Here is a 56105-nt window from a genome sequence, read left to right as displayed (position 1 = left end):
CTGGGGCGGCCATTTGGCGCAGGCACCGGCTTGGCAGCAGGTGTTGTTGTGTTTGCACCTCGCCATTGGGCTCACGTGGATCGGGAGCCTGGTGCCCTTTTGCATGCTCACCCGCGAGCCGCCTACTGAGCAGACCGCCCGGGTGTTTGAACGCTTTGGCCGCTTGGCAGCGATGCCCTTATTGTTAATGGTGGGCGTGGGCGCGCTGTTGACCTTTAGCCTATTAAACGCGCCGGCGGAATTAATCCGTACCACTTATGGCCAGCTGTTACTGGCGAAGATTGTCCTGACGTTGGCGTTGTTGGCGCTGGGCGCGTGGCACAAGTGGGTGGCGGTGCCGGCACTCTGCCGGCAGCCAACGGTAGGCAATCTGCAAAAGCTGGGAACCACACTGAGACTCGAAGCCGCGCTGGGCACAGTATTGCTGCTAGTGCTGTCGGTGATGACCAGCGCAGTAGGACCGACAGTGCATGTGTAGGTGCATGTGTAGGTGCATGAAGTAGAATCGCCAACAACACATCGCAGTGAATATACATTTTTAACAGTGAGAATGATTATGAAACAATTTTTCGCAACGCTAATGACGCTGGTGTTATGGTTCGGTGTCTGCACAACCGCTTCGGCCCACGGGGATAAACCTACGCATACCGCGGGCCTATTTGCCGGCTTGGAAACGGACGCCGCTAGGGCTGCGCAAGCATTTAATGACGCCCTGGCTGAGGGGCAAGCCGAGGTTGCCGTGGGTTTTTTGGCAGACGACGTGCTAATTTTTGAAGGTGGCGTGGAACGCTCTGCGGCGGAGTATGCGGCCCATCATATGAAATCTGATATGCAGTTCTTAAAACACATGCAGCGAGAGGTTTTGGAGCATCAGGTGCGGGTCTATGGCGATGTGGCATTGTCCACAAAGCGCACGCGTACCACCGGCAAATTTAAAGGGAAAACGATAGACACAATCGGCTATGAAACCTTACATTTGGTGAAAACGAGTAGTGGCTGGAAGATTAACCATATACATTGGTCTCGATAATCGGCTAGGGTTTCGCATTTACCGTAAGGAGCGCTGAGTGTCTAGGAACCAGCAAGAAAAGTTTTCTTCCAGCGCAGCGCGCAATGTCACCGTGGATTGTTTGCGCACCTTGGCCATTCTACTCATGGTCATTTTTCATTTCATCTACGATCTCAAAAGCTTTGGCTATGTGGCTTGGGATATTCCCGATGGTACGGGTTGGCGGGAATTTCGTTACCTGATTCTCACGCTGTTTTTTGTGTGTGTGGGCATTGGTTTGGTGTACGCCCATGGTCGGGGTGTTCGCTGGCGAAATTTTTGGCGACGCGAAGCGCAGGTGCTTGGCGGTGCCGGCTTGGTCACGGCAATGTCGCTCGTGATGTTTCCCGAGAATTGGATCTATTTTGGCGTACTGCATTTTATATTTGTCGCCAGCGTATTGGCGCTGCCTTTGGTGTGGACACCGCGGCTGGCATTGCTCGGCGCACTAATTTTAATGGTGGGTTACAAGCTGCAGTGGTGGCACAGCCACTGGCCCTTTCACTATGCCTATGCGGCCTGGCCTGAAGTGATGCCTGGCTATGCCAATGATTGGGTGCCGCTCATCCCCTGGCTGGCGCTGGTTTGGGCCGGCATATTTTTGGCGCACAGCCGTTGGTTAAAGCGCGACCCCCTGGGGTTTATCGCCATGCCCGCATGGCTGGCGTGGCCTGGAAAACACAGCCTGTTGATCTATTTACTGCACCAGCCGGTGATGGTGGCAGGTTTTTATCTGCTCCAGTGGGCTAGTCATTAGCTCTTTCACTAGACTGTGCGGCCGGGGAAGACCGGATTTGGTTAGAGTTCGCCACACTCAATTCCTTTTATTATGGGGCAGTCGGGTCGATCGTTGCCGCGACAATGTTCGACCAGCGTTTGTAAGCTTGCGCGCATGGCTGAAAGCTCTGCAATTTTGACATTCATCTCTGCTATGTGTTCGGAGGCAATTCGTTTAACGTCGCTGCTGGCCCGGCTTTTGTCTTGCCAGAGCGATAACAGCACCCTAATTCTTTCTAGTGAAAAGCCAAGCGAGCGTGCGCGTTTGATAAAGCGCAACACATGCACGCTCGCCTGGCCATAGGTACGGTAGCCGGCAGCAGTCCTGGGCGAGGGTTGCAATAACCCGATGGACTCATAATGGCGAATCATTTTTGAGGTAACCCCGCTCGCAGCTGCAGCCTGACCAATATTCATAGCAAATTCCAATGTTTAAACTAAATGGGACACTCGTTAGTGGGTTGTTTATTGCGATGGGATATTGTTCGTCCCTTTGGCGTCCAACCACTTAAAAGTAGGGCATTGCTGACAACGCTCACACTACTGAGCGCCATGGCTGCACCGGCAATCACGGGGTTGAGCAGGCCAAACGCCGCCAGTGGAATACCAACTAGATTATAGATAAAGGCAAAGAACAGGTTCTGCCTAATTTTTTGGTAGGTCTTCCGAGATATTTCAATGGCATTGCCGAGCAACAGAGGGTCGCCGTGCATTAATGTAATACCCGCGGTATTGATCGCGACATCGGTACCGGTGGCCATGGCGACGCCCACATCAGCGGCAGCTAATGCCGGTGCATCGTTAATGCCATCACCAATCATGGCAATCACTTCACCATTGGTTTTGCTGCGCTTGATAATGTCAGCTTTTTCACTGGGCAGTATACTGGCGTAAACATCGGTAATGCGCAGCGCATTCGCCACCCGATTGGCGCTGCCCTGATTATCGCCGGTGAGTAGCATCGTTTTGATCCCTTGTTGATGGAGGTGTTGAATTGCTGCCTCGGCATTGGACTTTAGGCTATCGCCAAAGGCAAAGAGACCGAGCAATCTTGGCAGGGGCGTCGTTTCGGCCAGCCAGGAGACGGTATAACCTTTGGTCTCCATAGCCACTGCTGAATTTACGTACGATTCGATATCAATTCCCAATTCGCGCATCAACTTTTGGGTGCCAAATTGCAGGTTCCGTCCATCAATTTCGCCCGCAATACCGCGTCCAGGAAGCGCGCTCAGGTGGCGCCCTTGACTAAGGGTAATACCGTCTGCTTCGGCTTTATCCAACAGCGCGCGCGCCAGCGGGTGGTCGCTGCCCATTTGCAGAGAAGCGGCAACATAAAGCAACACGGATGTGGGCTGGCCGGCGGATACTATGTCTTTAATGGTGGGCTTGCCGACGGTGAGTGTGCCTGTTTTATCGAATGCCATTGCGGTCACTTTATGGGCCATTTCCAGTGCCTGCGCATCTTTGATCAATATGCCGTGGCGGGCTGCAACGCCGGTACCGGCCATAACAGCTGCCGGTGTTGCCAGCCCCAGTGCACAGGGGCAGGCAATAACCAGTACGGCAATGGCGTTGATCAGTGCCTGCTCTATATCCCCACTCCAATACCACCAAGCGGCAAAGGTTGCCAGGGATATCAAAATAACAATGGGTACAAAGATGCCGCTAACTTTGTCGACCAGGCGCTGAATAGGTGCTTTGGCGCCCTGGGCTGCTTCAACCATGTGAATGATCTTCGACAGTGTAGAGTCGCGCCCAACGGTGGTGGTGCGCACAACCAGCAGACCGTCGCCATTCACGGAGCCGCCGGTAACCGTGTCGCCAACGTCTTTTACAACATGCTGGCTTTCGCCGGTGATCATCGATTCGTCTAATTGGCTACGTCCCTCAATAATTTCGCCGTCCACAGGGACTTGGCTGCCGGGTTTAACCACCACTAAGTCGCCAGCTTTCACCTGAGTGATGGGCACCACTTTATCCTGGTCGTCGCGTAAGATTGCCGTGGTTGGCTTGAGAGCATGCAGCGCCACAATCGCCTCGGTGGTCTTATGTTTGGCGCGGTTTTCCATCCACTTGCCCAGTAGTACCAATGTAATGACTACGCTGGATGCTTCAAAGTACAAGTGACCGCCGCTACCGGATAACAGGGCAAAAACACTGAGGCCGTAACCGGCGCTGGTACCGAGTGCCACTAGCAAATCCATATTGCCGGCACGGGCCTTAAGTGCACGCCACGCCGCACGGTAAAATCTGGCACCTAGCCAAAATTGCACCGGCGTTGCGAGTGCCCACTGTACCCAACCGGGGAGCATCCAGTGCACACCGAAGGGTTCAAAAAACATCGGCACCACCAGTGGCAGGCTGAGGATTGCGGCGAGTGCCGCCCATCGTCCACCTTGCGATGGTTTGCGGCGGTCTGCGTCTAATTGATGGCGCTCTTGATCTAAATGAGCCTGGTAGCCCGCATTAGTCACGGCTTGTATGAGTGCATCTGTGGTTGCCGCCGGCGCAACCCGTGTTATTTGCGCCGTTTCTGTGGCTAGATTTACGGTAGCGCTAAGTACGCCGGCCACCGATAACAGGGCCCGTTCAACGCGCCCTTGGCAACTGGCACAGGTCATACCCTGTATGACCAGCGTGTGTGTTTCGGTTTTCAATTCGTAGCCCGCCTGCGTAACGGCGCGAGAAATGGCGTGCCAGTCAACTCTCGCTGCAGCGATGTGGACGGTGTCTGTGGCAAGGTTCACCCTGGCGCTTTCCACGAAAGGTATAGAAAGCAGTGCTTGTTCGACGCGTCCTGCGCAGGACGCGCAGGTCATGCCTGATACAGTGAAACGGTGGTCGGAAGTCAGGTTTAAATTACCCATGATGGCTCGCCTCTTGTAGACGGTGTTTGATGAGAGTACGGATTTTCAAGGTTGCCACCGTGGCAAGGTCAAGGGATTTTTTGGCGCTTTTTTCGGAAGAATTTGGCCTGGCAGGGCTTGACCTTGCCACAGTGGAAAGGCATAGGCTGACCTCTCCACAATCTCACTGAGGCTATTATGATTCACTTTTTAATGGGTGGTATGACCTGCAATTGCTGCGTACAAAAAATTACTCGCTTGGTGTTATCGCTGGATGCGAGTGCGCAGATCGCGGCCAGTATTGCAACGGGCGAGTTGACTATAGTCAGCGACCGACCAGCAGTGCTATTTGAAGAGGCAATAACTGACTTGGGTTATAGAGTAACGCGAACGTAATTGATTCCTGGTTGTGTTCCGACGACAGTGCCGAGCGATAGTATCGCGCTCGGCATCTGCCAGTAATTGACCTTTGTTGTGTTGGGCATTTAGTTTTCTATCTTTCTCCTTCGATTTTCCTATCTCTTTACTTGCTTGTTGTATGCCTGAGCATTTTTGTTGGTACAGTTTCTGCATTAATGGTGTAAGTGCGGGTGAATTAGATTTTATTTAGATAGAAGTTGTATTTACTGGTACTTGTTGTCTGACGCTCGTTGTAAATTGAAATAAATTCAAAGGTTTTTGAATTTATTGTATTTCTGTGAATTGTCGCGAATCCTATCGCGCGCCGAGTCGATGTACAGTGTTGCGTTTGCTCGGCCACACAGCGATTACTGCACCGAAGTGTACTGATGTTATCTGCTGTGTCCAGCGCGGCTAACGACAGGTTTTAAAAGGAGACCATTATGGCTAAACGAGCCACTGTGTATCGAATGGTTACCGAAGAGCATCTCTGCCCGATTGGAATTAAATCAAAAGATTTGTTGGCGCGCAGGGGCTTTGTGATAGTCGATAAACGCCTGACGTCGCAGCGTGCGGTGAATGCTTTCAAGCGTGCGCAGGGCGTAGAGACTACGCCACAAATTTTTATTGGCGGTGAGCGCATTGGCGGCTACGAGCAATTGCGGGCCTATTTAGGGCTTGATCCCATCGATGACGGCGTGCGCTATACCCCGGTGATCGTTATTTTTTCTTTTGCGGTATTGGCAATTGTGGCCTTGTCCTTTGCCTCTGCTCAGCCACTGCTGAGTGCCACCACCCTGTTGCAATGTGTGGCGCTGTCGATGGTGTTTCTGGCCGTGCAAAAGTTGCAAGATCTGCACAGTTTTACCAATACATTTGTCACCTACGATTTGCTGGCGCGACGCTGGGTGCTCTACGGTTATGCCTATCCATTTTTGGAAGCCTACGTGGGCTTGGCGATGTTGGCCCAGTGGCCGGCGTGGTCGGTGGCCCCGGTGGCGCTCGTCATTGGTGCAATCGGCGCGGTGTCGGTATTTAAGGCCGTTTATCTGGACCGGCGCAGGCTGCAATGTGCCTGTGTGGGTGGTAACAGCCAAGTGCCACTTGGATTTATTTCGCTGTTGGAGAATGGGGTGATGGTGCTGATGGCCGTGTACATGTTCGCGTTGGCAGGTTGAGCCGGGGTAGAATGATTCGCCCTAAAACGCAGAGACATACCGATGCTAGTGCCAAGCTCCACACGCCTTAAGTACGCGCTTTTGGACGCCGAGGACGCGCCGTTGCTGTTGGCGCTGGATCAAGATCCCGAGGTCATGAAGTACATCAATGGGGGGCGGCCCAGTACCCCGGAGGATATTGCCAAGGTCATGGTGCCGCGCATGTTGCGCTACCGCAATCCCGACAAAGGCTGGGGGCTCTGGGGCGTGAATATTAGCGTTACCGACGAATTTATTGGTTGGGTGTTGGTGCGCCCCATGGATTTTTTCTCTGAGGCACCCCAGTGGCGCAACCTAGAACTTGGCTGGCGCTTCATGCGCCACAGCTGGGGCCAGGGCTATGCCACCGAGGCAGCCGCCGCCATTGCGGCGGCCTTTGCAGGGCAAGCCGATGTGGAGACCTTATCGGCAATTGCGCTACCGGAAAATGCAGGCTCAATTGCCGTGATGAAAAAGCTGGGCATGCGCTACCTGAAAACAGATCTACACCGCGACCCCTTGGGTGATGAAACCGTGGTGTATTACGAAAAGCCGGTATAACGGCGCACTCGGGGCGCGATGCAACCCAGCTGGCGCCATCTCTTAAGCGATTCTATAGAGCGCGCAGAGTTTATTGCCGGTGGGATCGCGCAAATAGGCAAGGTAAAGCTTGCCCGATACTCCTTCCCGAATACCCGGAGCATCCTCGCAGGTGGTACCGCCATTGGCGAGGCCGGCGGCATGCCAGGCGTCCACTTCCTCCGGACTCTTGGCCTCAAACCCCAGGGTGCTGCCATTGCCGTGGCTGGCGGGTTCGCCATTGATTGGCTTAGACAGAGCGAAAACACCGGTTCGGCTGAGATAAAAACAGCGGCCCTTGTCGTCGTATACGCCGGGCTTGCGGCCTAAAGCGCCTAGCGTGGCGTCGTAAAACTGCTTTGCGGTATCTATATCGTTGGTCCCTAGCATGACGTGACTGAACATGGTGCATCCTTTTGTTGATGGGTTGCGGCGCGCCGCGAGCGGCCGCGTATTGCGGCGGGGTCAGCTTAAGGGGTATTGGCGAAAGAAAGCAAAACATAACAACGCAAATGATAATAATTAGCATTTACATTATCGAGGAAATTCCCTAGGATAGCGCGCATTGCTTATTGGATCGAAGGTACCATCACATGCGCACTCCTCTGAAACACGCCACGCTGCTTGCACTTGCCTGTAGCTCCCTCCCTCCTGCCGCTAGCCATGCCGCCGACGCGCTTGAAGAAATGCTCATCGTGGGCGTGCGCGAAAACCGCGTGAGCGAGGGCGCCACAGGTCTGGCGCTGGAGATTCAAGCCACACCCCAGTCCATCAGCGTGGTTTCGCGCGAGTGGATGGATAACTTTGGCGCCAACAGTATTAACGCGGCATTGGATCTGGCCACCGGTATTCGCGTCGAGCGTTGGGAAACCAATCGCACCAGTTACACCGCGCGCGGTTTTGCCATGAAAAGCACCCAAATTGACGGTGTGGGTCTACCCAATAGTTGGGGCCTGGTGGAGGGCGCCATTGACGCCTACGGCTATGAAAAAATTGAGGTGATCCGCGGCGCCAATGGCCTGTTGACCGGCGTGGGCAACGCCAGCGGCACACTAAACTTCGTGCGCAAACGCCCCACCAATGACGCTCAAGGCGAAGTGCTCGCCAGTGTGGCATCACACCAAAGCTATCGCTTGCAGGCGGATCTGTCTTCGCCGCTGGACGCCGCCGGTAACTGGGCGGGCAGGCTTGTTGCCGCCGCCGAGCAGGCCGACTCCTACATCGAGGGCAAATCTGACGCGCGTCAGTTTATTTACGCCGTGCTGGACGGTCAGTTGTCGGACAACACTACCCTGGCGGTGGGTTATTCCTATCAGCAGGCGGAAACCGACGGCAATATGTGGGGCGGCCTGACCTATAGCAATGCCGACGGCAGTCAGGCCGAGTGGGATCGCGGAGCCACCACCAGCCAGGATTGGACTTACTGGGATAATCTCAACCAGTCGGCGTTTGTGGAGCTGGGTTATCGCTTGCCCAATGACTGGGACATGACACTAAGCTATAACTACCGAGCAATGACCGCTGATAGCGCATTGTTTTTTGCCTACAGCACTACCGGTTTGAACCCCGACACCGGCGAAGGCCTGGTGGGCTGGCCCGGCAAGTGGCCAAGCGAGGATCGGGCCGAGATTTACGAAGCCAAGGTAAACGGTGATTTCAGCCTGTTCAACGCGGATCACCAGCTGGTATTTGGCTACAGCCACGCCAGCAACAACAACGACCAGTACACGCACCCCTTCGACCCCAGCGAGCCCGCCTTTGGTCCGCTGCCCGCGTTTCCCTATCCACTCGATAGCGTGCCCGAGCCCGTTTGGGGTGCCAAACAGTTAGACAGCGAAACCGACGACCAACTGCAGCGTCTGTATGCAGCCACCCAACTGAATGTTGGCAAGGTGTCCGTCGTACTCGGGGCCAATGCCATTAAATTTGACCGCGAGGCCACCAGTCTCACCAATACACTGCGCGAAACTGAGGTGAGCCCCTACGCCGGAGTCACCGTTGCACTCACGGATTCCGTAATGGCTTACGCCAGCTATTCAGACATCTACGAGCCGCAGGACTACTACGATATCAACGGTGATTACCTTGCGCCCACCAAAGGTGAAAACTACGAGCTGGGCGTTAAATCTCAATGGTTGGAAAACCGCCTGTTCGCCAATTTGGCGCTGTTTAAGGCGGCGCAGTTGGGGCTTGGAACCTACGCGGGATTTAACACAGATACCGGTCGCTATTACTACGCGGGGCAAGACACCTTTTCGCAGGGTGTCGAGCTGGAGTTGACGGGTCAGGTGAGTGAGTTGGGTCAGCTGGTTGTGGGCGCCACCCTGCTGGAGGTGGAAGATGACGACGGCAAACAGGCCAATCCTTGGGTGCCGGAGCAGGCCCTTAATCTGGCCTTCACCCAGCGCTTGCCAGGCTACGAAGCACTTGGGCTGGGGCTGGCCGCCAAGTGGCAATCGGAAACTAGCAAGGTGGATGCCTATACGGGCGTTACAATTTCCCAGCCTGCCTACAGCACGCTCGATGCCTTTGCCGACTGGCGCTTCAGCGAGCAGGCCCGTTTGAAATTCAACGTGCACAATCTCACTGATACTAAATACATCACCAGTTTGTCGGAGATTGGTTTCTATGGCGCGCCGCGTAGCTACACGCTGAGTTACCAGCACCAATTCTAACGCGACCTTGGCAGGGCAGAGGCCGACGCTCAGTGCGCGACCGACTTGCCCCGCCAATCTTTAGCCACCCGAGATTGATATTCAGAGGCAGCCATGACCCGCCAATCCCTTCGCAACTGGTACCTGGTGCACAAGTGGACCAGCTTAATTTCCACGCTGTTTTTACTCATGTTGTGTATCACGGGTTTACCGCTGATTTTTTACCACGAGATTGAACACGCGCTCGGAAATGCCGTGGAACCGCCCGAGCGCTCGGGTGTGACGCAGGTGGCCAGTCTCGATGGAATTATTCAGGCGGCGCAGGCGCGCAAGCCCGAAGACGTGGTGCAATATGTGTTTCGCGACCCCGACGAGCCGGAAGCCTGGCACGTGACTATGGCGGCGTCCATTAATGCGCCCCAAGGCTCCGCCTACTACATGTACGATGCGCGCACGGGCGACTATCTGCACCAGTTTCCGGTGGGCGAGGGCATTATGTATATTCTCTACCGGTTACATCTGGACCTGTTTGCAGGTTTAGCGGGCATGTTATTTCTAGGCTTTATGGGGCTGCTGCTGGCGGCGTCGCTGGTGTCGGGTGTCGTGGTCTACAAACCGTTTATGTCGCGCCTGAAATTTGGCAGTGTGCGCACCCATAAATCGTCCCGGTTGCAATGGTTAGACCTGCATAACCTGCTGGGCATTGCCACGCTAGTGTGGTTGATGGTGGTGGGGGTGACGGGCACGATAAACACTTTATCTGTGCCAATCTTTGGCCTGTGGCAAACCACAGAGTTGCAAAGTATGACGGCGGGTTACGATCAACAGGCCGAGCGACTGACCCTGGCCGACGGTATTTCTATAGAGGCGGCGCTGGCGAGCGCGTTGGCAGCGGCGCCCAATACCGAAGTCAGTTTTGTGGCCTTTCCCGGTAACGAGTTCACCACGCCGCACCACTTTGGTTTTTTCCTGCTGGGCGACACGCCGTTAACGTCGCAACTGTTGACCCCGGTGTTGGTGGACGCGAAAACCAATACCGTCACCGCGGTGGGCGACATGCCTTGGTATGTGAGTGCGTTACTCTTGTCGCAACCATTGCACTTTGGCGATTACGGCGGTTTGCCCCTAAAAGTCATCTGGGCGCTGATGGATGTTATAGCCATTCTTGTATTGGCCAGTGGTGTTTATTTATGGGTTAAACGGCGCAATCTATCGCTCGCCGAGCGCCTTGGGTTAAAAGGGCGCGAGCTGGACGATGTGCTGGCAGGCGGCCCCGCATTGGCGCGCGAGGTGGTCCATGAGTCGTAGATTGAGCGCCTCACAAATCTGGCAGATGCCGATCGCATTGGGGCTATTGAGTGCGATCGGCCTGGTGTCGGCTCTGCTCTCTGACACCATCGGGGATTGGTTGGCGTGGTTTACTCTGGGCGTACCTTTAGCCGTGTTGGCTTACCACTGGCTGCGGGCAGGCCAGTACAACTAGCCGTCGGGAAAGTGCGATTAAAGGGGCTACACGCTCAGTGCCAGCCCCCCACTATTGCGCCCATTAGCGTAAAACCCACCATATTGAATCCGGCGTTGATGGCAAACAGCGTTAACGAGCGCTGTTCAAATAGATCGTTCACCGCCATCGCCATGGCCGCTATACCAAAGCCGGCTAAAAAGCCCAATAGTGCACCACTTATCAAGGTGCTCTCTGGTCCTAAAAACACGCCCAGGCTAACGGCGATGAATAGATTCGCGACGAAAGCCAGGCCAAAGACCTTGGCCATATTCTGTTTTTTGGCGTCTTCCTCGGTCAGTCCGGTTTCTACCATCCAGAGTTTGCCGAACAGCAGCGGTGAGTACCAGATACCGCCCAGGGCAAAACTGGACACGGCCGCGACGAGGACGGCATAAATATTCAACGTGGATAAGTCCATGGCTGTTTCCTCAAGGTGCCGACGCAAAAATCGGTATTGTTTTTGATTGCCGCGCAGACCTAGCATAGCCAAAGACTGGCCTATCTGCCGGGTAGATCGGTGGTTGGTCTGCCTGGCCTTGTGTATAGTGAGATTCGAACGCTGCTAGCGGAGGTGGAAAATGGCAATAGGCTGCGACCTGCACGACTACTTTGAAATAGTGTGTATGCGGGCTTCCAGGGTGGAGCTTCGGCTGCGCAATGGCCGCACGCTGGTTGGCCGAGCTCACACGATTGTTCAGCAAACCGGCGAAGAATTCCTCGTGTTGCGATCGGCAGAGAGCGAGCAACAGGTGGCACTCACGGATATTGCGCAGATGCGTGCAGTGGGAAACACACAGCCCCAGCATAACTTTACCGTGGATTGCTAGCGCGCCCAAAAACGTACAGCCGATACTCTGGGATTTCTAATTTAATGAGCGATAGTATTCAAAAAATTGCACTCTTTATCGACGCCGATAACGCGCCGGCCGCAAAATTTGAAGCGGTATTGAGCGAAGTGGCAAAGTATGGTGTTGTCACCATTCGCAAAGCTTATGGCAACTGGAAATCGCCCAACCTAAAGCCCTGGGAAGATTTGTTACATGAGTATGCTATCCAGCCGGTGCAGCAATACGACTTAACCAAGGGTAAAAATGCCTCGGATATTGCACTGGTTATTGATGCCATGGACATCATGTACACCAAACAAATAGATGTGATGTGCTTTGTGTCCTCCGATTGTGATTTTACGCCTATGGTGACCCGGGCACTGGCCGACGGCAAGGTGGTCTTGGGTTTTGGCGAGCGAAAAACACCATTGGCCTTTGTTAATGCTTGTTCTAAATTTCTTTTTCTAGACGATGAAAAAACGCCGCAATTATCGGAAGATGGCGCGAAAAATTTAAAATCTAACACCAAGTTGCTGGGTCTCCTGCGCACGGCCATCGAGGCCACCGAAGACGAAGAAGGGTGGGCATCGCTGGGGCCCGTGGGGTCGCATATTTCCAATAAAACGTCCTTTGATTGCAGGAACTATGGCTACAAAAACCTCAGTAGTCTATTTAAAGCCATCGATCTATTCGATTTAAAGCGCGTGGGTAATGCGTATATGGTGCGCGATGCCCGCAGATCCCGTCGCAGCTAGTGCCGTCTAGCTTTCGTTAAGGTGGGCGACGGGAAGAATGGCGCGCCTGGTCTACACTGGATATTCCGGGTTGTGCGGTTAGCGCCGTGGGTGATTTCAATCGCATGGGTAGGATAGGGCGCGTGCAACACCAAATCGAGTTCAGCATGACCACACAGCGAGGTGCAGGCCGACATTGCCCGTTGGCACGGCGGTGTCTGCCGCTGTTAATGTTGTCTTTGTATTGGGCGACGCTGTCCACGCCCTTGGCTGCGCTGGAACTCAATGAACTGACTTACATCACCGAGGATAGCGCATCGTTTAACTACCTTGTCGACGGCCAGTTGCAGGGCCCCGCCGTTGATTTGCTGTTGGCTGCCACGCAGCGGGCGGGGAGCCCGGTCAGCAGGGATACTATTCAAGTGCTGCCCTGGGCCAGGGGTTTTCGAAATGCAAAGCTTGGCCCAAATTGCGTGTTGTTTAGTACTTTACGTACGCCAGAGCGCGATGCTCACTTTCAGTGGGTGGGCCCCATCGGTTACGAGAGCGATGTGCTGGTAGGGTTGAAAGCTCGCCAGTTTTCGATTGAGTCTCCTGCCCAGTTGCAGGGCTTCACCATTGGTGCCGTTAAAGATGACGTGGGCCAGGAAATTCTCCTGGCGGCGGGTATTAAACCCGAAAATATTGTAGTGACTTCCCATGTCGATAGCTTAGGGCGCATGCTTCACGCAGGACGCATCGACCTGTGGGCTTTTGGCGAGGGCGGCTGGCGCTACAATTTGGTGAATGCTGAAATAGACCCGCTGCAATTTGAAGCGGTGTATCGGTTTGAGCCGCGCGAGTACTACTTTGCAGTGAGCCTGGATGTCAGCGAGCAATTGGTACGGAAATTACAGGCGGCAGTGGACGCCATTATAAATGAGCAGGGCCCGCTGACCATTGAGACGGCAGAGCCTTAAGGCCTCAGGCTTAACGATAAACATTATTCCTAAAGCTGTATAAAACACCCAATGAAGGTAATTGATAATGAACTGGACTGAAATTGCCCCAGCGGCTGTGACGTTGTTTTTGATCATGGACCCTTTGGGCAATGTACCTATTTTTAATGCCGTGCTGTCGCGTTTAGACAGCCAACGGCGCACGCCCGTGCTCGCCCGCGAGTTGGTCATAGCGCTGGTGATTTTGTTACTGTTTTTATTTGCAGGCAATGCCATTCTCGCCTTTCTAGGCCTGACCCAGTCATCGCTAAACATTGCCGGCGGCGTGCTACTGTTTATTATTTCACTGCGCATGATTTTCCCGGTCACGCACGAGCGCGGTGATGACGTGGAGGCGGAAGAACCGTTTATTGTACCGCTGGCCGTGCCGATGATTGCCGGCCCATCAACTATCGCTGTGCTGCTCTTGCTCAGTTCTAACCAACCCGGTCAAATTGGCGATTGGACAGTGGCGCTGTTGTTAGCCTGGGCAGGTTCCTCGGTTTTGCTTTTGGCATCGCCCCTGATTATGCGTGTTATTGGCACTAAGGGATCGCGCGCGCTGGAGCGGTTGATGGGCATGATCTTGGTGATTTTGGCCACGCAAATGTTGCTGAACGGCATTCGAGATTTTGTGGCCAGCTTGGCGGGCTAGCGGCAACCCACAGCGAATTTGAGCGTCGCTGTGGGCCGGTGCCTAAAGGGTGTTACGGCGCGGTTGCCTGCTTTTGGGATTCGATAAACTGCAGCATCTTGGCCTCCAGCATCGATAGGGGCAGGGCGCCGTCGCTTAACAGCGCATCGTGAAAGGCGCGGATATCAAAGCGCGAGCCCAAGATTTTTTCGGCCTGTGCACGCAGCTCGCGGATTTTTATCTCGCCCATCTTGTAAGACAGCGCTTGACCTGGCCAAGAAATATAGCGATCGACTTCCGCGCGCACATTGTCGTTCGACAGTGAGGTATTGTCTGAGAGGAAGTCGAGAGCCTGTTGGCGAGTCCAGCCCTGGGAGTGAATGCCGGTGTCGATAACCAGTCGACAGGCGCGCCACATTTCGTAACTCAAACGGCCAAAGTGCTCGTAGGGTGTGTTGTAGATACCCATTTCGATACCCAAGCGTTCTGCGTATAAGCCCCAACCTTCACCAAAGGCGCTCAAGTATAAGTTGCGGCGAAAATGTGGCACTTGTTCCAGTTCTTGAGAGAGGGCACCTTGCAGATGGTGGCCCGGTACCGCTTCGTGCAAGGTTAATGCCGGCAGTTCATACAGGGGGCGTTGATCCAAATTGTGCGTGTTGAGCCAGTAGGCGCCGCCGCGCACGCCACCAATGGCGGCAGGGTTGTAGGACGCGGTGGTGTAGTTAGGTGCAATTTCTGCAGGCACCGGCACTATGCCATAGGGCATGCGCGGCAAACGGTTAAAAAATTCCGGCAGGCGATAGTCCGCGCGCTTGGCAATATAGGACGCCTCTTTTAGCAATTCCTCCGGTGTTTTGGCGTAAAACTGCGAGTCGGTACGCAAAAAATGGGTAAAGGCTTTGAAGTCTCCTTTAAATCCCGAGGATTTTATCAGCGCCTGCATTTCGGCTTTGATGCGTTGGACTTCCTTAAGTCCCAATGCGTGAATCGCCGCGGCGGGCACGTCCTGTGTGACGTAGGTGCGAATGGCGTGCCGGTAGTAGGCTTTGCCATCGGGTAATTGCTCGGCTCCCAGATTGTCGGTGGCCGCGCGCAGGTACTCGCCCTCTAGAAAATCAGCGACGCGGGCAAAGGCGGGCATCGCTACGTCGGCAATGGCTGCTGCGCCTTCTGCCCGCAAGTCTTTCTTGAGTGCATCGCTGAAGGTGGCGGGCAGGTTTGTGAACGGCTGGTACAGGCTACTGGCTTTTGGGTCGCTATAGACCTGCGCGCGGACGGTGGGTGCGATGCCCTGCACGACAATTTTAGGCAGTACAAAGCCGGTCCGAATGCCCTCGCGCATATTGGCCAGGTTTTCATCAAAATAGCGGCCAAAGGCGCGAATGCGTTGAATGTAGTCGCGGTAGTCCTGGGCGCTATGCATAGCCAAGCCACTGCTGGCCTCTAAGGCCTCGGCGTAAAAACTGTAAAAGGTATTGAGCGGTATACGCTCCAGGAACAAGGTGTTGGCTTCAATACTGTTGTTGAGCACCCAGTGCAATAGCTGGCGATTAACGCGGTCTGCGGCAGACAGTGTGCGTTCATCGAGCGCCTCTAAGCGCGCCAGCAATTGCCGCTCTGCCTGCAGGCGCCGCGCGCGGTCGGCCGGTGCGACGCCGGGCAGCCGATGATTGTGGCCGGCTACACCCATTCGGCCCGCGGTGATGGGTTGTTCCTGAAGCGTGTATTGCCAGTGGTCTTCAATAATTTGCGTCAAACTATCTGCCGTTGCCGCCTGGGTGGCAGCGCCAGTGATAAAAAACAGTACACCCAAGGCGGCCAGCACTGCGCTGCGCGTTAGCATTATTTTCATGGAAGGGCTCCGTTGAGCTGAACGAACTGGATGCCACCATAGCATGGGCATTGGTGGCTGCTGAAGTCTCTGTGCAGGTGTGGCAGGTGCGCGCAGTCTGGCGGAAAAATCTGCATTTTTATTGCGGGAAACGTTTAGAAAATCGGACGCGCTTACCTACTCAATCAAGCCTTTAGCAAGCAGCAGCACCCCGGACAGAATTAGCAGCACACGGCACAAGGTCATAAAGGTGGTGTCGCGCATGTGTTGCTGAATGCGCTTGCCCGCCCAGACGCCTGCGAGCGCCAGAGGTAGCAGCGCGATAGAGAGCAGTAGCGTGTCTGCGTGCCATTGCCCCAGCAATCCGTAGGGCACCACTTTGGCGGCATTTAACAGGGCAAAAAAGACACTGGCGGTGGCCAGCCATTGCAACTTGGGCAGCGCGCGGCCCAGCAGGTAGATGTTGAGCGGCGGCCCGCCTGCGTGGATCAAGGTGGAGCTGGTGCCGGCCACCAATCCCCACAGCCAGGCCGCACCTTTAAGGTGGGCAAACCAGGCGGTGAGTGGCGCCCACAGACCAAACAGTAGGCACAAGATTGCCAGACCCAGTTGCAGGGCGGAAGCCGATAGTTGCCCCATGCCCAGTGCGCCCAGACCAATGCCTAGCGCCGCCGCCGGCAACAGCGCATACAGGCTGGGCCAGTGCGCATGGCGGAAGTAGTAGTGCAGCGTTTTTGCATCCATAACCAATAGCACCGGCAGCATCAGTGCGGCCGCTTGCGGTAGCGGCATGATTAAGGCGAGCAGCGGCACGGCCACCACGCCGGCGCCGCCGGCAAAACCGGATTTGGAGATGCCGGTGAGCAGAACGCCGGGCGTGGCCAGCAACCAGAACAGTGGGTCGGTGATCATTGGCTCTCCTGTGGTTGCAGCCTGCGCCCTTACAGCCAGTGGCCGGCCAGTATCAGTTGGGCAAATCCCAGGTAAATAACCACACCCGTCGCATCCACAATGGTGGTAACCAAAGGACCAGAAGCCGTGGCGGGGTCGAGCTTAATTTTTGACAGCACAAACGGCAGGCACAGACCGATCAGGGAGCCGGTGAGCACCACGCAAACCATGGCGGCGGCCACCACCAGCGCTACCTCTGGCCCGCCGCGCAACCAGCCCAGCGCCGAAACCGCCAGGGCTAGCGTTAACCCCAAGGCGCCGGCCACCAGAATTTCGCGGCCCAATAGGCCCAGCCAGTCGCGCATCTGCACTTCGCCGGTGGCCAGGGCGCGAATCATCAGGGCGGCGGCCTGCGAGCCCGCATTGCCGCCGCTGCCCACCAGTAAGGGCAAAAAGAACACCAGTGCCACCTGCTGAGCAATGATGTCTTCAAAGAAGGCGATGCCGGCACCGGAGAAAAGTGCACCAAATACCAGCAGCAATAGCCAACCTATGCGCTTTAGGTAGAGCTGGCCCAGACCGATGTCTTTGAAGGAGGAGCCGAGCGTGGCCACCGAGGCGCTCTTCTGGGCATCTTCAGTGGCTTCCTCGACGGCGGCATCCATGGCGTCGTCGTAGGTGATGATACCCACCAGTTTGTCGTCGGCATCCAGTACGGGCACGGCCAGCAAATCGTAGTGGCGAATTACCTCGGCCACTTTTTCCTGGTCTTCGTCCACGGCCACGCTGACCACATCGGTGAGCATCAGACTCTCGATGGTGGCCTCGGGGCGCGCCAGGATCAGCTGCTTGAGCGACAAGGTGCCGCGCAAGGTGCGGTCTTTGTCGACCACATACACCTGGTAGATGGTCTCTTTATCGGGCGCTTCCAGGCGAATGCGCAGCAGTGCTTTCTTAACCGTCCAGTGGGCTCGCAGGGTGGCGTAGTCCGACGTCATTAACGCGCCGGCGGTTTTTTCGGGGTAGCTTGCCAGCCGGCGTACGTCTTCGCGCTCGGCTTGTGCCAGGCCCGGCAATACCGCGTGGCGCTGCTCTTCGCTCAGGCGGTTGTACAGGTCGGCGCGCTCATCGGACTCCATTTGCGAAAACAGCGCCGCCAGATCGTTGCGCGGCATCACTGCGGCAATGGCCGCTTGGCGCTCTTCGGGCATGTAGGAAAAGGCTTCGGCGTGATCGTGCAGTGTGAGCAGGTCCAGCAGGATGGCCGCGTCTGCCGGCGTAAACTCCTCCAGCGCGTCGGCCAGGTCGGCTATATGGCGGTGTGCCATCAGTTCCCGCAACAGGTGTTTATCGGGCACGGTTACCAGGGGTTTGAGCTGTGCGAGAAGTTGGGCCTGATCCATGGAGTGTCCTACTGGGCGAGAAGGCGAATTGTAGGAAGTGTGGCAGTCAGTTACAACGACGAACACAGGTAAGTGACTATACTGAGCGGTGAGTTGGAGGCACCTGCCCGCGCACAAGCGCCAGAGCGGGCGCGATATTGGAGAAGTCTATTGCCCTTAAGTCGGCATCAAAACTACGCCCTGCCACTGATGTGGCTGTTACTGCTGGCGTTAAGTGTGGCGCTGGCGGCTGGCGCCACTTATGTGGACAGGCTAAATGCGGAGCGCTTCCAAGAGGAGCAGCGCGCCGCTGTATTGCATAGAGCAGCGGTATTGCGCGCGCGGCTCGAAGGCAATATTAATAGTAATATCCAATCGGTATTGGGGTTGGTCTCGGTGCTGTCGGCAGACCCAGACATTGACCAGACCCGCTTCGCGCGCTACGCCGGCTATATCTTCCAGGGCCAACATCAGCTGCGCAATTTGGGCGCAGCCCCAGACATGGTGATTCGCCTTATGTACCCCCTGGCCGGCAACGAAGCTGCCGTGGGGTTAAATTTGGCCAATAATCCCGCTCAGCGAGCGGCGGCTGATAGGGCGAGGGCGACGGGCGATATCGTTGTGGCCGGCCCGGTTGATCTGGTACAGGGCGGGCAGGGATTTATCGGGCGCTTTCCTGTTTTTAGTGGCCCAGAGCGGCGCTTTTGGGGCTTGGTGTCTGCGGTGATCGACATTGAGCAGCTCTACCGGGAGAGCGGGTTAACCGGGATTGATCTGAACGTCAGCCTGCGCGGGAAAGACGGCACCGGAGCCCTGGGCGACGTGTTTTACGGCGACGCTGCGCTATTTGAAAACTCGCCCGTCACCTTTGATATCCAATTGCCCACCGGCAGCTGGCAGTTGGCCGCCGCTCCACGGGCAGGCTGGCAAACAGGGGCACCCAATCGGAATTGGCTCAGGGGCGTGCTGCTGTTGGTCAGCGTTTTGATCTTGGCGCCCTTGTATTTCATTATTGCCCTACAGCGCAACCGGCTGGCCGAGCAGGCGCGCCTGCAGGGATTGGTGGCGCACACTCCCATCGGGCTGGCACTGTGCGAAGCGCATACGGCCACCGTGCTAGAACATAACCCGGCCCTGCAAACCCTGGCGGGTGGTGGTCTATTGGGGCGCGATATTCGCGAGCTATTTCACGCAAATTCCGATAGCGAACAGCTGTGGACGCAGTTTCTGGAGGGCCAGCACCGGGTACTTAAAATTGCGGGTGAGCTGCCGAGTGAGTCCGGCGAGTTGCAGCAGGTGGTAGTGCACGCGGTGCGGGTTAATTTGGTGTTTGGGCGGGCCTATTTTTGGGTGATGGTCGAAAACGTTAGCGAACGCGAGCGCGCGGCGTTAGCGCTGAAAGATGCACACCGGCAGTTGCAATTGGTGGTCGATAGCACCGGCGTTGGGTTTTGGGATTTACATTTGTCCACCGGTGAAGTCCAGGTGAATGACCGCTGGCTGCAACTGCTGGGTATGTCGCCCGATCAGAATAAAATCTTGGCGCTGGCCGACTGGCAATCGCGCATTCATCCCCAAGACGGCGATCGGCTGCCGCTGCTAGGCGAGCGCGGCAAGCTCAGCCGGGATACGAGCTTTTCAAGTGAGCTGCGCGTTAAACATACCGAGGGACACTGGATCTGGCTGCATGTGAGCGGACGGGTGGTAAGTTGGCTGCAGGGGCAGCCTGAACGCATAGTGGGAACGGCCCTGGATATCACCGACAGCAAACGTGCCGCCTTTAAATTAATGGAGTCGCAGGCCCAGGTTCAAAACTTTTTCTCTATGTCGCCAGTCTTTATGGGGGTTTCAAATTTTCAAGGATATTTTGAACTGGTCAATGCGCATTTTGTGCGCAAGCTGGGTTATAGCCAGCAAGAAATGAAGCGCATTCGCGTACTAGATTTGGTTCACCCGGAGGACCGAGAAATTACCAAAGCGCAAATGCGAAAACTGCGCAACGATATTGAGTCGGTGGAATTTACCAGCCGGCTGCGCACGGCCAATGGTCAGTATCTGGCGCTCATCTGGAGCACCCGCGCCGACCCCATTCACCAAAAATTTTATTCCACCGCCATCGATATGACAGAGACCTTGGGCATTCAGCGCGAACTGGCCCGGCAGCAGGAGATGTTGGAGGCGATGAGCGAGCAGGGCAATATTGGCGCCTGGGAATACGATGTGGCCACCGATACCTCGCGCTGGACTAACATGGCCAAAAAAATTCACGGTGTGGGTCCAGACTATGAACCAATACACGAAAATAACTTGTCGTTTTATCGAGCCGCTGGCAGTGACAAAGTTATTCTGAAATGCCTGACGGCGGGCTTAAAAAAAGGCACCGCCTGGCGTATCGAAGTGCCTATTGTGGCGGGCGATGGCAGCCATAAGTGGGTGGCCAGTACAGGAAATTCCATAATGGAAGGGGGGCGCTGTGTTCGCATGCACGGCTCCTTCCAGGACATCACGCAGCGCAAACTGGTGGAGCAGCAGCTGCGGGCGGCCAAGGAGTCTGCCGAGCAGGCGGTAAAAGTCAAAGGCGAATTTTTGGCCATGATGAGCCATGAAATACGCACCCCATTAAACGGTGTGATGGGTATGCTGAATCTGTTAAAGCGCACGCCGTTGAATAACAGCCAGCAGCACCAGTTAAACGTTGCACACCGCAGCGCTGTCACCTTGTTGAGTACCATTAACGATATTCTGGATTTTTCCAAAGTAGATGCGGGCAAGCTGGAATTAGCACCCAGATCCTTTGATGTGTGTGAGCTCTTCGAGGATATTGCGCAGGTGATGTCGCTGGCCGCTCACGAGAAAAATATCTATTTGGTATTGGAGCAGCGCGATCTACCGCCCGCTAAGGTGACCGCCGACCCGGACCGATTACGTCAAATTTTAATTAACCTCATTGGCAATGCCACTAAATTTACCGAACAGGGCGAAGTGCACATTCATGCACAACTCAATGTCGATGCAAAGCAGCTGCGCGTTGCTGTGCGCGATACGGGCATTGGCATGGACGAACACCGGCTGAAGGAATTATTTCTACCTTTTACGCAGCTCGACAGCTCCAGCACTCGGCGCTTCGAAGGCACGGGGCTGGGCCTGGTGATAACGCGCAAACTTTGTGAATTGATGGGCGGCTCGATCAGTGTGGATTCCACCTTGGGGCAGGGCTCAACGTTCCGCTTTCACGTTGCGTTAGATGCCATAGAGCGCTTGCCAGCGGTCTCGCAGCCCACAATGGCTGGGCAGACGGCGTTGGTGGCCATCGGCAATGAGAGTGCAGCCAGTGCCGTAGCCAGTTTGATCCGCGAGTATCAGTCGGACGTGATTGTGACCTCACAGGGTGCCGAGGTGCAGGCACTGCTGCAAGCGCACAGCCCTGCGCTGGTTTTTGTGGATTGGGCCCTGGCGCTCGCCACTCCCCAGTGGCCGAATCTCGACACGCTGGCGCCACAGGCGCGCAAGGTGCTGATTTATGGCCAGCACCTGAATCCCGATGCTGATCAGCTAACCAGGTGTGGTTTTACAGAAAAGGTCGCCGCGCCCGTGACGCGTTCGCGCTTGCGCGCGCTCCTAGTGGGCGACCAACCGCAATTGACGGCGCCCTCCGCTCACCTGCGTTTTAACGCGCGCGTGCTACTGGTGGAAGACAATCCGGTTAATCGCGAGGTGGCCTCCATGATGTTGTCGGATCTAGGCTGCGATGTTATCACCGCAGTCAATGGCGCCGATGGCGTCGCCAAACTGGGAGAACATGAGGATGTCGCGCTGGTGCTAATGGATTGTCTGATGCCAGAGATGGATGGCTTTGAAGCGACCCGCCATATTCGCGACGGCGACAGTGGCGCTGCGAAATCCGATATCACCATTGTGGCCTTAACGGCCAACGCCATGCGCGGGGATCGCGAGCGCTGTATGGCGGCTGGCATGAATGATTTTTTAAGTAAACCCATAGAGCCGCAAGCGCTGGCCGAGGTGATGGCCCGCTGGCTGAGTCCGGTTGCCTCACCCCCGCCGGAGGCAACAATACCAACGCCACTCGCCGCCGAGCCCATGGCCATCGTCGATGATGTCTGGGACAAAGCCTTTGCGCTGCAGTCGGTGCGCAATCGCCCCGACCGTTTACATTGGCTGGTGGAGCGATTTATAGAGACCTATCAAGACTTGCCCGAGCGCTCGGCCAACCTCTTGGCGGCGGACGATCAGGCATTGCGGCTCTTGGCGCACACATTGAAAGGCGCGGCCGGCCAGCTTGGCGGCCGGCGTTTGTCAAACGCCGCAGATGCCCTGGAGCGAGCGGCGGTGACTCAAGATGTGAGTGCGCTCGGGACGGCTATGGCCGAGGTTCTGCAAGAGCTGCACCTGCTGTTGTCAGCCATGGCGCGCGACCAGCAAAGTGTGAAGTTGTAGCGTTTTATTGGCACGCGCGACTCGTACATACACCTGTTGGTCATCGCGCCACGGGGTTTACCCGGTGTCTTTCAGTTTGCCGCCGCTGCGCCCCGGCCGATCGCGACGACTGCGCGGCGAACTTACGCCACCTCTGCGCAACCGGTCGATTCCCAATGGCCCCGCTCGCCAAAGTATTCCACCAGAAAGTCGATAAAGACCCGAACCCGCTGCGGCACAAAGCGGCTGGCTGGGTAAACGGCGTAGAGCGCGCGTTCTGTGAGCTGGTAGTCGGTGAGCAGCGGCTGCAGCCGGCCAGCGGCCAGATCCTGCCAGCAAATGAAGCGCGGCGAGCAGGCAACTCCGTAACCCTGCACGGCCATGGCATTGAGAAAATCGCCGTTGTTGGCCTTTACGGGTGACGTCCACTCCACCTGGTGTTGACTGCCGTCGGGGCCGGTCAAGGTCAGCAGACTATTGTTGCTGTTGCCGTAGAGCAGGAGTCGGTGTCGACGTAAATCGTCGGGCGTTTGGGGCCTGCCTGCTGTGGCCAAGTAGCTGGGCGCGGCCACCAAGCACAGGCTGATGGGGGTGATTTTGCGCGCGCGCAGATTACTGTTGCCCAGATCGCCAATACGCAGTGCGAGGTCCACACCGGTTTCCACCAGATTGACAAAGGCGTCCGACAAATCCAGATCCACCGATAGTCCCGGGTAGCGCTCGCTGAAGGCCGCAATCACCGGGGGTAAATGGACTACGCCAAAGGACAGGGGTGCAGCAATGCGCAGGCGCCCGGACAGGGCGTGATTCTCTGGGTTCACCTGGGCGGCCAGCTCGGCACTGGCGTCGAGCAGGCGCAAGGCCTGTTCGTAGCAGCGCTGACCGGCCTCGGTCAGGTGCCAGCGGCGGGTGGTGCGCGCCAGCAAGCGCGCCCCCAGGCGCGACTCCAGTTCCGCTAAACGGCGGCTCACCGCCGATTTAGCCACCCCCAATTGATCGGCTGCCTTGCCAATACCGCCGGCTTCGGCAATGCGCACAAAGTTTTCAAGTTCTTCAAGCTGCCCCATGATTATTCATAATTTCGCAAAAATTAATTCCAATTTATACGGTTTATCATGATTCATGCAACAACTAGGATGGCATCACTGGCTAAGGCCATTCACTCACACAGATAGAGGCATGGATTATGAACACATTTGCACAGCTAGCTTCACCCTTGGGCCGCACACTGTTGGCGCTCATTTTTATCGTTTCCGGTGTTGGTAAAGTCGGTGCTTACGCCGCCACCCAAGGCTATATGGAGGCCTTTGGCATTCCCGGCATGCTGCTGCCGCTGGTCATTGTGGTAGAGATAGCCGGTGGCCTGGCGCTGGCGGTGGGCTGGCAAACCCGTTGGGCAGCGCTGGCTTTAGCGGGCTTCTCCCTGGTGTCTGGTCTGGTGTTTCACAGCAATTTTGGCGATCAGATGCAAATGATCTTATTTATGAAAAACCTAAGCATGGCCGGCGCGCTGCTGTTTATTGTCGCTAATGGCCCAGGTCGAACGGCGCTGGATAACCGCCAAGCTACGGCTTGAATTGCCTAAGTACCGCGTGACAGGCGTCGTATATCGGCGCCCGTTGCCGTCTGGAGTTTCTTCATGGATATTGCATTTGTTTCCCACGGCGGCGGGCCGCTGCCCTTAATGGACGACCCCAATCATGCACAGCTGGTGAGCGCCTTTGCCGACCTGCGGCATCAACTGCCGGCCACCCCCAGTGTGATAGTCGTGATTAGCGCGCACTGGGAGGCGCGCGGCTTTCAGGTCAACGCCGCGCCCCACCCGTCGCTGCTGTTTGATTATCAAGGTTTTGCACCGGCCAGTTACCAGCTGACCTACCCGGCACCAGGCCAGCCGGCACTGGCTGCCGCACTGGTGGCGGCACTAACACGTCAAGGATTGCAGGCGCAGGCGGTGGCGCGCAATTGGGATCACGGTGTGTTCGTGCCCCTGCTATTGCTCTACCCAGAGGCACAAGTGCCGGTGCTGCAAGTGTCCTTGGATGCGCGCCTGGACTCGGTGCTGCATGCTCGACTCGGCCAAGTGTTAAGCCAATGCCTGCCCAGCGATGCATTGCTGTTGGGCTCGGGGTTTAGCTTTCACAATCTGCCGGCTTTTTTCGGCGCGCGCACGCCGGCGGCAGTGGACGCCAGCGAGGTCTTTGCGCACTGGCTGGATGAGGTGCTGGCCACCCACTGGCAGGCGGAGCACTCACCGGCGCGCCTAGCCAATTGGCAAGAGGCACCTTGCGCCCGCTTCAATCACCCCCGCGAAGAGCACCTGGTGCCGCTACTGGTGTGCGCTGCCGCGGCCCAAGGGCCCGCGTCGGTGCAAAGCTTTGAGGTAACGGGCTTAAGCGCGCGCAACTACCTTTGGTTGAAACGTGGGCCTAGACAGGGCTAAGTGTGACGTGAGCAGCAACCTGTTTCGGCCTGCACAGGCGGGCAGGCAACGCTGCCGTAGGAGCAAAACACACAACAATCCCCCGGTTTTGGGCTGAGCAGTTGCCGACATTTCGTGCATTCGTAAAACCACTGGCAGGCGTTGGTGGGCATCACCTCGGTTTGGCTGTGTGCGCACTGGGGACAGGTGAGCGTTGAGCGGAGCACCCAGTCAGTCATGTTGTGGCTCCTCGGCTATTGACGCGGGATAGCCGGCCTGTCGGGTGGCCTGTAATAGGGTGTCCACCTGTGTTTGGCTGTCATCAAAGACAACCTGGGCACGCTGAGTGGCGGCATCAACGGTAACCGAGGCCACGCCGTCGACATTTTCCAGCGCTTTGCGAACAGTGATCGGACAGGTTATACAATTCATGCCCGAGACGGCCAGCGTCACATGCTGGTCGTCTGCTTGGCAGACGCCGCTCAGGAGCAGACAAAGGAAGAGGGTGTATTTCATGGTGTTCTCCAGCATTAAAGGTGTTGGTAAAGCCATGCCAGCCAATAGGGCGAGGCCACTAAGATCAGCGCCAGTGCCAATGCAACACTCCACAGCCATTGCCTGCGTCGCCGTACCCCGGCGTCGCTACAAGCGGTTTCGGGTGTGCACTGGGGTGGGGGGCCGAACAATTGCCACGCGGGCCAAGCAAAGCAGGCACCGGTGAGGGCTATCAAAAGGGGGCGATAGGCCTCCAGCGCCGTAAGATTGCCGATCCAGGCGCCGCTAATGCCCAGAGATACCAGCAGTAATGGCGCTGCACAGCAGAGGCTAGCGCCGACGGCGGCGGCCAATCCGCCAAGGGTTGGCCAATGGAAAGGGTGGTGTTTCATGCCGGTTTAACGCCCGTGGCCCGTGAGATTTTTAGGTTAAACCCTGTAGTTGGGTACGGAGTCAACCTTAGTGGATCATCTGGCTTGAACGACTCGAGGCAGCTTGAGCGATAACAGCGCCGCCAGCGCCACAAACCCGGCCGAGACCCACAGGCAGGCGCCGAGGCCGGCCCATTGAAACAACCAGCCCGATAGCAGGGTGCCGAGCAGGCGCCCGAGCGCATTGGCCATATAATAAAAGCCCACGTCCAGCGATACCCCGTCACTGCGGGCATAGTGCACAATTAGAAAGCTGTGCAGCGAGGAGTTAAGCGCGAAAACAATGCCAAATAAACCCAGGCCAAGGAGTAAAAACTGGGTGCCAAAACTTGCGTGGGTAAATGTCAGGGCGATAGCGGCCGGAATCGCCGCCAATACCAGTGCCCAGCCTGTCGCGCTGCGGCCGTCTGGCGCCTCGCCCGTGAAGCGCGGTGCCACACTCTGCACGGCGCCGTACCCAATCACCCACAGAGCCAGAAAGCCGCCCACGCGCCAATGATCCCAGCCGAGTGTGCTGGCCAAATAAACCGGCAAGGCAACCACAAACCACACGTCGCGGGCGCCAAATAAAAAGCAGCGCGCCGCCGACAGAGAGTTCACTGCTGGGCTGTTAGAAAATAGCTCGCGGAATTTGGGCTTGCGCGCGACCTTGCCCAGCGGCGCGCGCAGGGTCAATAAACTGAATGCGCCCACCAGCGTCAGCGCCGCTGCCATTAGCGCGACCGCGCCGGTAAATCCGGTGGCGGTCAACAGCGCGCCGCCCATAAAAAAACCGACGCCCTTTAGCGCGTTTTTGGAACCGGTCAGGCGCGCCACCCAGCGGTACAGTTGGCCCTGTGCGTCACCGGGCACCAGCAATTTAATGGCGCTTTTGGCGCTCATTTTATTGAGGTCTTTGGCTACGCCCGAGAGTGCCTGCGCGCCCATCACCCAGGGCACGGTGAGCCAATGGGCCGGCACTAGGAGCAAGCTCAGGGCAACAATTTGCAATAGCAGGCCCAGCTGCATGGTGTGATTTAACCCCATGCGTGCACCCAGCCAGCCGCCCAGAAGGTTGGTTACGACGCCAAACACCTCGTAAAACACAAACAGCAAGGCAATGGCCAGCGGGCTATAGCCCAGCCCGTGAAAGTACAGTACCACCAGCATGCGCAATGCGCCGTCGGTGAGCGTGAAGGCCCAGTAGTTGCCGGTAACAATGGCGTATTGGCGCAGGGGCGAGGTCACGTTCATGGGGATTGTCCGGTTCAGGCAGCCGCAAAGCAGGCCAGATCTACCACGCGGTTGGCGTAGCCCCACTCGTTGTCGTACCAGGCGTAAATTTTCACTTGGGTGCCGTTGATCACAAGCGTAGACAAGGCGTCGATGATGCTGGAACGCGGATCGGACTTGTAATCCACACTCACCAGCGGTCGGCTTTCATAGCCCAGAATCCCCGCCAGCTCGCCCTCTGCAGCTTTGGCCAAGAGTGCATTCACTTCATCCACTGTGGTCGCGCGGGCCACTTCAAACACACAGTCGGTGAGCGAGGCATTGGCCAGCGGCACACGCACGGCGTGACCATTTAACTTGCCCTTCAACTCGGGAAAAATGCGGGTGATGGCCGTGGCCGAGCCGGTGGTGGTGGGGATCAGGCTTTGACCGCAAGCGCGCGCGCGGCGCAGGTCTTTGTGGGGCGCATCCAATATGGTCTGGGTGTTGGTGAGATCGTGAATGGTGGTCATGCTGCCGTGCACGATGCCCAGATTTTCGTGAATAACTTTAACCACCGGGGCCAGGCAATTGGTGGTGCAACTGGCGGCCGTGACGATGGCGTGCTGCGCGGGATCGAATAGCTGATGGTTTACGCCCATGACCAGATTCAACACGCCGTCCTCTTTTACGGGCGCGGTTACCACCACCCGTTTAACGCCTTGATCCAGATAGGCCTGCAGGTCGGCTTTGCGGTTGAACTTGCCCGATGCCTCGATCACCAGATCGCAGTCCGACCAGTCGGTATCGGCGATGGCCCGGTTTTGGCTGCAGCGAATGGTCTGGGCGTCGATCAACAGCGTGTCGCCCCGGTGGCTTGCTGCCCGCTGCCAACGTCCGTGTACCGAGTCAAAATTGAGCAGGTGCGCCAGGGTTTCGGCAGCGCCGGCGGGCTCGTTGATCTGAACAAAATTCAGTGGCTCGCGCCCAAAACCTGCGCGCAGGCTGAGTCGGCCCATGCGGCCGAATCCGTTGATCCCTACCTTAATTGTCATGTGTGTACCTCGCGAATTAGCAGCAGGCTTGCGCTCGCGCGGGGCGGTCGCCCATGCGCGCCAGTTGCTGCAGGTGGCTGGATAAAAAGTCGGGATTGGCCGCCAGGGTGTCGGCCAGCAGTGTCTGGCACCAAGGCGCCAGATCGGGATTGATTCGGTAGTAAACCCACTGGCCCTGGCGCCGATCTAACAGAACCTCGGCCGTGCGCAATTGGGCCAGGTGGCGCGATATTTTGGGCTGGTTCTCGGCCAGTGCACAGGTCAGTTCGCACACACATAATTCGCCTTCGCGGCATATGAGCAGCAAGCTTTTCAGGCGTGTGTCATCGGCCAGTAATTTGAAAAATGCCGTGGGTGACATCGGCGCCTCCAGGGGTGGGACAAGTGAAGGCGGCAATATATATGAAATTTCATATATATGGAATATCGAATGTTAGCGTCCGAGCGCAGGGCTATTCCGAAAATCGGTGCAGAGGGTGCTCGGGATCACTGAGAATTTGATTGAGCACCGCAGCCAGGCGAGGCGCCAGTGCTTGGTGTTCGCGATTGAGGTAGGGGTAAGCGCCAAACTGCGCCAAGGTGCCCACCCGTTGGGGCGCAGGCGTGGAGACCTTGGCCAGTGTGGCGGCGATCAAAGCCTGTGGCGTGACGATCACATCCAACCGTTTTGCCGCCATCATGCGCAGGCCGTGGCCCAGCTCAATAAATTGGGTTTTATAGGCGCTCGGCAGCTCGGCTAGGAGTGAATCTTGGGCGGCAGACCCGCGCTGGTAGCCCACGCGCAGTTGCAGTTGAGTGATATTGGCGGCGGTCACTTCGGGCAGGTCTGTGCGATAGCTGTACACATTTAACTTAAAGTCCACGAGTTTCGCTTCAACCCGCACCAGTTCCGTGAAGCGGCTGTCGTCCTGCAGCAGACCAAAGCGCGCGCACTCACCGTCCACGTGGCCCTGGTTCACATCCGTCAGGCTACGGCGGCCGGGGCGATCCACCATAATAAAATCGTAACCCAACTGATCGAAGGCCTGTTGGTAGAGTTGGTCGAGCTGTTCAATGACCTCGGAGTCGGGCACGATGGCGCAGCTAAAGGTGATCACCGAGCGACGCTCTGCGGCATGGATGAGGCCGCTGACGCAGAGCGTCAGAATTGCTAGCCAGAAGGTGCGCCAGCGCGCTGTCTGTGACATATCCATTGCCGAGTTGGTGGGGGCTGACTGAAGTGTAGCTGCCCTGCAGTTAAAATTACCAGCGCGCAGTGTCAGCGCGCGACCCAAGCTACCCACAGGCCTACGGCAATGAACAGTGCGGCGGCTATGCGCTGCGTTAAGGCGACGGGAATACGCCGCAATAGGGCGTCGCCGGCGTACACAATGGGTACATTGGCCAACAGCATACCCAGGGTGGTGCCCAGTGCGACCCACAGCGGTGCCTGGAATTCAGCTGCCAATACGAGGGTGGCCACCTGGGTTTTGTCGCCAATTTCGGCCAAAAAAAAGAGCACCGTGGCCACCAGAAAAGCGCCGAATCGATCCAGCCTGTGGTTGTCGTCTTCGGCGCTGTCGGGGATCAATAACCACAGCCCCAAACCGATAAAACTGGCCGCAATGAGCCCCTCGCCCCAGCCGGCCGGCAGCTGCGCACCCAGCCAGCTGCCAGCCCAGGCCGAAAGACCGTGATTGATCAGTGTGGCAACCAAAATACCCGCCACCAGCGCGGGCTTATTGCTAAAGCGCAGTGTGAGCAACAGCGCTAAGAGTTGCGTTTTATCGCCCATTTCCGCCAGTGCAACGGCAAACGTCGAGGTAATAAAGGCATCCATGGCGGGTTTCCAGCGTAGCGAGGGGAGAGCGGGCACATGCAGCGGCGCAGTTTAACAGGAGTTAGGCACAGGGGCTACGCCGTGGGATGGGTGGAATCTGACCAGTGAGGGCGCTATCAGGCTTGCTTACGGCGGGCCTTGCCTAATTGCACCGGCGGGCAGGGCAGCGACCCGTAGGAGCAAAATACGCAACAATCGCCGGGCTTGGGCGTTAGCAGTTGCTTGCAGCTGGGGCAGCGGTAAAACCACTGGCAGGCATCTATTGGCATATGCTCAATGGCCACGGCCTGACAGTTGGGGCAGGCGACGACACAGCGAATTTGCGCTTGGGGGGATTTCATCAACATAGTTACAGCTGCCGCAGGCGCAAGAAAAAGCGCGTTCAGTGATTCTGGCCGGAATTGTAAGCGCCGTAGTGGGGTACAGGGTCAAGTTTCGGAGAAGATTTGGATGATTGGGCACTGTTCTCCTCGGTTATTTTGGCACTGTCGTATCAGGTTTTGCAATGCTAGCGCTAGCTGTTCCAGATCGTTGATGCGTTGTTGCACATCTTGCAATTTCTGTTGTGCCAGTTGCTGGACTTCGTGGCAGGGCGCATTGTCCAAGTTCAGCAGGTGCTTGATTTGCGTCAGGCTAAAGCCCAAGCTCTGGGCTTTGCGAATAAAAATGATTCTTGCTTTGAGATCGTCTGAATAGCGGCGATAACCCTGCTGGGGTTTAACCGGTTGACTGATTAGACCCTCGCGCTCGTAATAGCGAATGGTTTCGGTGCTGATGTTCAAGGCCTTAGCCAGCTGGCCTATGGTGTAGCTCATGGGGTCGTCTTGTGCTGTCACTATCCAAGTAGACCTGCAGCATAGCAATGTTTGATAGGAGACGTGGAGCATGGCCGAAGTTGCCGGTCTATTAGTGCGTGAAGCCCAGTTGTGGTTGGCCATTTTCACCGTGGATACGCTGCGGTATTTCGCCGGCGTTGGCGCCGTACTCTTTGTGTTGTTTGTACTGGCCCGCGGCTGGTCCGAGCGGCGGCGCATTCAACACCGGTGCGCCACAGGCGCGGATATTCGGCGCGAGATCACCTGGTCGCTGATAACCACCGCGGTATATGCCCTGGTGGGTCTGTTCACAGTGCGGGTCGAACAAAGTGGCTATTCACAGATCTATATGAACGTCAGCGAGTGGGGCTGGTGGTACACGGCGCTGAGTTTACCCTTGGTGTTGATCGCACACGATGCCTACTTTTATTGGGTGCACAGGGCCATGCATCACCCGGTATTGTTCAAGCGCTTTCACCGTTTGCACCATTTGTCGCGCACGCCCACCTCCTGGGCTTCGTACAGTTTTGCGCCGGGCGAGGCGGTACTTATGGCGCTGTTTATGCCGATTATAGTGGTGCTGCTACCGTTGCACGTGTCGGTTATCTTCGCCTTTTTGGCCATCATGATTGTGCGCAATGCCATGGGGCACTGCGGTGTGGAGTTCCATCCGCACTGGTGGGTGGATACCCCGCTGGATGCGCTCACCACGCCCACCCACCACGATTTGCACCACCAGCGTTTCAGCGGCAACTACGGTTTGTATTTCACTTGGTGGGACCGTTGGATGGGTACAGAACTGCCTGGTTATAAAGCGGAATTTAGGCGTGCGGCCGGCGCTGCAGACAGCCCTGACACCGGCCGAGGAGTTCCTTCAGTCTCCGCCGGTGCTCAATCGGAAAGCTGATCTACTGCGCATGTGCGCGAGCAATGCATTAGCGCAGCTTAAGCAGGGCGATACCGCTGATTGCCAGGGCGCCCAGCCAGCCGATGGCCAGCAGAATACCCCATTGATTGGGTGGCACTGTGGTCAGGCTAAGCAGTGGCGCAATTGCAACCGGATCCACCAGATTCGCTTCGCGCAGACCTAGTGCGGCAATCACAGAGCCGGCACTGGTCATTCCGAATGCGAGCAAACGTGCGCGAGGCGATAGCATCGGCAACGGTCGCAATTTGCGGGCACTGGCTGTGAGTGCAATGCGTGCCAATATCGCATCGGTAAAACCGCCGTCCGCAATGTGAGGTTCGGCCTGTTGCAGCTGAATGCTCAGCGGGTCATTAGGCTGGCTCATCGCTTATCTCCCGATAGTCGTGCATGAGGTGGGCTAGCAGAGCTCGCCCACGGTTCACGTGTGTTTTTACCGTGCCGAGTGGCAGGGCCATAATGTTGGCGGCCTCGGCGTGACTGAAACCTCGCTGCAGACACAGGTGTATGGCCACCCGCTGTGGCTCGCTTAATCGCTTCAGGGCGCGTTCAATATCCATGACTGCGCCGGCCTGCTGTATGCAGCGCTGGCTGCGCGCCTCGGCCAACTCATCCAGGGGGCCTTCTGTTGCCCGTTGTTTTTGAGTGTGTTGTTGGGCGTAGTTCAGCCAGGTGGTATAGGCAATGCGATACAGCCATGTCGAAAATTTGGCCTGGGCCTGAAACTGATGCAGCTTTCGGTAGGCCTTTAAAAACACTTCTTGTGCTAAGTCGTCGGCCAGGGCGGTATCCCAGCCCAGCCATTGTCGCAGGCTGTAGCGCAGCGCCGACTGGTGCTGTTGCACCAGTAGGGCAAAGGCGTGCTGGTCGTTGGACGTCAACACGCGGGCAATGAGTGCTGCGGTATCCACTTATTCGCTGTCTTGTTGCTTTTCCATGCGCGCCACCAGCAGAAACGCCAGCCCCAACGACAGTGGGATGGCCGCAACCGAGGCAATCTCGATATTGGTGAGGGTTTGCAAAAATACAAACAGGCCCGCCGAAACACCTAATAAGATAATGCCGTTTTGCAGCATATTGGCGCGCGGCTTTTGCTCGAAGGCGCTGATCAATTCCGCGGGAACCGGTTGATTAGATTCAACCAGCTTGTTGATAGTCTCGTGCATGAGGACTTTTTTGCGCTCGTTGTATCTGAGTGCCAACCAAACAATCAGCACAGGTGCGCCGAAGGTGAACACGATACCAAAAACGGGAATCAGGAGGTTTTCCATACTGTCTCTCTCAGAGTTGTGAATGTGTTATGACGTTAGACAGGCAGGGCAGGTCATTTGGATTCAAACGCGGGTATTTTTTTCAATTGCTTCGGATTCAATGAATGTGACGGTTGTATCTGGGCAGACGGGGCGCTCGAGGCAGCTACCCAGAAGCGCCTGCGCTATTGCTGCGGGGCGCACGGGGCGGTAGCGGTCGGGCAGTAAGCGCCCCAGCCGTTTGGCAAACCATAAACCCAGCGCCTCTAAGGGGCGCCCTTGGGGGCGCCGAGTGTCGATAAGCGATGGGCGCAGGATCACTGTGTGCGGAAAACGCAGCGCTTGCACGGCCTGTTCGAGCTCGGCTTTGGTGTTGAGGTATAGGTTGCCGCCGGGTTTTGCACCGAGCGAGGAGATCAACCCGAAACTGTGGGCGTTTTTATCCCGCACCAGCCGGGCGACGGTGAGCGGTATGTCTTTGTCGATATGAATAAAGGCTGTGCTGGAGCCCGCCTGTTTGCGCGTGGTGCCCAGTGCACTGAGTGCGATATCCACATGCCAGTAGTCTGCCTCGGCATCGAGCTGATTAAAATCCAATACCGGGTTCATCAATTTGGCGTGGGGCGGCAGCGGCGAGCGGGTGGGAGCAATCACCAGGGTAATGGATTCGAGGCAGAGTGACTGCCGAAGCAGTTCGGCTCCCACAGCGCCCGTTGCACCCAAAATCAGAACTCTCATAGACCCTGTTGCCACAGCACTTCGCTGTCACCATCGCGGCGCGCTATCACGCGGGCGGCGACAAACAGGAAGTCGCTTAGGCGATTGATGTAGGCGCTAAGGCTTGGCCGAATACCGGGCAGGGCAGTATCCGCATCGGCTGCACCTAGCGCGGCAACTGAGCGCTCCGCCCGGCGACAAACGGCTCGGGCTTGATGGCAGAAGGCAGCGGCTTTTGAGCCGCCAGGTAGGATAAAGTTTTTCAGTGGCGGCAGGTCTTCGTTAAGTGTATCGAGCCACTGTTCAAGTTCTGCCGTGTGCTCAGCCTTTATTAATTCATAGTCGGGTAGGCACAGCTCACCGCCTAAATCAAAGAGCCGGTGTTGGATGCGCGACAGCCAGGGTTGCAGTGCATCGTCCGACGGCAATTCGGCCACCAGCAGCCCTACGGCGCAATTGGTTTCGTCGACATCGCCAATAGCTTGCATACGCAGATCGTGTTTCGCGATGCGCGCGCCATCGCCCAGACCGGTAGTGCCATCGTCGCCGGTGCGCGTATAGATCTTGGATAGTCGATTGCCCACAAAAGTCTCCTAATTGGTTGTGCGTGCCACCCAAAGCTGTGGCGGTATGATTCCATCTATCTTAGCAGGGTGGCGTCAGCGGCCCCAGCGGCAGCCTTGTGCATGGGAACGGCCAAGTGCGGTTTTGGCTCAGGCGCACATCCGTCCCGCTACTTTGCTGCGCTCCTGTGGCAGGCAGCTTGTCCAGGCACAGCCCCATGCAGCCTGGGCCCAATAAATTTGGGCGCCTACTCAGGGTATTTTGTGCAGCGCTAAAGCATTTAAAAAAACTAAAAAAGCCACCCGTAGGTGGCTTAGTTTAACAAGGCGCTAAATGTTAACGGACTGAAGCATCCAGTTTATTTTGCACATTCACACAGCGCTCTTCCGCCTGTGAAACTTTCTTGATGATTTTAATCACGGTGGCGGGCAGATCACCGGCTTCAGCCCGCTCAAGCAGCGCTTTCTGAGCCGCAAGAGTACACTTGCGCGGAATCAAGGCGCCGCCAAAGGTGGCTTGCAAGGTGGGCGACTGCACATCGGTCATGCCGTTGAAGGTGGCCATGATGTCATCTTCCAGTTGCAGGTTTAATGCGTGCTGTTCCACGGGTATCAGATTCCACAACAGGCTGCGTATTTCACTGAAGGCGTAATCGCTGTCCTCCTTGGTTGCCTCCTGAATCCACTGGCGTTTAATAGCCAGATTGGGAGCCTGCGACAGCGCACTCACGCGATTGACCTTGCCGCCAGCGGATAGATCCTCTGCCGCCAGCGTGGCGACCCACTGCTCAGCCTGCGGGTGTTGCTCGCGCACCAGTGCCCCGGCAATCTGCCAGCGGTCGTCCAGGCTGAGTTTGCCGGCTTTTAACAGGGCGATGGCGTCTGGCTGCTGCGTGTGCAGCATAGTCACCCAAACCCCAAACCAGCTGCGCTGCGCTGCGCCCGTGTGTTGTTGATAGCCCGTCCACGCCATTTGCTCTAAGCGCTTGCGGTATTGCGCCGCCAGCTGGCCGTCGGTGTCGCGCACGAAGGGGCGCAGGACTAGATAATTATAGGCGGACTGCGCACTGTCCAGCGCGCCGCGCAGAAGGGTGGCGTTGGTTTCGCTGGGCAAGTTTTTCAGCGCCAGCTCCAACAAATCGGTGGCGGCCAGCTTGCCGTCGATCATCGACTCATTCAGGCTGCGCCAAATCATGGCCTTCTGAATAGGGTTGTCGAAGTTATTCAAATTGTTCTGTAAATAAGTCACAGATTTTTCATCGAGCAGCGTGCGGGCAAAGGTGTGATCTGAAACATTCGGCAGCACAAACGTCGGGCAGGTTTTCCCAATAGCCGTGGGCTGCGGATTGTGGGGCCCGCTCACATTGACGTCGATGACCGTTTTGCTGCCGTCATCGGCAATCAGCAGGGCATCCAGTTTGTGGGTGCGCAGTGCGCCGCTCACGTTTGCGGGGTATTGCACCATATCGAAGGCGGTGATTTTACCGTCCTGACATTGGAAGTCGGCTTGCAAGGCGTTGACGCCCGCCTGCTCCAGCCATTGCGCGCTCCACTTGCTAAGGTCTTCGCCGGCCACTTCACTCAGCGTGGCCAGAAAATCTTTCAGTTGGGCATTCTTAAAAGCATAGCGATCAAAGTGCAGCGCCAGTGCCTGCTGAAATTTGTCGTCGCCAATGTAGTGTTTCAATTGAATCAGCGCCGAGGCACCCTTGGCATAAGTGATACCGTCGATGCTGGCCATTACCGCTTCGGTGTCGGGGATATCCTGCACAATGGGGTGGCTGGTGATCCACTGATCTTCGCTATAGCCCCAGCTTTTGCGGTTGCCGGAAAAGCTGTCCATGGCCTCGGTAAATTCGGTGGCCTTGGCGGTGGCGTAATAACCCATAAAGTCGGCAAAGCTTTCGTTGAGCCAGATATCGTCCCACCAGGTCATGGTTACCAGGTTGCCAAACCAGTGGTGTGCCAACTCGTGCATCACCACCATGGTCATGGTTTCCTGGTCTTTGCGTGTGTGTTCGCGGCGCGGCTGCAGACGTTCGGTAAAGGTGACAGCGCCGGTATTTTCCATGGCGCCAAAATTAAAATCGGGCACCAGCAGTTGGTCGTATTTGGAGAAGGGATAGTCGTATTCAAAATACTGGCCAAAGAAGTCCATGCCCTGGCGGGTCACTTCAAACCATTGCTCTACACCCACATATTGCGCATAGCTCTTGCGCGCATAAATGCGCATGGGCACTTTGTGGCTGTTGTCTTCCCACATGCGGTAAGGACCGGCGTGCAGCGAAAAAATGTAGGTGGAGAAAAGCTCGGTTTCCGGAAAGTGCCAGCGCTGGTAGTCGCCGTCCAGGCCTTCTACCTGGGCTTCGCGCACCGCGCTGATCACCTGCCAGTGGGCGGGGGCGTCGACCGTCAGCGTGTAGGTGGCTTTTAGGTCGGGCTGATCGAAGCCGGGGAACACTTTGTTGAAGTGGTAATCTTCAAACTGGGTGTACAAATAGGTTTCGCCATCCTCAGGATCTTTAAACCAGTGCAGGCCCGAGCCATCGCGGCGGTAGGGGTGGGTGTAGTCGATGGCCAGCGTCTGTTCGCCTGTGCTCAGCGCACTGGCGGGCAGGGTAATGTAAAAGCCATTGTGATCGACGGCGAGTTCGCTGCCATTGAGCACAATGCGTTGCACTTCGCCGTCGATCATATCGAGGGTGAGCGGCTGGCTCGCATCAGAGAGCGTAAAGTTGATGGTGGCCGTGCCGCTAAAGGGCACATTGTCGGCGGGCAGTTTCAGCGCCAGGTCGTAGCTGACATTGCTGACCCGCTGGGCGCGCGCTTGCGCGACATGGCGCTCAAGCAAGGGCGCCGCTTTGCGCTCTGTGGCGCGCGACTGTTCGGGTGCATTGGTGCAGGCTGCGAGCAGACTGCCTGTTATGGCAGCAACTGCCAGCGTGGATAGCCAGGATCTCATCGTGATAAACCCATGTGTTGGAATAATTGGTGGAATCGCCCGCAAAGGCCGGAGCACTGCTGTGTTGACGGTTAAGCGAGAGCAGGCCGCAAGGGTAATCCGCCTAAACCTTTCGGGCTGTCGGCTTGTCGCGTGGATAGCTCTGCCCGGCGCAACTGGTGCGCGAGGTGCCCACTTTGCTAAGCTGCGGCTCGAATGGGTTGGTGAACCATTCCCTTTCTTTCAACCTGTCACCGTGAGCATTTCATGGCCACCATCGGCACGCACTACATCAAAAGCGCCCTGGGCGGCGCCAAAGCGCGGGGTTTAAATCCCAAGGCGCTGTTGCGCATGGCGCGCATCCCCGAGCGGCCGCTACGCGACCCCAAGGCGCGCATTCACGTGGATTTAGTGGCGCGGCTCTACTATGGCATCGCTAAGGCCTTAAACGACGAGTTTATGGGCTTTACCGAGCGCCCCATCAAGTTGGGTACCTTTGCGCTCATGGCCGAGTGGGTCTCCACAGCGGAAACCCTGGAAGGCTTGCTGCAGCGGGGCATCAGGTTCTACAACCAGATTACCGACGAGCTGCAAATGTCGCTCGATTACGAGGGCGAGCACGTCTACCTGACCACGGTATTCAAGCGACCAGAGCTGGATTTTGAGCATTTCTACATCGAGTACTGGCACGTTATCTGGCATCGCTTTGCCAGCTGGTATATCGGCAAGCCCATTAAGTTGGTGGGCGCTTACATCAACTACACGCCTATTGATGCCGAAGAGTTTCGCTTATTATTTCGCTGCCCCACTCACTTAAAAAGCAAGGTCAACCGATTGGTGTTTCACCGCAGCTACCTGAGCCAGCCATTGGTGAAAAGCCGGCGCGAGCTGCAGGTGTTTTTACGCCGCGCGCCCATCGACATGCTCACTATTCCCGGCGAAGACACCAGCCTGACGGCGCGCATCAACCAGTTGCTCAAACCGCGCGATGGCCAGGTGCTGTGCCTGCCCAATGCCGCCGATTTGTCGCGCGAGTTGGGCATCAGCGAGCAGACCCTGCGCCGCAAGCTCACCGCCGAAGGCATCAGCTACCAGCAGATCAAAGACAATTTGCGCAACGATTTGGCCACCGAATTGCTCGCCAATCGCAGCTTGCCCATCGCCGAAGTCGCCCGCTTACTGGACTTCAGCGAGCCGCGCGCCTTTACCCGCGCCTTTCGCCAATGGCAGGGCAAAACCCCGACGGCCTTCCGCGCCGAGCGCGCCGCGCGTGGCGCATTGGAATTACCCGACCACCTGTTTCGCTAGCGCTAGCCGTACACCAACTTCTCCCTTTGCCTGGCATCCTTGGCCCAGGCTCGCCCTGGGTGTGAACTATGCTTTCACTCGGGTAGCGGGCGTGACCCTGTCCAGTGATGGACAAATTCAGCCATGAGAAAAGACAATTAAAATCAGCTTGTGAGCGAATATGTCTATTAACAGCATGTAATTTTGTGATTAGTTTCTACTGAAATTAATATTTTTTACTTATAAAACATAAGCTTAATAGATTCTCTTTGTTGAAATGCCCTGCGAATACGTGTTTTTACTGTAGACATTGTTGTTTATCATCGCGCCATCTGTAATAGACGGGTTCGCTATGGACCCTTACCAGCACAAGACGACGGTTGGAATCGCCATGACTAAAACTGCCACGCCCCAAGTGAGCTTGGACAACCCCTTCGATACCGCACCGGCCCAGGAATTCAGCGTGCCGGGCCAGGCCAGCTACGAACCCGGTTTGTACGAGGCCAATCTGCAGCAGGGCTACGATCTGATTCAGCGCCCGCGCAAGGCGGCCGGGGTGCGCAATATTCAGCGCCAGCACGCCAAAAATCGCATGACCATCTGGGAGCGCTTGTCTGTGCTCACCGATGAAGAGCCCACGGTGCTGTTTCAGAACTGGGGCAAAAATCTGGACGGCGCCTCGCTGGTGACCGCCATTGTCAAAATTAATGGCCGCGATGTAGCGGTCTACGGCCACGACTTTACCGTGCGCGCCGGCTCCATGGATGCCACCAATGGCAAAAAGCTGGCGCGCTTGTTTGAGCTGGCTGGCAAGCGTCGTATTCCGCTGGTGGGCCTGAACGACTCCGCCGGTGCCTACGTGCCCGCCGGTGTCGGGGGCCTGGACGGCTATGCCGAGGCGTTTACTGCGCTGCGCAAAATCTCCGGTGTGGTGCCGTCGATCATGTGCATGTTCGGCTTTAACGCGGGTGGGGGTTCCTACCTGCCGCGCCAGGGCAGCTTTTTGATTCAACCCAACGACACCTTTTTTGGTCTGACCGGCCCCGGCGTGGTGAAGTCGGTGTTGGGTGAAGATGTCACGCCCGACGAATTGGGCGGACCGGGCGTGCACTCGCAATCGGGCGTAACCGATTTTGTGGTGCCCGACGAAGTGGCGGCGCTGCGCAAAGTCAAAGCCCTGTTGCGCTACCTGCCCAGCAACAACGGCGAGTTGGCACCTTTTCAGCCCACCTCCGATCCGGTGGACCGCAAAACCTGGGATATCGATATCCTGCTTAAGAAAGCGTTTAACTCGCCCAGTGGTTTTAACACGCCACTGGATGTGTCCATCATCATTCAGCAATTGTGCGACCACGGCGATTTTATGGAAGTGCAGCCCGATCGCGCGCGCAATACCGTCACCGCGCTTGGGCGTATGGGTGGCAATGTGGTGGGATTTGTGGCCAACAACTCGGCGGTGGCCTCGGGTCAAATCGATATAGACGCGGCCTACAAGAACGCGCGCTTCATCCGGTTCTGCAACTTGTACAACATTCCGGTGATCTTTATGGAAGACACCACCGGCTTCTTGCCCGGCAAAGAGCAGGAGCAAAACGGCATTGTACAAGCCGGGCGCGCCATGCTGGATGCCATTATCGATCTGCGCACGCCGCGCTTTTTGGTGATCATTCGCAACGCCTTTGGCGGCGCCTACGCGTCTTACAACAACTACCCCACCGGTGCCGATTTAGTGGTAGCGCTGCCCTCCACGCGCGCAGCGGTCATGGGGCCGGCGGGCGTGGAATTTGTTTACAAAGAAGAACTGCAAAAAATGCGCGCCGAGGTTAAGCAGCGTATCGCCAATGGCGAAGATGCAGCCCAGGTGCAAGCCTGGCAGGTGCAGCAGGAAGCGGCGCTCAAGGCGCGCTACGAGCAGGAGCTGATGAACCCCAACGAAGCCCTGTCACTGGGTTCCATTTCACAAATTGTGATGCCTTCAGATTTACGTGCACTGCTGTGTAAAAACATGGCGTTCCACTTGGCGCACTATGTGCCCGAACCCTTTAATGGCGTGCAGCGCGAATTTCACTGAGCCACGGCCCAATTGCAACCGAATACTAAGAGACTGAGACAGTGGAACACTCCAACAATTATTATTTAAATAACCCGCTCATCCACCGCGACCGTCGCCTGGGGCTGGCCGACAGCGCTTGGATTAAATCCTTTGACTGCGCACACATCCGCCCGCTCATTATCTGCCGCGGCCCGATCCGCAAAGAGGCCATGGATGTGTTCGAGGAAATGGGCATTCAACACTACGGCATTTTGCTGTCTGAAAAAGACTCTATCGTCTACCAGAATGCCCTGGCGCCGGAGCTGCGCAAGCTGACCGACCCGCACCGCGTACACCGGGTGCCAGATTACACCGGCGCCAACAAAGCCGAGCGCGAGCAGCGCATTAAGCAGATTATCAATATTGCACGCGGCAACGGTTATAACGCCATCTTTGCCGGTTACGGTTTTATGGCCGAAGACGAAACCATGGTAGCGGCCATGGAAGCTGCCGGCCTGAATTTTATTGGCCCTTGTTCGCGCACCGTGCACGACGCCGGCTTAAAAGATGAAGCCAAGCGCACTGCCCTGAAAGTGGGGGTGTCGGTCACCCCCGGCGTCGACAATGCCACCGCGCTCACGCTGTTAAAAAAGTACCCCGATGAAGCCGCACTGAGCGCATTGATTCAAGCGGAGGCCTTACCTGTTAATCGCGCACGTTTTGACAGTGCCGACGTGAGCCTGGCCGACAAAGCGGATCTGGTGTTGGCCGCCAGCTATGACAAGGGCATCGATCTGTACACCATTGCCGAGTTGTCGGAAACCATTCGCGAACAAGTGATGGTGATGAGCCGCGACTACCCAGACAACCGCATACGCCTGAAGGCCATTGGCGGTGGCGGCGGCAAGGGGCAGCGCATTCTCGCCTCGCCCGCAGCCTACGAGGGCGATCTGGATAGCCGCATCGAGCAGGCCGCGGCCAAGGCGCCCGAGCTGGTGCTGGAAATACTGAACGAAGTAAAAACCACGGGCGTTGGCGACAATAAAAACGTTTTGGTGGAACTAAATATCGAAACTACCCGCCACCAGGAAATTCAAGTGCTGGGCAATGGCGAATGGGCCCTGGCCTTGGGTGGCCGCGATTGCTCGCTGCAAATGCACGAGCAGAAATTGCTGGAAGTGTCGGTGATTACCGAAGACCTGGAGGCCGCACTGGCCGAGGCCGAGCGCGCCGGCAATGAAACCGAAGCCAAGGTGTTGCGCCAGGACATTCTCACGTTGCAAAAGATGGAGGAGGAGTCGGAAATCTTTGGTCGCGCCGTGGGTCTGGATTCGGTGTCGACCTTCGAGTGCATTGTCGATCGCGATAAGCACTTCTTCATGGAGATGAATACCCGCATTCAGGTGGAGCACCGGGTGACCGAGCTTTGCTATGCGTTAAAGTTCACCAACCTCGATCAGCCGCACGAAAGTTTTGTGGTGAATTCCCTGGTCGAGGCCATGGTGCTACTGGCCGCTCACGGCCCGCGCTTGCCAAAACCCACGCGCGTGTTGCGCCACACCGCCTCGGTTGAGGCGCGGCTCAATGCCACCAACCAGGCGCTGCAGCCCCACGCCGGCGGCGTGATCGAAAAATGGTCCGACGCCATTCCCGGTGAAATTCGCGACGACCAGGGCATCAGCCTGCACAATCCCGATACTGATGTGTTCATGAAATACCACTTGGCGGGGGCCTACGATTCCAACATTGCACTGTTGTTGAGCGTGGGCGACAACCGGCGCCAGACCTACGAGCGCATGGCAGAAATTTTGCGCGTTACGCAACTGCGCGGCAAAGACTTGGCCACCAACCTGGAATTTCACTACGGGCTGGTTAATTGGTTTTTGGGCAACAACATCAATGCCCGACCCACCACGCGTTTTATTGTGCCTTACCTCACGGCCGTGGGGCTGCTTAAGCAGGCGGCCAACAACCAAGATCTGGATTACGCCTACCAGCAATTGTGTGCGCAGCAATTGGCAAGTGCGCCAGTTGAACAACAGGCCGATTTACAGGCTGTGTTGGCGCGCAAGCAGCTGCTGCTGACCCGCCCCATTGCCATGCTGTTGGAGTCGCCACACGTGCTGGCGGGCTGGGTGTCTATTCACAAGTGTCACGCGTGCCTGGATAGCGAGGGCGTCAACTGGACAATCAACCCCGTGCACCTGTTAGCCGATACCTATAATTTCTTGAACATGGATTATCGCGACGGGCGCCCGGCGGCCAACATGATCTGGGATCACGACCACGAAATTCTCACCGCCGCGCTGGCGTTCTACAGCACGCTGGAAGAAAAGCTGGGCGAGCGCGACTACAGAGCACTGAATGCGCTGCTGGGCGGTAATGCGCCCGAGGGCTTTACAGCCGATAGCTGGGCTCAGGTACAGGCCGCTCACCGCGGTTACCAAGCGGGCATGGAAATTTTAGCGCTGCCCATGTTCCTGGCGCGCCAGACCGATTTCTTTGCGCTGTCGGTCAATGCCGACCTGACCATTACCATTCCCGAGCGCCTGACTGACGCCAAGCTGCAGTCGGCCATGGCCAAGGTGTTGGTGCCACCGCCGACAGCAAAATCCGATGAAATTCTGGCCGCCAGCGGCGGTATGTTCTACGCCCGCGAAGCGCCAGATCGGCCGCCATTTGTCACTGTGGGTTCCGAATTTAAAGCCGGCGATCCGCTGTACATCGTCGAAGTGATGAAGATGTTCAACAAGGTCAACGCGCCCTTTGCGGGCACCATTGATGAAATTTTGGTGCCCGATGACGGCGCCATCATTAAAAAGGGCCAGCCGCTATTTAAGATTACGCCCGCGGAAAAAATTGAGTTTGAATCGCCCGAAGATATTGCCGCGCGCAGGCGCGAGCAAACTGATCAGTTTCTGGCGAGCATTAAGGGGTAAGCCATGATTACAGCACTTGACCACATCGCCATTGCAGTGCCGGATTTGGAAAAATCCATTAAGCGCTTCATGGAAGATTTTGGCCTGAATTACAACGGCCGCGAGGACGTGGCGTCCGCTAAAACCAGCACGGCGTTTTTTCCGTTGCCGCCCACACAGATTGAATTGGTGCATCCGCTCAAGGGTGAGGGCCCTATTGCCGGCTACCTGGAAAAGCGCGGCGGCGGCCTGCACCACTTGTGTTTTCGCACCGATGATATCGAGGCAGATGTGGCGCGCCTGAAAGAAAAGGGTTACCAGTTTTTATCCGAGGCACCGTCCATGGGTGCGCACAATTGCAAGGTGATTTTCATTCACCCGAAAAGTTGTGACGGTGTGCTGATTGAATTAAGTCAGCCCATGGATGCGCATTGAGTCTAAACAGACCTGAGCCATTGTCGAATAGCATTAAGCCTGTGAGAGTGCAGGCAAAGAGGCAACAATGACCGAGAAAAAATACACCCTGGCCGAGTGGGAAGCGCTGGCCACCAAACAAATGAAAGGCTTAACGCCCGAGCAGATGACCTGGCACACGCCCGAAGGCATTCACATTAAGCCGCTCTACACCCGCGCGGATCTAGACAAGCTGCCCTATGCCGATACGCTGCCGGGCCTGGCGCCCTACGTGCGAGGGCCGCAAGCCACCATGTACGCAGGCCGCCCCTGGACCATTCGCCAGTACGCGGGCTTTTCGACGGCGGAAGAATCCAACGCTTTTTACCGCAAAAATCTGAAAGCCGGTGCCCAGGGTGTTTCAGTGGCCTTCGATCTTGCCACCCACCGCGGTTACGACTCCAATCACCCACGGGTATCTGGCGATGTGGGCAAGGCGGGCGTAGCTATCGACTCCGTCGAAGATATGAAAATTCTGTTTGACGGCATTCCGCTTGATAAAGTGTCTGTGTCTATGACCATGAACGGTGCGGTGCTGCCGATTTTGGCCAATTACATCGTTGCCGCCGAAGAGCAGGGCGTTTCGCAGGATAAGCTGGCGGGCACCATTCAGAACGATATTCTGAAAGAGTTTATGGTGCGCAATACCTATATTTATCCGCCTGCGCCGTCCATGAAAATTATTGGCGACATCATTGGCTACACCAGCCAGCACATGCCGAAGTTTAATTCCATATCCATTTCCGGCTATCACATTCAAGAGGCCGGTGCCGATGCTGCACTGGAGTTGGCCTACACCCTGTCGGACGGGCGCGAGTATGTGCGCACCGCTTTGGCTGCAGGTCTGGATGTGGATGCCTTTGCACCGCGCCTGTCATTTTTCTGGGGCATATCCATGAATTTTTACATGGAGATTGCCAAGCTGCGCGCCGGCCGTTTGTTGTGGCACAAGATCATGGAGGAGTTCAAACCAAAGAACCCCAAGTCGTCTATGTTGCGCACCCACAGCCAGACCTCTGGCTGGTCGCTAACGGAGCAGGACCCGTACAACAACGTTATTCGCACCACCATCGAGGCCATGGCCGCCGTGTTTGGTGGCACCCAATCGCTGCACACCAACGCGCTTGACGAAGCCGTGGCATTGCCCACAGAATTTTCGGCGCGCATCGCTCGCAACACGCAAATTATTATTCAGGAAGAAACCGGTATTACCCAGGTCGTGGACCCCTGGGGTGGTTCCTACATGATGGAAACGCTGACCCAAGAAATTGCGGACAAAGCCTGGGAGCTGATCGAAGAGATCGAAGCCAACGGCGGTATGGCCAAGGCCATTGAGGCGGGCTTGCCCAAGCTGCGTATCGAAGAATCTGCGGCCAAAAAGCAGGCCCGCATCGATCGCGGTGAAGATGTCATTGTGGGCGTGAACAAATACGTGCTCGACGAAGAAGAAGAGCTGGAAATTCTTGAGGTCGATAACGTCGCAGTGCGCGAGTCGCAGATCAAGCGCATCAATCAAGTGCGCGCTCGCCGCAATAACGCCGCCGTGCAGCAGGCGCTGGCCGACATTACCGCGGCCGCCAAAACCGGCCAGGGCAATCTGTTAGACTTATCCGTCAAGGCCGCGCGATTGCGCGCCACGGTGGGGGAGATATCAGACGCTATGGAAGAGATTTTCGGCCGCTACAACGCCCAGGCGCGCACTATTTCCGGTGTTTACGGTGCCTCTTACGAAAATGATCCCGAGTGGATGGCCATTAAAGCCGACATCGAAGCCTTTGAAGCCCGCGAGGGCCGCCGCCCGCGTATGCTGGTGTGTAAAATGGGCCAAGATGGTCACGATCGCGGCGCCAAGGTGATTGCCACGGCCTTTGCCGACGTGGGTTTTGATATCGATCTGTCGCCCATGTTTTCCACGCCCGAAGAGGTTGCCCGCCAGGCCGTTGAAAACGACGTGCACGTAGTGGGCGTTTCGTCTCAGGCGGCGGGCCATAAAACCCTGATTCCCGAATTGATCGCCGAGCTGAACAAGCAGGGCGCCGACGACATCATCGTAGTGGCCGGCGGCGTAATTCCCAAGCAAGATTATCCCTTCCTGCAACAGGCGGGCGTGAAGGGTATCTTTGGGCCGGGCACCAAAATTCCCGTGTCTGCACGCCAGGTATTGGAAGCCATTAAAGCGGCGCGCGGGTAATACCGACGTCGCGATAGCCCACGGGGACAAGCACGGGTTCTATGATCGACATCGACTTATTAAAGCAGGGCAATCGGCGCGCGCTGGCCAAGGCCATTACACTGGTGGAGAGCAAGCTCGACAGCCACCGCGATCAGGCGCAGCAATTACTGGAAGCGGTGCTGCCGCATTCAGGCAAGAGTATTCGCATCGGCATTAGCGGTATTCCCGGTGTGGGCAAGTCGACTTTTATCGAGGCCTTTGGCAAGCACCTTATTGCGCAGGGCAAAAAGGTGGCGGTGCTGGCGGTAGACCCGTCGTCGCCCGTGCGCGGCGGTAGTATTCTGGGCGATAAAACCCGCATGGAAGCTCTGTCGCGCGAGGCCAATGCGTTTATTCGACCCTCCCCCTCCGAGGGCGCATTGGGCGGCGTGGCACAAAAAACCCGCGAGACCATGCTGTTGTGTGAAGCTGCCGGTTACGACGTGATCCTGGTGGAGACGGTGGGCGTTGGCCAGTCCGAATACGAAGTTGCCGCCATGGTCGATTTCTTTTTAGTGTTGATGTTGCCCAATGCCGGCGACGAACTGCAGGGCATCAAGCGCGGCATCATGGAGCTGGCCGATGCCTTGGTCATCAACAAGGCCGACGGTGAAAGCGTTAACCTAGCCACCCGCACCCAGCAGCACTACCAAAGCGCCTTTCACCTGATTCGCCACGGCGCCTTCTGGACGCCGCGGGTGGAAACCTGCTCGGCGCTCAATAACGCCGGTATCGATCAGGTGTGGACCATGATCGAAGAGTACAAAGCCCTGGCCGACGAACACCACGCCTTTGAAGGCAAGCGCGCCAGCCAGAATGCCGAGTGGATGAAAAAGCTTATCCACCAGATGTTAGAGCGCAGGCTCACCGACAATCCGGCCGTCAAACAAAAAATGGCGGAGCTGCGGGCAGGCGTGATCGACAATCGCGTAACACCCTACAATGCCGCCAAGACCATTTTGGATTTGCTCTAGGGTCTGGCTCCGCGTGGGCTGGCGGCGGCGTTTTCAGTACAATGACAATTTTCTCCGGACGGAACACACGCGATGGACCTGGTACAAAACAGCCACCTGCTGACAGAGTTTTTTGACAATCACCTGCCCATTACCGAATTTATGGGCCTGTCCGTCGAACACTACAACGGCCAGCAACTGGTTCTGCACGCCCCCCTCGGCCCCAACATCAATGACAAGGCCACCGCCTTCGGCGGCAGCCTCTACAATGCGGCGGTTATGGCGTGCTGGGGCATGATCTACCTGCACTCCCAAGCCCGCGGCCTGCGCTGCAACCAAGTAGTCGCAGAGGGCAAAATCAAATACAAAGCCCCAGTGCAAGGCGATATCCGGGCCATTTGCCAGGCCCCTTCCGCAGACCAGCTGGCGGACTTCTATGCGGCTTTCGACGCCAATGGCAAAGCCAGTATCTGGCTCAGTGCCACCATCGAATGCAGCGGCCGCGTGGCGGTGGAGTTTGAGGGAAAGTACGCGATTCTTGGGATTTAGGTGGAATTAAATGAAGACTTCACCAATCTTACGCGCTTTTAGCTACAGTTTCGCATAATCTCTAGTGGTACTATGGAGCCACCTAAGGGGCTTTGCTCAAGGTAAATTTCCCACTAATTGTGAATTGATGCGCCAACTGGCCAACTGCATTGAAGTTAGTCTAATTAGCAACGTTTTCACGTTCTATAATCCGCGCGTTTTCGCCCTCTACATGGATGTGCCTAATGCTGGCCCGCTTATTGGCATCAAAAAAATCTCCCTACATCCCTAACTGGGATAACAGGCACAATCTTTCAGTTGATCTCGGTGTTTGCCAATTAGCTTTGCAATTGCCTCACGGCAATATGTATGACCTGCCAGAGCAGTTGCCTGAGCCCAAAGTGAATATCTTCGATCGGCTTAAGTACGTGACTTTTGATCACATGCCAGTGTATCAACAGAGCCGAATGGCTACTCTATTGCTTCTCTCTAATGCATGGGAATTGTTTGGCGCACCCTTGGGTATGCAGCCTTTAGGTGGATTACTCTTAACTGCGGCAGTGGTACGTGTTGATGATTTGCCAGATGGTTTTAGTTGCACTGAGGGCGCAGCATTACAGGACGTGGTTGATAGGTATATATATTTCACATATGGGCCTGGTAGCGTCCTGCTCGAAATGACCGAAGTGCCTATCGAGTGGAAGATTACCGATGATAGGCAATGGATAAATTTCGTCGTTAAAGACAAAACAGGTGATCTCTCGGAGGCAGAAGCCAAGCAATTAGAGTCTGAGAGCAAAGTAGTATTTATAACGCCAATTGATCCGCAGCATTTTCTTGAATTCGAGTTCATTGTCAGCGGCTACTACATGGCGCCAGCGACTATAGATTACATTTACGGATTGATTTCGTCTGTCGTGGGCAGTATAGAGATTTCCAATAGAGAGTTTGAGTTTTCACTTGAGGGGGTTGAGCCTGCGCGTGAGCTATTTGACTGGAAAGAGCACACCATAGGTAAGAGACAACTTGAGGATGGCACATATACAAGGGTTGTAGAACCAAATGGCTCTCCTGCCCCTGAATATAGGATTAATAAATAAGGAGTTGTAATGCCAAATTTTAGAGCTGGATGGAAAAAAGTTTTTGAGGTTTTCCCATTGGGTGTAAAGCAGGGAAGAGATGTGTATGTTCAGAATACTGTGTGCCCAGTTTTTGAGCGTTTAATAGAACTAAAACAAAATAGTTATCAGTTCATGACCCTCTATCGAGCTTTGGTTGGGTTAAATGCTGATCCACATTCTGGCTTCGCCGCTAACTCCGTTGGCACGTTTAGAAATTTAATGCTGAATGGCACTTCAATTGAATACTATCTCGATAATGGAGATGTTTTAATATCAAAGTTATGATTTAGTCATTCTATACAGGGCGATACTCATCAATCAGGTAATGGATTGTGTCGAGTGGTGGACAGCGATAGAAGTTGAGCGACAGAAGGCCGAAAGGAAGAGTGCATGGATTTGTCCCATAAGTGGGATGGTGCGCATTTTGCTGCAGTTTTTGGCGGTTTTCGTGGCAAAAAATGGCTGGTTCGCGGTTGATCGGACATATAAAAAAGGCCATGGTAAGTTAGATGCGGCGAATGGCGTTGCATCGCTTGTTCAACAAACAGCCGACGCAAAGGCCTCTGTAAACTGGCTGGTTCACGGTGAGGGAGCTCTTACTATTGTAAAATCTCTGACTATTTTACAGGATGCGCCATCGCTTAGTCGATTTGCTGCAGGAGACGAAGAAACTGTTCGATATTTGCGCAATAAATTCTCAGAGCAGAAAGTATTCTTGTCTAATCCGGTTGGAGTGGATGAAAAGGATATTAAACCTTTGTGTGCGAAAGTAGGGCTTACGTATGTAGGGAGGAATATTAATCCAAGAGATATGCGTAGCAGCGCCTCTCGAAGAAATGTGTGTAAAGAAATTGCAGATAAATCTGCCAAGGTGGTTCTAGCTGGTGGTGTCGGTGCGGCAGGTTTGAAAGAGGTTGGTGCAACAGGAGCTCAGAAGGCTGCGGAAGCAACCGCAGGTTATATTGCGTCAGCCGCATCGTCACCAACTGTCGCCTCTGTGGGGCTTGCCGTCGCCGCCGGGTACGGAGTTTTTGTGGCCGCAAAGGGCAGCTTCACCAAAACTAACAGTGCTTATAAGGCGATAAAGTCTTTAATGGTTAGCTCCTTTGGATCAGGCAGTGAGTATTGGTATGAATCTGACGATGATCTGCTAGAACAAATGTCGGTGTGATTGAAGCTGAAATGTATAAATATGGGCTGCGATGCAGCCCATATTTAATGGACGCGCGGTGTAATGGTTACGAAATACACTGGCCATATTTTTCTATTCTGTGCCTCGCCCGTACCGAGTCGTCAGACTTGGTAAGCGAATGGAGGTGCCCCATTAAACGCCCCATGTACAACTGATGATCTGGGTTTTTAGCATCCCAAAAATCCCCCGTCACCGACACCGGCTTCCCTTCTGTTCCTTTCCTTACCAGTATCGCCTCATAGAACCACTTTCGCTCTTTTATGAGCTGTTCGTGCAGCAGTGTAAACGGGCCGCCTGCCAAATAATCTCGCACATCAAAAATGGAGTTGGTGGGGCAAATTAAAAAGTCGACGTTGGCGTTGGGGTTGTTTTCGACCAGGGTGCGCAGCATATGGGTGGCTAGCTCGCCGCCAATGCCGGCAATAATGACGGCATGCCGTGGACCTGGCTCAAAGTGTAGCGCCGATGCGTCTTGGGTTAACAGCCGATAGCGGCTGCTATCGATGTGAGAGAGAAGTGGCGGGAGTAGGGCCATGATGTCTGCAACGCAATCGACGAAATGTATTTGAGTACCAATATTTCTGGTCAACAAATAGCGTCCCAGTAACCCGTGATCGCAACAGCAATCCCATAGAAGCTGGTAGGGTGTTTGAATGTGCTGGGTATGGATAGTGCGCGCAATAAGTTGTAGGCGCTTGCCTAATTGTATGTCCATGGAGCTACAGCAGTCGTGGTAATTCGCCATACTAGCAGAGAGCATGGGTCTCAGGAAAATCGCCGGCTAAGCGGTGCAACCTGTGACTATCACCGCAAGGTGCGAGCGAGGGATATGACCAGCTCGCGAGAAATTGGGCGGGGGAGGGACATTTTGCAGGCGTTGGATCAAGATTTGGTCTGACAATTGGAGTAAGTGTCGTGTCTAAGTTTAAGCGATCCTAAGTTAGCGCCGCCGAAAAATAGCTGTAAAAGGCCCCAAACACCCAGTAAACCGGCATTTTGGCAAGGTCGCCGTCATGTAACCGTGTTCTTAGCCCCAGTGGGTATCGCTGTTCATGTCGCTGCAGGTACATACTCGGTTGGCTGGCGCAACGCGGAGTGGGTGCCCCGCCAGATCGGTCACGAATGGCTGTGGCCGCCTGTCTGACAGCCGCGAAAAGCCGGGAATTGCGCTATAGTTGGCTTTAGGATCAATTTATCATCTGGGCAGCTGGGTTAAGCGTGAATTCACATAGGTGGCTAAAGCTGGCATTAGCACTGCTGTTCTTATGCAGTGGCCCTGTTATAGGGGCGCCCGACAGCGAGGATTCGCGCCTAGCGAGTGCCACTGCACAAGTTCAGGTGATCTCCGTCGGTATGGGTAACTTTGAGCCCTACTTTATTGCCGAAACAGAATCCGGCATTTTCACGGACATCCTAAAAGCGGTGTTTCTTGAAATGCCAGACTACCAGCCGCAATTTGTATTTGGTCATAGCAACAATGGCTTGTGGGCCAGCTTTATCGCCGGGCGACTGGACGCTGTTGCCAATCTATTTGATACCATCGATACAGATGCCTGCCGCAGCGATCCAGTATTTCGCTTTCGCGATATCGCCATGACTTTGGCGGAAGAAAAACACTCAATCGATACCATCGCTGAGTTGGAAGGCAAGAGTATTGTCACTTTTGAGGGGGCGCTAAATTTCTTCGGCCCAGAGTTTTCACGTGTAGTAAGTCCAGACAGTTACCAGGAAGTGCGCAAGCCAGAGCTGCAAACACGGATGCTATACGGTCGCAGGTACCAGGTAAGCGTGGGAGACATGTTTATCTTTCTTAACAGTGTCGATAAATTGAGCAGCATTGGTGCTCGCGTAGATGCGGTTGCCTTTCACGATATCTTTCCCGTGCTGGTTACACGAATGGGATTTCACGACCCGGTTGCGTGCCAGCAGTTCAATGAGGCGCTGCAAAAAGTAAAAGCCAGTGGCGAGTACGAAGCAATTTACCAGCGCTATTTACGCCAATTGAAGGGGCTTTCGGCCGCGCCTGGCGTGGGCGGTTAAATACAGCGTTTTGCAATTTTCTCGCTCTTGTACTTGGCCTCCTGACTTTCTATTCCGTGTGTCGATAATCCAGCTAGAGACTGTACGAAACCCAAGCCCAAGTGGCAATGACTTCATTATTCTACTCATTCAACGCGCGGTTTATCGGTGAGGATTTCGGCTCACTAGATCAATTGCGCAAGTGTTTAGCCACCTTGCTTAGCAAGTCGTCCTCTTCAATGGGTTTGGCTACGTGGTCATTCATACCCGCAGCAATACAGGCCTCCACATCCTGCTTCACGGCGTTAGCCGTCATTGCAATAATGGTTAAGTGGCTCAAATGGCTGCGCGCGCGGATTTGTCGCGTGGCCTCTAGTCCGTCCATTTCTGGCATCTGAATATCCATAAATATCAGATCAAAATTGGGGTTTTCCTCCAAAATGGCGATTGCATGTAGACCGTTGTCTGCAGTGGTTACCGAGGCACCATAGTCTTCAAGTAGATACCGCGCAATATCTTGATTAATAGGAATGTCTTCCACCACCAGCACGTGTTTACCGGCGAGCACATTGGTTGTGAGCGTGGTGGGTGCATCTGGCTCTACCGTTGTCTCTTCGTCTATATGCCCGAAATTGTGTAAGTTGACCGTTGCATTGGGGTTTTCAACGGCAACCTGCAGTGTTGCCTTTACTGTGGTTCCCTCGCCGACCTGGCTGTCTATTTCAATATTGCCATTCATACGTTGTACCAGCTTTTGACAAATGCTCAAACCAAGCCCTGTGCCACCGTATTTTCGTGTGGTGCTTGAATCTGCTTGCTGAAAAGCGCCAAACAGGTGAGGCAACTTACGCCGATCTATACCAATACCTGTATCTTCTATATCAAACTTAAGGGTAGCAAGCTTGCTCTCTGCATTTGTCACTACCGGGTGTAGGGTAATCGTTATCTTTCCTGTTTCAGTAAACTTAATTGCATTGCCACACAGGTTTAATAGAATTTGCTCTATACGTAAGGGGTCGCCTATAAATCTTTCGGGTATTTGCTCCGGTAGACAGTACTCTAAAGTCAAGCCTCGGCTATTAGCTTCTGTATCGAATACCGCGTGTAGTTTTTCCAGAATGTGCCGCAAGCTGAACTTAGTACTTTCCAGCTCCAGGTTGCCGGCCTCAATTTTAGAGTAATCAAGGGTTTGGTTAATGAGCGCCATCAAGGTGCTGGATGCGAGTTTTGCCTTGCTTAAGTAATGTTGTTGTTGCGGATTTAGCGTTGTTTTTAAGCAAAGTGTAATTAGGCCGGTTACAGCATTAAGTGGCGTGCGAAGTTCGTGGCTCATGTTGGCCAGAAAGTTTGTCTTGGCAATGTTAGCTTGCTCTGCCTGCTCTTTGGCTTGTGTCAGTTGATGGGTTTTACGCGCAACTTCTTCGCGAATGCGCTCGGTGTTGCCGGTAATTAGCAGTATGAATGCCTGCATGAGCGAGGCCAGTAGAAAGCCAAAGGTCAGTATGTTCCAGCTGGTCCAGTCTTTTGCTGCCAGTGCAAATTGGTCTGTGGCAGAAAAAGTCAGCTCAAACAGCCGCTCGCCAAAATATAGGGTGTAGGAATGTGGTTCGTGGCCCGTCAGCCGTTTATGCAGCGATGTAAGTAGCATCACCGTATTGTTAGGCTCGGTGACATCTGCCGCGTTCATGTTTAACTTCTTTTGCGTGGCCTTTTGGGCGACGTCATCTAACAGCTCCGAGAACGTAAATACACCGCTAACGTAACCTAATAACTGGCTATTAAACTGCGCGGGCCCATCATGATTTTTGCCGTACTGCCGGTTAAATACAGGGTAATACAAAATCATAGAGGGAGTGCTGGTCGGGCTTTGAACCAGCTGAATGGGTGCTGTCGCCACCGGGCGCCTTAATGCTTTGGCATCTTCCAGCGCTTTGAGGCGCGAAGGTATGGCACCCAGATTTAAACCCAGCGCCTTAACGTTGCCCTTTAGCGGGTAGAGATACTGCACTGGATAATACACGGAGTGACGTCGGGTAGTGACTAATTCTCCGCTAGTACTCGGTTCTGTTAGATAAAAATCCGTGCCCATGGCAGCGCTCATGGTGCTTTCAAACACAGCTCGGTCCTGATGTTTAAGTTGCGGAATCCAGCCAACCGCTTTAAACACATCGCTGTCGCGCACTAATATAGTGGAAACGGTATTGAACTCCTCTAGGGTTACCCGTTCTGACCCGCTAACCAATGCCTCGTAGGCTTTCAAAATGTTAATAGCCGCCTCAAGCCTGTTTTCTACGGCGTTAAACAGCTCGGCGCCTTCCTGTTGCACATAAAAGTCAATGTGCTTGCGTTGATTGCCGCTGCTCCAGCTAAAAAGTAGCAAAATGCAGCAGAAAAATACGACGGTAGGTAGCGCAATCATCAATCGGCGCGGCCAGGCAATATCAGAGCTCCTGGCAAACAATGCCAGCAATAAGGGCGCGAACAGCATGGTGCCAATAGTGTCGCCCGTCCACCAGGTAAACCAAGTAAACAGCCCGTTGGTTGGATCGATAATGCCGTGCCACAGCAACACATTGGTGCCGATTGTGGCGCCAATCAAGCATGAGACGGGGCATACCACTAACAGGAACAAGCCAATTTGGCGGGGTGCATCTAGGCACAGGTTCTCACCTAATATTTTACGGTAGAGCCAATAACCCAGGCTGGCCTGCAGCGCGGCGCCCAGACCAATAGTGGTGGGCACGGGCAGTAGGCTCCAGGAAAGGTTGGTAAAATTATCGCTGACAATGCCGAGATTCAGGCAAAAAGAGCCAAAAGCGACCCCAAACGCTATCTGCCAGCACCGGCTTAAGAGCAGGCAGCTCAGTGCGATACCGGCAGCTGGCCAAACGGCAGAGGCGAAACCCGGTGGTATGGCCAACATAAGGCCCAGACGCCCGGCGACATAATAGGCACCGGCGGCTAAGAAGAAATGCCCAAATCGCATGAAAACAACGCCTTCTAGTGTCCACGAAGTCTAGTTCAGGGCTATTTGCTTTGCCTGCTGAGAGCAGAAATTGCTTGTGCGCCCTATTTTGGGGCGCACCCTTGAAGCCTGGGTAATTGCCCATAGATATAAGCAGGTGGATTACCTATAATCCCCACCCCGGCCGCCTAGCGCGACCGGTGTTCTGGCCGTAACGGCCTATCCGTTACCCCAGCGTTTCCCGTGGCGTTTTCTTAATATCCTTTAGAGAACCCCACCGGATGATGTAGCTTTTCAAGTGACCTGTCGCCAGACAAGGCGCTCAAGGCAGTTAAAGCGGAGCATACAACGGTATGTGAGCAGTTAACTGACCGCCGAGCAACGCAGTAAGACGGTAGGGCACGCAGGAAAAAGTTTCAAAGTGTAGTGGTGGGAGATAAGGCGCCCAAGGCACTAAAAGCGGAGCGTACATTGGCACGTGAGCAGTTTAGTGACCGCAGGGCAACGCAATATCATGCTGCTACACGAAAAAGCTTTTCAAGTGACCTGTCTTCAGACAAGGCGCTCAAGGCAGTTAAAGCGGAGCATACATCGGTATGTGAGCAGTTAACTGACCGCCGAGCAACGCAGTATGGTGGCAGGGCACGCAGAAAAGGGGGCGATTAGGATTCGACGGCGGTAACAAAACCCGATGTGCATGTGGTGAGGGTAGCTAATCACCTAAATCCAAAGCTGCAAACTATTAGTTGCCAACGACGACAACTACGGTGCCCAGTTAGCAGCGTAAGCTGCTGATGAAGCACTAACTAAGGGTTCGCCCTTAGCGGTCTTTAGCAAGGTGCCAGTACCGCGTTAACGACTGTCATATAGAACTGGATCGCTGTGAAGCCTGCCTGGGGTGGATCTGCTAAATTTTATCAGGATCGCTTCTTACGTCTTGGCCACTGGGCTGTAAGTTGTTAAATCAAATAGTGGAACTAAACATGTAGAGCTGACGGCGGAGTACTGTCGGACGGGGGTTCAAATCCCCCCGCCTCCACCAATACAAAACCCCACCTTTGAAGGAAGGTGGGGTTTGTTATTGG

Annotated in this window: 54 protein-coding genes and 1 other RNA gene (1 of these 55 running past the window's edge); 29 read left to right on the top strand and 26 right to left on the bottom strand. The window is 55.6% G+C overall.

Annotated elements, in window-relative coordinates:
- The 3 genes in view from ACW8F6_RS11975 to ACW8F6_RS11965 are tightly spaced (at most 37 nt apart) and all read left to right on the top strand, a layout consistent with a single transcriptional unit that may run on beyond the window.
- On the top strand, positions 1 to 478 hold the 3' portion of the coding sequence (locus tag ACW8F6_RS11975; protein ID WP_491576107.1) for a CopD family protein. The gene continues 398 nt to the left of window position 1, outside the view; only the last 478 of its 876 coding nucleotides appear in the window; its start codon lies off the left edge, out of view; its stop codon occupies positions 476 to 478.
- Between the two features lie 12 nt (positions 479 to 490).
- The gene (locus tag ACW8F6_RS11970; protein WP_491576106.1) at positions 491 to 1030 is read left to right on the top strand and encodes a YybH family protein; all 540 of its coding nucleotides are present in this window, start codon (positions 491 to 493) and stop codon (positions 1028 to 1030) included.
- 37 nt (positions 1031 to 1067) lie between these two features.
- Positions 1068 to 1805 (top strand): heparan-alpha-glucosaminide N-acetyltransferase, encoded by a 738-nt coding sequence (locus tag ACW8F6_RS11965; RefSeq protein WP_491576105.1) that lies wholly within the window; start codon positions 1068 to 1070, stop codon positions 1803 to 1805.
- Between the two features lie 41 nt (positions 1806 to 1846).
- On the opposite strand, the gene cueR is transcribed toward ACW8F6_RS11965, so the two are convergent.
- Entirely contained in the window at positions 1847 to 2242 is a 396-nt protein-coding gene (gene cueR / locus ACW8F6_RS11960; protein ID WP_491576104.1) for a Cu(I)-responsive transcriptional regulator, read from the bottom strand.
- Between the two features lie 20 nt (positions 2243 to 2262).
- A complete protein-coding gene (locus ACW8F6_RS11955) occupies positions 2263 to 4692 on the bottom strand; it encodes a heavy metal translocating P-type ATPase (protein WP_491576103.1) in 2430 nt (809 codons plus the stop codon).
- Between the two features lie 177 nt (positions 4693 to 4869).
- Here ACW8F6_RS11955 and ACW8F6_RS11950 point away from each other — a divergent pair, with 177 nt between their 5' ends.
- The 3 genes from ACW8F6_RS11950 to ACW8F6_RS11940 all read left to right on the top strand — a co-directional run bounded on the left by ACW8F6_RS11950 (position 4870) and on the right by ACW8F6_RS11940 (position 6827).
- On the top strand, positions 4870 to 5067 hold the full coding sequence (locus ACW8F6_RS11950) for a heavy-metal-associated domain-containing protein (protein WP_491576102.1): 198 nt from the start codon (positions 4870 to 4872) through the stop codon (positions 5065 to 5067).
- A gap of 446 nt (positions 5068 to 5513) precedes the next feature.
- On the top strand, positions 5514 to 6248 hold the full coding sequence (locus ACW8F6_RS11945) for a MauE/DoxX family redox-associated membrane protein (RefSeq protein WP_491576101.1): 735 nt from the start codon (positions 5514 to 5516) through the stop codon (positions 6246 to 6248).
- Positions 6249 to 6290: 42 nt separating this feature from the next.
- A complete protein-coding gene (locus ACW8F6_RS11940) occupies positions 6291 to 6827 on the top strand; it encodes a GNAT family N-acetyltransferase (protein ID WP_491576100.1) in 537 nt (178 codons plus the stop codon).
- A gap of 42 nt (positions 6828 to 6869) precedes the next feature.
- Here the strand turns inward: ACW8F6_RS11940 and ACW8F6_RS11935 are convergent, their stop codons facing one another.
- Positions 6870 to 7250 carry a VOC family protein gene (locus ACW8F6_RS11935; RefSeq protein WP_491576099.1) on the bottom strand — a complete coding sequence of 127 codons (381 nt, stop codon included), beginning with the start codon at positions 7248 to 7250 and terminating at the stop codon, positions 6870 to 6872.
- A gap of 188 nt (positions 7251 to 7438) precedes the next feature.
- Between ACW8F6_RS11935 and ACW8F6_RS11930 the strand changes: the two genes are divergently transcribed.
- From ACW8F6_RS11930 to ACW8F6_RS11920, 3 genes are all read left to right on the top strand, one after another.
- Positions 7439 to 9520, top strand: a complete 2082-nt coding sequence (locus tag ACW8F6_RS11930; RefSeq protein ID WP_491576098.1) for a TonB-dependent siderophore receptor — start codon at positions 7439 to 7441, stop codon at positions 9518 to 9520.
- Between the two features lie 93 nt (positions 9521 to 9613).
- Positions 9614 to 10807, top strand: coding sequence for a PepSY-associated TM helix domain-containing protein (locus ACW8F6_RS11925; protein ID WP_491576097.1), 1194 nt, complete (start codon positions 9614 to 9616; stop codon positions 10805 to 10807).
- On the top strand, positions 10797 to 10982 hold the full coding sequence (locus ACW8F6_RS11920; RefSeq protein ID WP_491576096.1) for a hypothetical protein: 186 nt from the start codon (positions 10797 to 10799) through the stop codon (positions 10980 to 10982). Before ACW8F6_RS11925 ends, ACW8F6_RS11920 begins: the two co-directional genes overlap by 11 nt.
- 34 nt (positions 10983 to 11016) lie before the next feature.
- On the opposite strand, the gene ACW8F6_RS11915 is transcribed toward ACW8F6_RS11920, so the two are convergent.
- Positions 11017 to 11421 (bottom strand): DUF1761 domain-containing protein, encoded by a 405-nt coding sequence (locus ACW8F6_RS11915; RefSeq protein ID WP_491576095.1) that lies wholly within the window; start codon positions 11419 to 11421, stop codon positions 11017 to 11019.
- A gap of 160 nt (positions 11422 to 11581) precedes the next feature.
- Between ACW8F6_RS11915 and ACW8F6_RS11910 the strand changes: the two genes are divergently transcribed.
- From ACW8F6_RS11910 to ACW8F6_RS11895, 4 genes are all read left to right on the top strand, one after another.
- The gene (locus ACW8F6_RS11910; RefSeq protein ID WP_491576094.1) at positions 11582 to 11830 is read left to right on the top strand and encodes a Rho-binding antiterminator; all 249 of its coding nucleotides are present in this window, start codon (positions 11582 to 11584) and stop codon (positions 11828 to 11830) included.
- 44 nt (positions 11831 to 11874) lie between these two features.
- On the top strand, positions 11875 to 12585 hold the full coding sequence (locus ACW8F6_RS11905) for an NYN domain-containing protein (protein ID WP_491576093.1): 711 nt from the start codon (positions 11875 to 11877) through the stop codon (positions 12583 to 12585).
- Positions 12586 to 12731: 146 nt separating this feature from the next.
- Positions 12732 to 13523, top strand: a complete 792-nt coding sequence (locus tag ACW8F6_RS11900; protein WP_491576092.1) for a substrate-binding periplasmic protein — start codon at positions 12732 to 12734, stop codon at positions 13521 to 13523.
- Between the two features lie 67 nt (positions 13524 to 13590).
- Positions 13591 to 14196, top strand: a complete 606-nt coding sequence (locus tag ACW8F6_RS11895) for a YhgN family NAAT transporter (RefSeq protein ID WP_491576091.1) — start codon at positions 13591 to 13593, stop codon at positions 14194 to 14196.
- Positions 14197 to 14248: 52 nt separating this feature from the next.
- Here the strand turns inward: ACW8F6_RS11895 and ACW8F6_RS11890 are convergent, their stop codons facing one another.
- The 3 genes from ACW8F6_RS11890 to mgtE form a co-directional block, all read right to left on the bottom strand.
- The gene (locus tag ACW8F6_RS11890) at positions 14249 to 16030 is read right to left on the bottom strand and encodes a DUF885 domain-containing protein (protein WP_491576090.1); all 1782 of its coding nucleotides are present in this window, start codon (positions 16028 to 16030) and stop codon (positions 14249 to 14251) included.
- Between the two features lie 156 nt (positions 16031 to 16186).
- Positions 16187 to 16921, bottom strand: coding sequence for a sulfite exporter TauE/SafE family protein (locus tag ACW8F6_RS11885; RefSeq protein ID WP_491576089.1), 735 nt, complete (start codon positions 16919 to 16921; stop codon positions 16187 to 16189).
- 29 nt (positions 16922 to 16950) lie between these two features.
- The gene (gene mgtE / locus ACW8F6_RS11880) at positions 16951 to 18303 is read right to left on the bottom strand and encodes a magnesium transporter (RefSeq protein WP_491576088.1); all 1353 of its coding nucleotides are present in this window, start codon (positions 18301 to 18303) and stop codon (positions 16951 to 16953) included.
- A gap of 72 nt (positions 18304 to 18375) precedes the next feature.
- Between mgtE and ACW8F6_RS11875 the strand changes: the two genes are divergently transcribed.
- Positions 18376 to 22737: a PAS domain S-box protein gene (locus tag ACW8F6_RS11875; protein ID WP_491576087.1), complete on the top strand. Its 4362-nt coding sequence runs from the start codon at positions 18376 to 18378 to the stop codon at positions 22735 to 22737.
- A 122-nt stretch (positions 22738 to 22859) separates the two neighbouring features.
- On the opposite strand, the gene ACW8F6_RS11870 is transcribed toward ACW8F6_RS11875, so the two are convergent.
- Complete coding sequence (locus ACW8F6_RS11870; protein WP_491576086.1) at positions 22860 to 23783, bottom strand: LysR family transcriptional regulator; 924 nt, start codon at positions 23781 to 23783, stop codon at positions 22860 to 22862.
- A gap of 119 nt (positions 23784 to 23902) precedes the next feature.
- Here ACW8F6_RS11870 and ACW8F6_RS11865 point away from each other — a divergent pair, with 119 nt between their 5' ends.
- Together ACW8F6_RS11865 and ACW8F6_RS11860 are read left to right on the top strand one after the other, a co-directional pair.
- Entirely contained in the window at positions 23903 to 24292 is a 390-nt protein-coding gene (locus ACW8F6_RS11865; RefSeq protein WP_491576085.1) for a DoxX family protein, read from the top strand.
- A gap of 63 nt (positions 24293 to 24355) precedes the next feature.
- Positions 24356 to 25159: a DODA-type extradiol aromatic ring-opening family dioxygenase gene (locus ACW8F6_RS11860; RefSeq protein WP_491576084.1), complete on the top strand. Its 804-nt coding sequence runs from the start codon at positions 24356 to 24358 to the stop codon at positions 25157 to 25159.
- On the opposite strand, the gene ACW8F6_RS11855 is transcribed toward ACW8F6_RS11860, so the two are convergent.
- The 10 genes from ACW8F6_RS11855 to ACW8F6_RS11810 all read right to left on the bottom strand — a co-directional run bounded on the left by ACW8F6_RS11855 (position 25156) and on the right by ACW8F6_RS11810 (position 30944).
- Positions 25156 to 25377: a GDCCVxC domain-containing (seleno)protein gene (locus ACW8F6_RS11855; protein ID WP_491576083.1), complete on the bottom strand. Its 222-nt coding sequence runs from the start codon at positions 25375 to 25377 to the stop codon at positions 25156 to 25158. The two genes, ACW8F6_RS11860 and ACW8F6_RS11855, sit on opposite strands and share 4 nt — an antisense overlap.
- Complete coding sequence (gene merP, locus ACW8F6_RS11850; protein WP_491576082.1) at positions 25370 to 25654, bottom strand: mercury resistance system periplasmic binding protein MerP; 285 nt, start codon at positions 25652 to 25654, stop codon at positions 25370 to 25372. Before merP ends, ACW8F6_RS11855 begins: the two co-directional genes overlap by 8 nt.
- Before the next feature lie 14 nt (positions 25655 to 25668).
- On the bottom strand, positions 25669 to 26025 hold the full coding sequence (locus tag ACW8F6_RS11845) for a mercuric transporter MerT family protein (RefSeq protein WP_491576081.1): 357 nt from the start codon (positions 26023 to 26025) through the stop codon (positions 25669 to 25671).
- A 75-nt stretch (positions 26026 to 26100) separates the two neighbouring features.
- Positions 26101 to 27297 carry an organoarsenical effux MFS transporter ArsJ gene (arsJ, locus tag ACW8F6_RS11840; RefSeq protein ID WP_491576080.1) on the bottom strand — a complete coding sequence of 399 codons (1197 nt, stop codon included), beginning with the start codon at positions 27295 to 27297 and terminating at the stop codon, positions 26101 to 26103.
- Positions 27298 to 27311: 14 nt separating this feature from the next.
- Positions 27312 to 28310: an ArsJ-associated glyceraldehyde-3-phosphate dehydrogenase gene (locus ACW8F6_RS11835; protein ID WP_491576079.1), complete on the bottom strand. Its 999-nt coding sequence runs from the start codon at positions 28308 to 28310 to the stop codon at positions 27312 to 27314.
- A 16-nt stretch (positions 28311 to 28326) separates the two neighbouring features.
- Positions 28327 to 28671 carry a metalloregulator ArsR/SmtB family transcription factor gene (locus ACW8F6_RS11830; protein ID WP_491576078.1) on the bottom strand — a complete coding sequence of 115 codons (345 nt, stop codon included), beginning with the start codon at positions 28669 to 28671 and terminating at the stop codon, positions 28327 to 28329.
- 91 nt (positions 28672 to 28762) lie between these two features.
- A complete protein-coding gene (locus ACW8F6_RS11825) occupies positions 28763 to 29497 on the bottom strand; it encodes a substrate-binding periplasmic protein (RefSeq protein ID WP_491576077.1) in 735 nt (244 codons plus the stop codon).
- A gap of 71 nt (positions 29498 to 29568) precedes the next feature.
- The gene (locus ACW8F6_RS11820) at positions 29569 to 30129 is read right to left on the bottom strand and encodes a TMEM165/GDT1 family protein (RefSeq protein WP_491576076.1); all 561 of its coding nucleotides are present in this window, start codon (positions 30127 to 30129) and stop codon (positions 29569 to 29571) included.
- 116 nt (positions 30130 to 30245) lie between these two features.
- Entirely contained in the window at positions 30246 to 30476 is a 231-nt protein-coding gene (locus ACW8F6_RS11815) for a GDCCVxC domain-containing (seleno)protein (protein ID WP_491576075.1), read from the bottom strand.
- A gap of 81 nt (positions 30477 to 30557) precedes the next feature.
- Positions 30558 to 30944 (bottom strand): MerR family transcriptional regulator, encoded by a 387-nt coding sequence (locus ACW8F6_RS11810; protein WP_491576074.1) that lies wholly within the window; start codon positions 30942 to 30944, stop codon positions 30558 to 30560.
- A gap of 70 nt (positions 30945 to 31014) precedes the next feature.
- Between ACW8F6_RS11810 and ACW8F6_RS11805 the strand changes: the two genes are divergently transcribed.
- Positions 31015 to 31851 carry a sterol desaturase family protein gene (locus tag ACW8F6_RS11805; RefSeq protein ID WP_491576073.1) on the top strand — a complete coding sequence of 279 codons (837 nt, stop codon included), beginning with the start codon at positions 31015 to 31017 and terminating at the stop codon, positions 31849 to 31851.
- A 28-nt stretch (positions 31852 to 31879) separates the two neighbouring features.
- Here ACW8F6_RS11805 and ACW8F6_RS11800 read toward each other — a convergent pair whose 3' ends face one another.
- The 6 genes from ACW8F6_RS11800 to pepN form a co-directional block, all read right to left on the bottom strand.
- Complete coding sequence (locus ACW8F6_RS11800; protein WP_491576072.1) at positions 31880 to 32236, bottom strand: hypothetical protein; 357 nt, start codon at positions 32234 to 32236, stop codon at positions 31880 to 31882.
- The gene (locus tag ACW8F6_RS11795; RefSeq protein ID WP_491576071.1) at positions 32223 to 32780 is read right to left on the bottom strand and encodes an RNA polymerase sigma factor; all 558 of its coding nucleotides are present in this window, start codon (positions 32778 to 32780) and stop codon (positions 32223 to 32225) included. Before ACW8F6_RS11795 ends, ACW8F6_RS11800 begins: the two co-directional genes overlap by 14 nt.
- A complete protein-coding gene (locus tag ACW8F6_RS11790; RefSeq protein ID WP_491576070.1) occupies positions 32781 to 33140 on the bottom strand; it encodes a DUF6249 domain-containing protein in 360 nt (119 codons plus the stop codon).
- A 63-nt stretch (positions 33141 to 33203) separates the two neighbouring features.
- A complete protein-coding gene (locus ACW8F6_RS11785) occupies positions 33204 to 33857 on the bottom strand; it encodes a Rossmann-fold NAD(P)-binding domain-containing protein (protein WP_491576069.1) in 654 nt (217 codons plus the stop codon).
- On the bottom strand, positions 33854 to 34420 hold the full coding sequence (locus tag ACW8F6_RS11780) for a cob(I)yrinic acid a,c-diamide adenosyltransferase (RefSeq protein ID WP_491576068.1): 567 nt from the start codon (positions 34418 to 34420) through the stop codon (positions 33854 to 33856). Before ACW8F6_RS11780 ends, ACW8F6_RS11785 begins: the two co-directional genes overlap by 4 nt.
- Before the next feature lie 316 nt (positions 34421 to 34736).
- Positions 34737 to 37361: an aminopeptidase N gene (gene pepN / locus ACW8F6_RS11775; protein ID WP_491576067.1), complete on the bottom strand. Its 2625-nt coding sequence runs from the start codon at positions 37359 to 37361 to the stop codon at positions 34737 to 34739.
- Positions 37362 to 37607: 246 nt separating this feature from the next.
- On the opposite strand from pepN, the gene ACW8F6_RS11770 reads away from it, so the two are divergent.
- The 10 genes from ACW8F6_RS11770 (at position 37608) to ACW8F6_RS11725 (ending at position 50015) form a co-directional block, all read left to right on the top strand.
- Positions 37608 to 38648 carry an AraC family transcriptional regulator gene (locus ACW8F6_RS11770; protein WP_491576066.1) on the top strand — a complete coding sequence of 347 codons (1041 nt, stop codon included), beginning with the start codon at positions 37608 to 37610 and terminating at the stop codon, positions 38646 to 38648.
- A 370-nt stretch (positions 38649 to 39018) separates the two neighbouring features.
- Positions 39019 to 40698 (top strand): acyl-CoA carboxylase subunit beta, encoded by a 1680-nt coding sequence (locus ACW8F6_RS11765; RefSeq protein WP_491576065.1) that lies wholly within the window; start codon positions 39019 to 39021, stop codon positions 40696 to 40698.
- A gap of 41 nt (positions 40699 to 40739) precedes the next feature.
- On the top strand, positions 40740 to 43598 hold the full coding sequence (locus ACW8F6_RS11760) for a biotin/lipoyl-containing protein (protein WP_491576064.1): 2859 nt from the start codon (positions 40740 to 40742) through the stop codon (positions 43596 to 43598).
- 3 nt (positions 43599 to 43601) lie between these two features.
- Entirely contained in the window at positions 43602 to 44012 is a 411-nt protein-coding gene (gene mce, locus ACW8F6_RS11755) for a methylmalonyl-CoA epimerase (protein ID WP_491576063.1), read from the top strand.
- Positions 44013 to 44079: 67 nt separating this feature from the next.
- On the top strand, positions 44080 to 46221 hold the full coding sequence (gene scpA, locus ACW8F6_RS11750) for a methylmalonyl-CoA mutase (protein ID WP_491576062.1): 2142 nt from the start codon (positions 44080 to 44082) through the stop codon (positions 46219 to 46221).
- A 41-nt stretch (positions 46222 to 46262) separates the two neighbouring features.
- Positions 46263 to 47216, top strand: a complete 954-nt coding sequence (meaB, locus tag ACW8F6_RS11745) for a methylmalonyl Co-A mutase-associated GTPase MeaB (protein ID WP_491576061.1) — start codon at positions 46263 to 46265, stop codon at positions 47214 to 47216.
- 72 nt (positions 47217 to 47288) lie between these two features.
- Positions 47289 to 47744 carry a YiiD C-terminal domain-containing protein gene (locus ACW8F6_RS11740; RefSeq protein WP_491576060.1) on the top strand — a complete coding sequence of 152 codons (456 nt, stop codon included), beginning with the start codon at positions 47289 to 47291 and terminating at the stop codon, positions 47742 to 47744.
- A gap of 224 nt (positions 47745 to 47968) precedes the next feature.
- A complete protein-coding gene (locus ACW8F6_RS11735; protein WP_491576059.1) occupies positions 47969 to 48823 on the top strand; it encodes a hypothetical protein in 855 nt (284 codons plus the stop codon).
- Between the two features lie 9 nt (positions 48824 to 48832).
- Positions 48833 to 49129 carry a hypothetical protein gene (locus ACW8F6_RS11730; RefSeq protein WP_491576058.1) on the top strand — a complete coding sequence of 99 codons (297 nt, stop codon included), beginning with the start codon at positions 48833 to 48835 and terminating at the stop codon, positions 49127 to 49129.
- A gap of 139 nt (positions 49130 to 49268) precedes the next feature.
- A complete protein-coding gene (locus ACW8F6_RS11725) occupies positions 49269 to 50015 on the top strand; it encodes a hypothetical protein (protein WP_491576057.1) in 747 nt (248 codons plus the stop codon).
- 67 nt (positions 50016 to 50082) lie between these two features.
- Here the strand turns inward: ACW8F6_RS11725 and ACW8F6_RS11720 are convergent, their stop codons facing one another.
- Positions 50083 to 50751: a tRNA (adenine(22)-N(1))-methyltransferase TrmK gene (locus ACW8F6_RS11720; RefSeq protein WP_491576056.1), complete on the bottom strand. Its 669-nt coding sequence runs from the start codon at positions 50749 to 50751 to the stop codon at positions 50083 to 50085.
- Positions 50752 to 51389: 638 nt separating this feature from the next.
- Between ACW8F6_RS11720 and ACW8F6_RS11715 the strand changes: the two genes are divergently transcribed.
- Complete coding sequence (locus ACW8F6_RS11715) at positions 51390 to 52076, top strand: substrate-binding periplasmic protein (RefSeq protein WP_491576055.1); 687 nt, start codon at positions 51390 to 51392, stop codon at positions 52074 to 52076.
- Between the two features lie 169 nt (positions 52077 to 52245).
- On the opposite strand, the gene ACW8F6_RS11710 is transcribed toward ACW8F6_RS11715, so the two are convergent.
- Positions 52246 to 55041 (bottom strand): CHASE domain-containing protein, encoded by a 2796-nt coding sequence (locus ACW8F6_RS11710; protein ID WP_491576054.1) that lies wholly within the window; start codon positions 55039 to 55041, stop codon positions 52246 to 52248.
- A 633-nt stretch (positions 55042 to 55674) separates the two neighbouring features.
- On the opposite strand from ACW8F6_RS11710, the gene ssrA reads away from it, so the two are divergent.
- Positions 55675 to 56062, top strand: a transfer-messenger RNA (tmRNA) gene (gene ssrA, locus ACW8F6_RS11705).
- Positions 56063 to 56105: the final 43 nt, after the last annotated feature.

This window comes from Simiduia sp. (assembly GCF_058345725.1).
This window is presented reverse-complemented; position numbering and strand designations above follow the sequence as displayed.

Excerpts from the sequence above, each read along its gene's own strand:
- ACW8F6_RS11785 (WP_491576069.1), bottom strand. The coding sequence starts at position 33,857 with ATGAGAGTTCTGATTTTGGGTGCAACGGGCGCTGTGGGAGCCGAACTG.
- ACW8F6_RS11765 (WP_491576065.1), top strand. The coding sequence starts at position 39,019 with ATGACTAAAACTGCCACGCCCCAAGTGAGCTTGGACAACCCCTTCGAT.
- ACW8F6_RS11890 (WP_491576090.1), bottom strand. The coding sequence starts at position 16,030 with ATGAAAATAATGCTAACGCGCAGCGCAGTGCTGGCCGCCTTGGGTGTA.
- ACW8F6_RS11870 (WP_491576086.1), bottom strand. The coding sequence starts at position 23,783 with ATGGGGCAGCTTGAAGAACTTGAAAACTTTGTGCGCATTGCCGAAGCC.
- ACW8F6_RS11955 (WP_491576103.1), bottom strand. The coding sequence starts at position 4,692 with ATGGGTAATTTAAACCTGACTTCCGACCACCGTTTCACTGTATCAGGC.
- merP (WP_491576082.1), bottom strand. The coding sequence starts at position 25,654 with ATGAAATACACCCTCTTCCTTTGTCTGCTCCTGAGCGGCGTCTGCCAA.
- ACW8F6_RS11935 (WP_491576099.1), bottom strand. The coding sequence starts at position 7,250 with ATGTTCAGTCACGTCATGCTAGGGACCAACGATATAGATACCGCAAAG.
- ACW8F6_RS11930 (WP_491576098.1), top strand. The coding sequence starts at position 7,439 with ATGCGCACTCCTCTGAAACACGCCACGCTGCTTGCACTTGCCTGTAGC.
- ACW8F6_RS11865 (WP_491576085.1), top strand. The coding sequence starts at position 23,903 with ATGAACACATTTGCACAGCTAGCTTCACCCTTGGGCCGCACACTGTTG.
- ACW8F6_RS11940 (WP_491576100.1), top strand. The coding sequence starts at position 6,291 with ATGCTAGTGCCAAGCTCCACACGCCTTAAGTACGCGCTTTTGGACGCC.
- meaB (WP_491576061.1), top strand. The coding sequence starts at position 46,263 with ATGATCGACATCGACTTATTAAAGCAGGGCAATCGGCGCGCGCTGGCC.
- ACW8F6_RS11915 (WP_491576095.1), bottom strand. The coding sequence starts at position 11,421 with ATGGACTTATCCACGTTGAATATTTATGCCGTCCTCGTCGCGGCCGTG.
- ACW8F6_RS11820 (WP_491576076.1), bottom strand. The coding sequence starts at position 30,129 with ATGGATGCCTTTATTACCTCGACGTTTGCCGTTGCACTGGCGGAAATG.
- pepN (WP_491576067.1), bottom strand. The coding sequence starts at position 37,361 with ATGAGATCCTGGCTATCCACGCTGGCAGTTGCTGCCATAACAGGCAGT.
- ACW8F6_RS11910 (WP_491576094.1), top strand. The coding sequence starts at position 11,582 with ATGGCAATAGGCTGCGACCTGCACGACTACTTTGAAATAGTGTGTATG.
- ACW8F6_RS11715 (WP_491576055.1), top strand. The coding sequence starts at position 51,390 with ATGGGTAACTTTGAGCCCTACTTTATTGCCGAAACAGAATCCGGCATT.
- ACW8F6_RS11810 (WP_491576074.1), bottom strand. The coding sequence starts at position 30,944 with ATGAGCTACACCATAGGCCAGCTGGCTAAGGCCTTGAACATCAGCACC.
- ACW8F6_RS11790 (WP_491576070.1), bottom strand. The coding sequence starts at position 33,140 with ATGGAAAACCTCCTGATTCCCGTTTTTGGTATCGTGTTCACCTTCGGC.
- mce (WP_491576063.1), top strand. The coding sequence starts at position 43,602 with ATGATTACAGCACTTGACCACATCGCCATTGCAGTGCCGGATTTGGAA.
- ACW8F6_RS11950 (WP_491576102.1), top strand. The coding sequence starts at position 4,870 with ATGATTCACTTTTTAATGGGTGGTATGACCTGCAATTGCTGCGTACAA.
- ACW8F6_RS11905 (WP_491576093.1), top strand. The coding sequence starts at position 11,875 with ATGAGCGATAGTATTCAAAAAATTGCACTCTTTATCGACGCCGATAAC.
- ACW8F6_RS11860 (WP_491576084.1), top strand. The coding sequence starts at position 24,356 with ATGGATATTGCATTTGTTTCCCACGGCGGCGGGCCGCTGCCCTTAATG.
- scpA (WP_491576062.1), top strand. The coding sequence starts at position 44,080 with ATGACCGAGAAAAAATACACCCTGGCCGAGTGGGAAGCGCTGGCCACC.
- ACW8F6_RS11825 (WP_491576077.1), bottom strand. The coding sequence starts at position 29,497 with ATGTCACAGACAGCGCGCTGGCGCACCTTCTGGCTAGCAATTCTGACG.
- ACW8F6_RS11800 (WP_491576072.1), bottom strand. The coding sequence starts at position 32,236 with ATGAGCCAGCCTAATGACCCGCTGAGCATTCAGCTGCAACAGGCCGAA.
- ACW8F6_RS11900 (WP_491576092.1), top strand. The coding sequence starts at position 12,732 with ATGACCACACAGCGAGGTGCAGGCCGACATTGCCCGTTGGCACGGCGG.
- ACW8F6_RS11720 (WP_491576056.1), bottom strand. The coding sequence starts at position 50,751 with ATGGACATACAATTAGGCAAGCGCCTACAACTTATTGCGCGCACTATC.
- ACW8F6_RS11925 (WP_491576097.1), top strand. The coding sequence starts at position 9,614 with ATGACCCGCCAATCCCTTCGCAACTGGTACCTGGTGCACAAGTGGACC.
- ACW8F6_RS11730 (WP_491576058.1), top strand. The coding sequence starts at position 48,833 with ATGCCAAATTTTAGAGCTGGATGGAAAAAAGTTTTTGAGGTTTTCCCA.
- ACW8F6_RS11895 (WP_491576091.1), top strand. The coding sequence starts at position 13,591 with ATGAACTGGACTGAAATTGCCCCAGCGGCTGTGACGTTGTTTTTGATC.
- ACW8F6_RS11885 (WP_491576089.1), bottom strand. The coding sequence starts at position 16,921 with ATGATCACCGACCCACTGTTCTGGTTGCTGGCCACGCCCGGCGTTCTG.
- ACW8F6_RS11830 (WP_491576078.1), bottom strand. The coding sequence starts at position 28,671 with ATGTCACCCACGGCATTTTTCAAATTACTGGCCGATGACACACGCCTG.
- ACW8F6_RS11735 (WP_491576059.1), top strand. The coding sequence starts at position 47,969 with ATGCTGGCCCGCTTATTGGCATCAAAAAAATCTCCCTACATCCCTAAC.
- ACW8F6_RS11805 (WP_491576073.1), top strand. The coding sequence starts at position 31,015 with ATGGCCGAAGTTGCCGGTCTATTAGTGCGTGAAGCCCAGTTGTGGTTG.
- mgtE (WP_491576088.1), bottom strand. The coding sequence starts at position 18,303 with ATGGATCAGGCCCAACTTCTCGCACAGCTCAAACCCCTGGTAACCGTG.
- ACW8F6_RS11740 (WP_491576060.1), top strand. The coding sequence starts at position 47,289 with ATGGACCTGGTACAAAACAGCCACCTGCTGACAGAGTTTTTTGACAAT.
- arsJ (WP_491576080.1), bottom strand. The coding sequence starts at position 27,297 with ATGAACGTGACCTCGCCCCTGCGCCAATACGCCATTGTTACCGGCAAC.
- ACW8F6_RS11815 (WP_491576075.1), bottom strand. The coding sequence starts at position 30,476 with ATGTTGATGAAATCCCCCCAAGCGCAAATTCGCTGTGTCGTCGCCTGC.
- ACW8F6_RS11920 (WP_491576096.1), top strand. The coding sequence starts at position 10,797 with ATGAGTCGTAGATTGAGCGCCTCACAAATCTGGCAGATGCCGATCGCA.
- ACW8F6_RS11855 (WP_491576083.1), bottom strand. The coding sequence starts at position 25,377 with ATGACTGACTGGGTGCTCCGCTCAACGCTCACCTGTCCCCAGTGCGCA.
- ACW8F6_RS11770 (WP_491576066.1), top strand. The coding sequence starts at position 37,608 with ATGGCCACCATCGGCACGCACTACATCAAAAGCGCCCTGGGCGGCGCC.
- ACW8F6_RS11835 (WP_491576079.1), bottom strand. The coding sequence starts at position 28,310 with ATGACAATTAAGGTAGGGATCAACGGATTCGGCCGCATGGGCCGACTC.
- cueR (WP_491576104.1), bottom strand. The coding sequence starts at position 2,242 with ATGAATATTGGTCAGGCTGCAGCTGCGAGCGGGGTTACCTCAAAAATG.
- ACW8F6_RS11710 (WP_491576054.1), bottom strand. The coding sequence starts at position 55,041 with ATGCGATTTGGGCATTTCTTCTTAGCCGCCGGTGCCTATTATGTCGCC.
- ACW8F6_RS11945 (WP_491576101.1), top strand. The coding sequence starts at position 5,514 with ATGGCTAAACGAGCCACTGTGTATCGAATGGTTACCGAAGAGCATCTC.
- ACW8F6_RS11845 (WP_491576081.1), bottom strand. The coding sequence starts at position 26,025 with ATGAAACACCACCCTTTCCATTGGCCAACCCTTGGCGGATTGGCCGCC.